This window comes from candidate division WOR-3 bacterium, from assembly GCA_016934535.1.
Taxonomy (GTDB): domain Bacteria; phylum SDB-A; class SDB-A; order SDB-A; family SDB-A; genus JAFGIG01.
Genome location: JAFGSQ010000056.1, coordinates 1 through 57,671, shown reverse-complemented (window position 1 = coordinate 57,671; position 57,671 = coordinate 1). Strand labels below are relative to the sequence as shown.

The 57,671-nt window shown below is 44.3% G+C and carries 51 protein-coding genes and 1 rRNA gene (1 of these 52 running past the window's edge); 17 read left to right on the top strand and 35 right to left on the bottom strand.

Going from position 1 to position 57,671, the window contains the following annotated elements; genetic code table 11:
- Both JXL83_08380 and hutH read left to right on the top strand, forming a co-directional pair.
- Window positions 1-195, top strand: the 3' portion of a protein-coding gene (locus JXL83_08380) for a hypothetical protein (protein ID MBN2364133.1). The gene continues 144 nt to the left of window position 1, outside the view; 195 of the gene's 339 nt are visible here — the last part of the coding sequence; its start codon lies beyond the left edge, outside the window; it ends in the stop codon at window positions 193-195.
- 297 nt (window positions 196-492) lie between these two features.
- Window positions 493-2,001 (top strand): histidine ammonia-lyase, encoded by a 1,509-nt coding sequence (gene hutH / locus JXL83_08375; GenBank protein MBN2364132.1) that lies wholly within the window; start codon window positions 493-495, stop codon window positions 1,999-2,001.
- Window positions 2,002-2,010: 9 nt separating this feature from the next.
- Here the strand turns inward: hutH and JXL83_08370 are convergent, their stop codons facing one another.
- A complete protein-coding gene (locus JXL83_08370) occupies window positions 2,011-2,274 on the bottom strand; it encodes a glutathione S-transferase N-terminal domain-containing protein (GenBank protein ID MBN2364131.1) in 264 nt (87 codons plus the stop codon).
- Window positions 2,275-2,321: 47 nt separating this feature from the next.
- Between JXL83_08370 and JXL83_08365 the strand changes: the two genes are divergently transcribed.
- The 3 genes from JXL83_08365 to JXL83_08355 all read left to right on the top strand — a co-directional run bounded on the left by JXL83_08365 (window position 2,322) and on the right by JXL83_08355 (window position 5,841).
- Complete coding sequence (locus JXL83_08365) at window positions 2,322-3,686, top strand: hypothetical protein (GenBank protein ID MBN2364130.1); 1,365 nt, start codon at window positions 2,322-2,324, stop codon at window positions 3,684-3,686.
- A gap of 18 nt (window positions 3,687-3,704) precedes the next feature.
- Entirely contained in the window at window positions 3,705-4,829 is a 1,125-nt protein-coding gene (locus JXL83_08360; protein ID MBN2364129.1) for a ribose-phosphate pyrophosphokinase, read from the top strand.
- Between the two features lie 82 nt (window positions 4,830-4,911).
- Entirely contained in the window at window positions 4,912-5,841 is a 930-nt protein-coding gene (locus JXL83_08355) for a hypothetical protein (protein MBN2364128.1), read from the top strand.
- A gap of 6 nt (window positions 5,842-5,847) precedes the next feature.
- Here the strand turns inward: JXL83_08355 and JXL83_08350 are convergent, their stop codons facing one another.
- Genes JXL83_08350 through JXL83_08335 form a run of 4 tightly spaced genes read right to left on the bottom strand, consistent with a single transcriptional unit; the run spans window position 5,848 to window position 11,617 of the window.
- Entirely contained in the window at window positions 5,848-7,146 is a 1,299-nt protein-coding gene (locus tag JXL83_08350) for an adenylosuccinate synthase (protein MBN2364127.1), read from the bottom strand.
- Window positions 7,147-7,195: 49 nt separating this feature from the next.
- On the bottom strand, window positions 7,196-8,152 hold the full coding sequence (locus tag JXL83_08345; GenBank protein MBN2364126.1) for a hypothetical protein: 957 nt from the start codon (window positions 8,150-8,152) through the stop codon (window positions 7,196-7,198).
- Window positions 8,127-10,097, bottom strand: a complete 1,971-nt coding sequence (locus JXL83_08340) for a UvrD-helicase domain-containing protein (GenBank protein MBN2364125.1) — start codon at window positions 10,095-10,097, stop codon at window positions 8,127-8,129. The genes JXL83_08345 and JXL83_08340 overlap by 26 nt, the downstream gene beginning before the upstream one ends.
- Complete coding sequence (locus JXL83_08335; GenBank protein ID MBN2364124.1) at window positions 10,094-11,617, bottom strand: sodium/solute symporter; 1,524 nt, start codon at window positions 11,615-11,617, stop codon at window positions 10,094-10,096. Before JXL83_08335 ends, JXL83_08340 begins: the two co-directional genes overlap by 4 nt.
- Window positions 11,618-11,765: 148 nt before the next feature.
- Here JXL83_08335 and JXL83_08330 point away from each other — a divergent pair, with 148 nt between their 5' ends.
- Complete coding sequence (locus JXL83_08330) at window positions 11,766-13,805, top strand: immune inhibitor A (protein MBN2364123.1); 2,040 nt, start codon at window positions 11,766-11,768, stop codon at window positions 13,803-13,805.
- 111 nt (window positions 13,806-13,916) lie between these two features.
- Here JXL83_08330 and JXL83_08325 read toward each other — a convergent pair whose 3' ends face one another.
- The 20 genes from JXL83_08325 to JXL83_08230 form a co-directional block, all read right to left on the bottom strand.
- Window positions 13,917-15,647, bottom strand: coding sequence for a VWA domain-containing protein (locus JXL83_08325; GenBank protein ID MBN2364122.1), 1,731 nt, complete (start codon window positions 15,645-15,647; stop codon window positions 13,917-13,919).
- A gap of 90 nt (window positions 15,648-15,737) precedes the next feature.
- Window positions 15,738-16,511, bottom strand: a complete 774-nt coding sequence (locus JXL83_08320) for a class II aldolase/adducin family protein (GenBank protein ID MBN2364121.1) — start codon at window positions 16,509-16,511, stop codon at window positions 15,738-15,740.
- Entirely contained in the window at window positions 16,492-17,475 is a 984-nt protein-coding gene (rfaD, locus tag JXL83_08315; GenBank protein ID MBN2364120.1) for an ADP-glyceromanno-heptose 6-epimerase, read from the bottom strand. The genes JXL83_08320 and rfaD overlap by 20 nt, the downstream gene beginning before the upstream one ends.
- A complete protein-coding gene (locus JXL83_08310) occupies window positions 17,472-18,545 on the bottom strand; it encodes a D-alanine--D-alanine ligase (protein MBN2364119.1) in 1,074 nt (357 codons plus the stop codon). Before JXL83_08310 ends, rfaD begins: the two co-directional genes overlap by 4 nt.
- Entirely contained in the window at window positions 18,538-19,797 is a 1,260-nt protein-coding gene (locus JXL83_08305) for a CinA family nicotinamide mononucleotide deamidase-related protein (protein MBN2364118.1), read from the bottom strand. Before JXL83_08305 ends, JXL83_08310 begins: the two co-directional genes overlap by 8 nt.
- A complete protein-coding gene (gene rseP / locus JXL83_08300; protein ID MBN2364117.1) occupies window positions 19,794-21,197 on the bottom strand; it encodes an RIP metalloprotease RseP in 1,404 nt (467 codons plus the stop codon). The genes JXL83_08305 and rseP overlap by 4 nt, the downstream gene beginning before the upstream one ends.
- Window positions 21,194-22,333 (bottom strand): 1-deoxy-D-xylulose-5-phosphate reductoisomerase, encoded by a 1,140-nt coding sequence (locus tag JXL83_08295; GenBank protein MBN2364116.1) that lies wholly within the window; start codon window positions 22,331-22,333, stop codon window positions 21,194-21,196. The genes rseP and JXL83_08295 overlap by 4 nt, the downstream gene beginning before the upstream one ends.
- A 4-nt stretch (window positions 22,334-22,337) precedes the next feature.
- Window positions 22,338-23,213, bottom strand: a complete 876-nt coding sequence (locus JXL83_08290; GenBank protein ID MBN2364115.1) for a CDP-archaeol synthase — start codon at window positions 23,211-23,213, stop codon at window positions 22,338-22,340.
- Window positions 23,210-23,929: an isoprenyl transferase gene (locus JXL83_08285; GenBank protein MBN2364114.1), complete on the bottom strand. Its 720-nt coding sequence runs from the start codon at window positions 23,927-23,929 to the stop codon at window positions 23,210-23,212. Before JXL83_08285 ends, JXL83_08290 begins: the two co-directional genes overlap by 4 nt.
- Before the next feature lie 2 nt (window positions 23,930-23,931).
- Window positions 23,932-24,495 (bottom strand): ribosome recycling factor, encoded by a 564-nt coding sequence (gene frr, locus JXL83_08280; GenBank protein ID MBN2364113.1) that lies wholly within the window; start codon window positions 24,493-24,495, stop codon window positions 23,932-23,934.
- A gap of 9 nt (window positions 24,496-24,504) precedes the next feature.
- The gene (locus tag JXL83_08275) at window positions 24,505-25,215 is read right to left on the bottom strand and encodes a UMP kinase (GenBank protein MBN2364112.1); all 711 of its coding nucleotides are present in this window, start codon (window positions 25,213-25,215) and stop codon (window positions 24,505-24,507) included.
- Entirely contained in the window at window positions 25,212-25,793 is a 582-nt protein-coding gene (locus JXL83_08270) for an elongation factor Ts (protein MBN2364111.1), read from the bottom strand. The genes JXL83_08275 and JXL83_08270 overlap by 4 nt, the downstream gene beginning before the upstream one ends.
- Before the next feature lie 56 nt (window positions 25,794-25,849).
- Window positions 25,850-26,620 carry a 30S ribosomal protein S2 gene (gene rpsB / locus JXL83_08265; GenBank protein MBN2364110.1) on the bottom strand — a complete coding sequence of 257 codons (771 nt, stop codon included), beginning with the start codon at window positions 26,618-26,620 and terminating at the stop codon, window positions 25,850-25,852.
- A 98-nt stretch (window positions 26,621-26,718) separates the two neighbouring features.
- Entirely contained in the window at window positions 26,719-27,123 is a 405-nt protein-coding gene (gene rpsI, locus JXL83_08260) for a 30S ribosomal protein S9 (GenBank protein ID MBN2364109.1), read from the bottom strand.
- 10 nt (window positions 27,124-27,133) lie between these two features.
- A complete protein-coding gene (rplM, locus tag JXL83_08255) occupies window positions 27,134-27,562 on the bottom strand; it encodes a 50S ribosomal protein L13 (GenBank protein MBN2364108.1) in 429 nt (142 codons plus the stop codon).
- A gap of 186 nt (window positions 27,563-27,748) precedes the next feature.
- Complete coding sequence (gene mnmG, locus JXL83_08250; GenBank protein ID MBN2364107.1) at window positions 27,749-29,590, bottom strand: tRNA uridine-5-carboxymethylaminomethyl(34) synthesis enzyme MnmG; 1,842 nt, start codon at window positions 29,588-29,590, stop codon at window positions 27,749-27,751.
- Between the two features lie 51 nt (window positions 29,591-29,641).
- Entirely contained in the window at window positions 29,642-30,877 is a 1,236-nt protein-coding gene (locus JXL83_08245; protein ID MBN2364106.1) for a histidine--tRNA ligase, read from the bottom strand.
- A 25-nt stretch (window positions 30,878-30,902) separates the two neighbouring features.
- A complete protein-coding gene (locus JXL83_08240; protein ID MBN2364105.1) occupies window positions 30,903-31,415 on the bottom strand; it encodes a hypothetical protein in 513 nt (170 codons plus the stop codon).
- Window positions 31,416-31,442: 27 nt separating this feature from the next.
- Window positions 31,443-31,877: a hypothetical protein gene (locus JXL83_08235; GenBank protein ID MBN2364104.1), complete on the bottom strand. Its 435-nt coding sequence runs from the start codon at window positions 31,875-31,877 to the stop codon at window positions 31,443-31,445.
- 178 nt (window positions 31,878-32,055) lie between these two features.
- Complete coding sequence (locus JXL83_08230) at window positions 32,056-32,463, bottom strand: hypothetical protein (protein ID MBN2364103.1); 408 nt, start codon at window positions 32,461-32,463, stop codon at window positions 32,056-32,058.
- A gap of 109 nt (window positions 32,464-32,572) precedes the next feature.
- Between JXL83_08230 and JXL83_08225 the strand changes: the two genes are divergently transcribed.
- The 5 genes from JXL83_08225 to JXL83_08205 are packed head-to-tail and all read left to right on the top strand — an operon-like array spanning window position 32,573 to window position 36,044.
- The gene (locus JXL83_08225; GenBank protein MBN2364102.1) at window positions 32,573-32,971 is read left to right on the top strand and encodes a hypothetical protein; all 399 of its coding nucleotides are present in this window, start codon (window positions 32,573-32,575) and stop codon (window positions 32,969-32,971) included.
- A complete protein-coding gene (locus JXL83_08220) occupies window positions 32,971-33,948 on the top strand; it encodes a glycosyltransferase family 9 protein (protein MBN2364101.1) in 978 nt (325 codons plus the stop codon). The genes JXL83_08225 and JXL83_08220 overlap by 1 nt, the downstream gene beginning before the upstream one ends.
- Window positions 33,923-34,894 carry a glycosyltransferase family 9 protein gene (locus JXL83_08215; GenBank protein ID MBN2364100.1) on the top strand — a complete coding sequence of 324 codons (972 nt, stop codon included), beginning with the start codon at window positions 33,923-33,925 and terminating at the stop codon, window positions 34,892-34,894. The genes JXL83_08220 and JXL83_08215 overlap by 26 nt, the downstream gene beginning before the upstream one ends.
- Window positions 34,895-34,918: 24 nt before the next feature.
- Window positions 34,919-35,467: an HAD-IIIA family hydrolase gene (locus JXL83_08210; GenBank protein ID MBN2364099.1), complete on the top strand. Its 549-nt coding sequence runs from the start codon at window positions 34,919-34,921 to the stop codon at window positions 35,465-35,467.
- Window positions 35,460-36,044, top strand: coding sequence for a hypothetical protein (locus JXL83_08205; GenBank protein ID MBN2364098.1), 585 nt, complete (start codon window positions 35,460-35,462; stop codon window positions 36,042-36,044). The genes JXL83_08210 and JXL83_08205 overlap by 8 nt, the downstream gene beginning before the upstream one ends.
- Here JXL83_08205 and JXL83_08200 read toward each other — a convergent pair.
- The 5 genes from JXL83_08200 to secD form a co-directional block, all read right to left on the bottom strand.
- A complete protein-coding gene (locus JXL83_08200; protein MBN2364097.1) occupies window positions 36,039-37,232 on the bottom strand; it encodes an acetate kinase in 1,194 nt (397 codons plus the stop codon). The genes JXL83_08205 and JXL83_08200 overlap by 6 nt on opposite strands.
- Window positions 37,233-37,323: 91 nt before the next feature.
- Complete coding sequence (locus JXL83_08195; GenBank protein MBN2364096.1) at window positions 37,324-38,598, bottom strand: class I SAM-dependent RNA methyltransferase; 1,275 nt, start codon at window positions 38,596-38,598, stop codon at window positions 37,324-37,326.
- The gene (gene tgt / locus JXL83_08190; GenBank protein ID MBN2364095.1) at window positions 38,595-39,740 is read right to left on the bottom strand and encodes a tRNA guanosine(34) transglycosylase Tgt; all 1,146 of its coding nucleotides are present in this window, start codon (window positions 39,738-39,740) and stop codon (window positions 38,595-38,597) included. Before tgt ends, JXL83_08195 begins: the two co-directional genes overlap by 4 nt.
- Window positions 39,741-39,746: 6 nt before the next feature.
- Window positions 39,747-41,120, bottom strand: coding sequence for a protein translocase subunit SecF (gene secF / locus JXL83_08185; GenBank protein MBN2364094.1), 1,374 nt, complete (start codon window positions 41,118-41,120; stop codon window positions 39,747-39,749).
- A 13-nt stretch (window positions 41,121-41,133) separates the two neighbouring features.
- Entirely contained in the window at window positions 41,134-42,654 is a 1,521-nt protein-coding gene (secD, locus tag JXL83_08180; protein ID MBN2364093.1) for a protein translocase subunit SecD, read from the bottom strand.
- Between the two features lie 229 nt (window positions 42,655-42,883).
- Here secD and JXL83_08175 point away from each other — a divergent pair, with 229 nt between their 5' ends.
- The 6 genes from JXL83_08175 to JXL83_08150 are packed head-to-tail and all read left to right on the top strand — an operon-like array spanning window position 42,884 to window position 53,865.
- The gene (locus JXL83_08175) at window positions 42,884-43,066 is read left to right on the top strand and encodes a hypothetical protein (protein ID MBN2364092.1); all 183 of its coding nucleotides are present in this window, start codon (window positions 42,884-42,886) and stop codon (window positions 43,064-43,066) included.
- A gap of 54 nt (window positions 43,067-43,120) precedes the next feature.
- On the top strand, window positions 43,121-43,420 hold the full coding sequence (locus JXL83_08170) for a hypothetical protein (GenBank protein MBN2364091.1): 300 nt from the start codon (window positions 43,121-43,123) through the stop codon (window positions 43,418-43,420).
- Window positions 43,402-44,310: a 4Fe-4S binding protein gene (locus JXL83_08165; GenBank protein MBN2364090.1), complete on the top strand. Its 909-nt coding sequence runs from the start codon at window positions 43,402-43,404 to the stop codon at window positions 44,308-44,310. Before JXL83_08170 ends, JXL83_08165 begins: the two co-directional genes overlap by 19 nt.
- Entirely contained in the window at window positions 44,303-49,891 is a 5,589-nt protein-coding gene (gene sprA, locus JXL83_08160) for a cell surface protein SprA (protein ID MBN2364089.1), read from the top strand. The genes JXL83_08165 and sprA overlap by 8 nt, the downstream gene beginning before the upstream one ends.
- A gap of 8 nt (window positions 49,892-49,899) precedes the next feature.
- Window positions 49,900-53,124, top strand: coding sequence for a tetratricopeptide repeat protein (locus tag JXL83_08155; protein MBN2364088.1), 3,225 nt, complete (start codon window positions 49,900-49,902; stop codon window positions 53,122-53,124).
- A gap of 54 nt (window positions 53,125-53,178) precedes the next feature.
- The gene (locus JXL83_08150) at window positions 53,179-53,865 is read left to right on the top strand and encodes an MgtC/SapB family protein (GenBank protein MBN2364087.1); all 687 of its coding nucleotides are present in this window, start codon (window positions 53,179-53,181) and stop codon (window positions 53,863-53,865) included.
- Here JXL83_08150 and JXL83_08145 read toward each other — a convergent pair.
- The 5 genes from JXL83_08145 to rrf form a co-directional block, all read right to left on the bottom strand.
- Complete coding sequence (locus JXL83_08145; GenBank protein MBN2364086.1) at window positions 53,843-55,510, bottom strand: NAD+ synthase; 1,668 nt, start codon at window positions 55,508-55,510, stop codon at window positions 53,843-53,845. The genes JXL83_08150 and JXL83_08145 overlap by 23 nt on opposite strands.
- A 5-nt stretch (window positions 55,511-55,515) precedes the next feature.
- Window positions 55,516-56,169, bottom strand: coding sequence for a hypothetical protein (locus JXL83_08140; GenBank protein ID MBN2364085.1), 654 nt, complete (start codon window positions 56,167-56,169; stop codon window positions 55,516-55,518).
- Window positions 56,166-56,780, bottom strand: coding sequence for an N-glycosylase/DNA lyase (locus JXL83_08135; GenBank protein MBN2364084.1), 615 nt, complete (start codon window positions 56,778-56,780; stop codon window positions 56,166-56,168). Before JXL83_08135 ends, JXL83_08140 begins: the two co-directional genes overlap by 4 nt.
- 74 nt (window positions 56,781-56,854) lie before the next feature.
- Window positions 56,855-57,466, bottom strand: coding sequence for a PorT family protein (locus JXL83_08130; GenBank protein MBN2364083.1), 612 nt, complete (start codon window positions 57,464-57,466; stop codon window positions 56,855-56,857).
- Window positions 57,467-57,581: 115 nt separating this feature from the next.
- Window positions 57,582-57,671, bottom strand: a 5S ribosomal RNA gene (gene rrf / locus JXL83_08125); the annotation flags it as partial.

The following is a 57,671-nucleotide window of genomic DNA, read 5'->3' as shown; positions in this document are numbered from 1 at the left end:
GTGGATTTTAAACCGGAATGTCTGGTCGTTGGCACCGGATGTTTCGGCATGATGAAAGTTGACAAAAATCTCGCAGAATTCTTCAACGCCACGGGCTGTATGCTTCACGTGCTGGACTCAAAGTCAGCCGTCGCAAAATTCAACGAAACAAGCGTGCTATATAAAACCGCCGCGGCTATACATCTGACCTGCTGAAGAAAAAATCAAATAAAAAAGAAAATTTCTACCACGAAGTTATAAAATTTGAGATACAAATTTTAAAAGAAAAATATTATTTCTCTTATTCTTCACCTTCGCGCAGGGCAAATCGACATGATTTGACTCTTCGTGATATCGAGATTTATTTCGATCTTCGTGCGCATTTTATTCTGTTTCTTCTTTCAGTGTTCATTAATTGTTTTATAAAAACATAATAAGATAATTCCATTAGCTCAATAATTTGCTAAAATAAATTTCTCATATACTTGTCACTACATCCGAATGGAGGAAATTGTGAAAAAAGTTATGTTATCCGAAAAAGACATATCAATAGAAGACGTAATCTCAGTCGCCGTCGAAAAAGCAGAGGTTTCGGTAACCGAAAGCGCTATGGAAAAAGTTAAAAAAGCGAGAGCCGCAGTTGAAAAAGCAGCTTCCGGGAATACTTCCGTCTACGGAGTCAACACGGGATTCGGATCGCTGGCCGAAAAAAAGATACCTCCCGATCTCATAGACAGGCTTCAGCTGAATCTGGTCCTCTCTCACAGTTGCGGAACTGGACCTGTTTTACCGGAAGAAGCCGTCCGCGCAATGATGTTCCTCAGGGCCTGCGTCCTTGCCAAAGGGCATTCCGGAGTCAGACCAGAAATATTAATACTTATAAAAGATTTTTTGAACACGGGTGCATACCCTGAAGTCCCGTCCCTCGGTTCAGTCGGCGCATCCGGTGATCTCGCCCCTCTTGCGCATCTTACACTCGGACTAATAGGAAGGGGTTTTGTCTACTTCAAGGGAGAAAGAATGGAGGCGCAGTCCTTCTTCGAAAAAAGCGGTCTGAAACCTCTCGTCCTCAAGGCAAAGGAAGGTCTCGCGCTCTTGAACGGGACCCAGTTCATGACTGCGGTCGGAATCCTCGCGTACGAAAAAGCTAAAAATATTTCAATTTCCGGAGACATGGCGGGAGCGCTGACTCTCGAAGCTTTCGACGGAAGACCGGAAGCGTTCGACGCAAAAATCCACGAACTCAGACCCTACGAGGGACAGATAAAAACGGCGGAAAACATCAGACATCTATGCGCTGGGAGCAAAAACATCCATTCCTCTTCACACCCGCGGGTTCAGGACCCCTATTCCCTCAGATGTATACCGCAAGTCCACGGCGTCCTCAAAGACTCACTTGCTCAGGTTAAAAAGACGCTCGAAATTGAAATAAACTCCGTAACAGACAACCCGCTCGTATTTCCCGACCAAAATGAAATCCTTTCAGGCGGCAATTTCCACGGCCAGCCCATAGCTTTTGCCATGGACTCGCTCGCAATAGCTCTTTCCAACATCGCAGGCATTTCAGAGAGAAGGACCGACCTCCTGCTCGACGACAAGAGAAGCGGTCTGCCTCCTTTTTTGGCGTCAAAACCGGGAGTCGAGTCCGGATATATGATCGCACACCTCACTGCAGCTTCACTTCTCAACCTCGTAAAAAACAGGGCAAATCCGTGCTCTTCGGATTCACTGCCGACTTCGGCGGGAAGAGAGGATCACGTCAGTTTCGGATCGAACTCAGCTCTCAAGTGTCTGGAATCAGAAGGTTTTGTCTCAAGCATCATAGCCATAGAACTGCTGACGGCTGCAAGGGCTGTCGACCTTGAGAACAAGAGGGAAAAACTCGGGAAGGGAACCACACAAATCTTCGATTTCGTCAGGGCAAAATTCCCTCACGTCGAAGAAGACCACGAAGTGTCCAAGGGCATAAAAGCCGTAGAAAAAAGTCCTTCAGATGGGTCTATGAACTGTATACTGAAATAATGGACAGTGTTATGTTAAATTCAGAGCTTTGTCCAGAGCAGGCTTGTTGAATCCAACTATGATTTTACCATTGGCTTCTATGACCGGCACTCCCTGCTGATTGCTCTTTCTTACCATTTCATCTGCCGCCGCCTGATTTTTTGAGACGTCTACTTCACTGAAAGATATTCCTTTCTGCCTGAGATATGTCTTGACCGAATTGCAGTAGGAACATGAAGGGGTAGTATAAATTTTCACTGACAATTTTTTCTCCTTTTTGTCTAAATATAACATGAAAAATAGATTTGACAACGTTCGACCCAGCCATTTTAATCTTTATCATGTCAAAAGACTCCGTAAGCAACGGCATTACTACAAAAGAAATTATCGTTTTCTGGATCCCTCTTTCTTTCACCTGGCTGATGATGGCGGCTGAAGCACCTTTCATAACCGCCATAATAGGAAGAATTCATGACGCAAAATTCAACCTGGCCGCTTACGGAGTGGCTTTCGCAATAGCCATGCTCGTCGAAGCTCCTGTAGTTATGATTCTTTCGGCTTCTGTTGCTCTTGTCAGCGACAGAAATAAATATTTAAAACTGAGAAATTTTATTGTTACTCTGATAATATCCGTGACATTGCTTCATGTCATTTTAAATCTGCCTCCGGTTTTTAGTTTTATCTCCCGGAAAGTCCTCAACCTCAACGACGAAATAGCTTCCCTGGCTCACGCTTCTTCAATAATCATGATCCCTTGGGCGGGTGCGATAGGATACAGAAGGTTTTATCAGGGTATTCTGATTCGATCAGGCCAGACTAAAAAAGTTGCGGCGGGAACTTTTGTAAGGCTTTCAACTATGTCTATTACCGGATTTCTTTTGTTTCTTTTTTCCGAAATTCCGGGCGCGTGCGTCGGCGCGGCTTCTCTTTCAGCCGGAGTGATTCTGGAATCTATTGCCACCCGCATAATGAGCATAAAAGCAGTCAAGAGCGTGACATCTATCGAATCGGACGGAAAATATCTTTCTTTTAGAGAGATATTATCATTTTACTATCCTCTCGCACTGACTTCCTATCTCATCCTCGGCATTAATCCTCTTCTCACTTTTTTCATGGCCAAATCGAGAATGACCATCGAATCTCTCGCCGTTTTACCTGTCATAAACGGATTTATTTTTATTTTCAGAAGTTTCGGACTCTCTTTTCAGGAAGCTGGTCTCGCTCTTTTAGGTAAAAAATACGAAAACTTCATACCTCTGAGAAATTTTGCTTTCAAACTCGGTCTGATTACAAGTGTAATCCCCGCTATCATATCTGTAACTCCTCTCGTAATTCTATGGTTTAAACATGTGTCCTTTCTCACAGACGAACTTCTTCTAATCACCATAGTCCCGTTTTCAATTCTATCTTTTATGCCGGCTCTGACGACTCTCCTGGCGTGGCAAAGATCAGTTCTCGTCAATTCCAGGCTTACATACCCGATCACTGTCGCAACTGTTCTGGAGGTCATTTTTATAGGGCTTATTATGACTTTGTCGCAAAAACTTTTCAATCCAATAGGTATTTACTCGGCGGCGGCGGCGGTAGTTTTGGGAAGAGCTCTGGCAAACGCATATTTGTTCATTCCTTACAGGAAAATTGTTTCTTCTCACGGCTACAAGCTCGATTTTTACAGATCATACACGAAGTTAGCTGGGAACGGTTAATAATTCGGAGGTAAAATCATGATAAACATGGACAAGTTCAGCCAAAATTTCATTGCCCCTGAAAGATTCGAAAAGACAAAAAGCCGCCTTCTTCTCGGCCCTAACGGATGGCTTCTTTTCGTCGCATGCAATTCGGGAATTTCTCTGGCGGCCGATGTCAAAAAGCAATACGAAGAAATGCTCAGAATAAACGGCAGTGACCTGAAAGACATTCCCTTGATAGGAACGCAGGAAGCGCCACTTACAATGATATTTCAGGACATGGAAACATGTCCGCGCTTGACAAGACACGTCGCAGGATCAAACGCTTTCGTATTTCAATGCATCCACGAAAACACCTCGGGTAACACAGTCAACGAAAACCTTCAACAGCTTCTTCAGGCCGTAAGGACGCTGAAAGCCCACAGAGCCCAGAACATAACTGTTGTCACGCCTTATTCACCTTATTCAAGACAGGACAAACCGACTTTCATGCAGAGAGAAGCGACTCTCGCGAAGCTTTTCGCTGACCAGCTGAAAGTGGCGGGAGCAAACATCCATCTGACGTATCATCTTCATGCTCTCTCTATTTTCGGGCTCTACGAGCCTGACATGACACTGGTCGCACTCAGCGGACTTGATCTTTTTCTCGAGATTTTCAGCAAGTTCAGAAAATTGAAAGAAGCAGTGGCAGTCTCGACTGATTCGGGAGGAGCCAAGTTCACCATTCATTTTGCCGACGCCATGGGAATCTCTCACGCGATAGTGAATAAATTCAGACACGCCAAGGACAAATCCGACATGCTCGGAGTAATAGGCGATCTCGAGGGGAAAAAGACCGCACTGATCATTGATGACGAAACGGTCACCGGAAGTTCATTTTTGAACGTTGTAAAAAATCTTAAAACAAACCACGGAATAGAAGATATATATGTCGCTATTTCCCATCTCAAGATTAAAAAGAATCACATTCCCGGCCTTATTGAGGCTCACGAAAAATTCGGGCTGACCGAAATGCACGTCACTGACACGATTCCCCAGATTCCGGAAATACTCGAACTTGATTTCGTCAAAGTACACAATCTTTCAAAGAGGTTCGCTTCGACAATAAACAGACTGCACTACAATATTTCTGTCAGCGATCTTTTCACTGCCGTAAAATGAAACCCGTTGCTCAGTGTTCTGCCGAAACCTCTTTCGTGATATAATGCTTTACAATAACCTTATTTAAAAAAAAGGAGGCTTCGTGAGAAATATTTTAACTCTCTTGCTGGCGGCAACGGCTCTTATAGCTTTTTCTTCCTGTACGAAGAGCTCTTCTCCCACGCAACCAGCCAACGCCGGTTGCGTTGACGGATATTTCAGACTGCCTTCGGGAGGTTTTGCAGTTCCCGGAGCGACCGTGTCCATCGGCAGTATAAGCACCACGACAGCAGCGGATGGTTATTTCTTCCTTCAAAATGTCCCGGAGGGCGATCAAGTCCTCACCGCTACAATGGGAGTCTTCACGGCATCGGTTACGGTGACGGTAGTCAAAAACGATACTTCGTCGAGAACTCTATATTCTTCAGTTCCCGCAAGAAGCTATTTTCTGGTTGTATACGGCGGCGATTTCTGGGATGAACTGACGTCCGTCTTAAACAGCGCCGGAATAGTTTACGATTCTGTCAGACTTCACAACCTGAGCGCTTCAGACATAAACGGAAGGAAATACATATTCCTGGTCTCTGACAGCGGTTACACCCCCCCCTCACAGCCCACAGAACTTAAAAACTGGGCGGAACAGCAGGGAAACCACCTCTACGCTTCGAGCAGCGCATACACATGGCTTTTGGCCATGTTCCCTCAACAGTTTGAAAGACATTCGACGGACGGCGTTGCAGGAACGGCGACTAACATCGAACTAGAATCCTCGCTGTCATCCTATGTCGGAGGAACCCTGTCTGTGGTATTTACAATGCCCTATGTTCCGATAAGCATGGTTCAGACCGGTATAACAGTCCTCATAAGGGCTACGGTTCCGGTTGAAGGCGGACAATGGCTTTCAGATTCGCCCGTCGCCTTCAGATGGAACGAAGGAGGGACAAACGGCGGAACAATAACATTCACGAATTTTTACACTGGAATGAAAGGTCCGGCTGAAGAAAGAGCCAAAATTTATCTCTCCCTTTTCTGAAGTTGATCAGCTGAAAATACGCGCGCCGTCTCTCTCTATGAGTTCGGCGCGCCTTGGTCCCACCGAAACCCATGATACTCTGACGCCGATTTCTTTTTCTATTCTTTCCACGTAATTTTTTGCATTCTCAGGCAGGTCGCGGAATTTTCCGACTTTTGATATATCGCTTTTCCATCCGGGCATTTTCTCGAAAACGGGAACCGCTTTCTCGAGAATGGAAGTCGTCGGGAAATTTTTCATCAATCCTCTTGTCGTTTCATAGGCAGTGCAGACAGGTATTTCGTCTAAATATCCGAGAACGTCGAGATTAGTCAGGACGGCCTGAGTCGCCCCCTGGACTTTGCATCCGTATCTAGTTGCGACGCAGTCGAACCAGCCCATCCTGCGGGGTCTTCCAGTAGTGGCTCCGTATTCCCCTGCGTCTCCTCCGCGCTTTCTCAGCTCTTCGGCTTCTTCTTCGAATATCTCGGTCGTAAACGGTCCGTTTCCTACACAGGATGAGTAAGCTTTTACGACCGCTATTATCTCGGTTATTTCGTAAGGCGGGATTCCGGCTCCGACCGAAGCAAAACCTGCGAGAGGCGATGAAGACGTCGAATACGGGTATATGCCGTGGTCGGGATCTCTCAGAGTGCCGAGCTGGCCTTCGAGCAGAATTTTTTTCTTTTTCTTAAGCGCTTCGTTAAAATATTCGGTCGTGTCCCTGAGATAGGGTTCAATCATTTTTCCCTGTATCAGCATTTCATCCAGTATCGGGTCTGCGTTCAAAAGATCTTTGCCGTACAAATTTTTCAGGAAAACATTCTTTATCTCCACCGCTTTTTTTACGGCCGTCGCCAATCCTTCTTCGTCGAAAAGCAGTGAGGCTTCAACTCCTGTTTTTAAATATTTATCGGAATAAAATGGAGCTATACCCGATTTCGTCGAACCGAATTTCCTGTCTTTGAGCCGTTCTTCCTCGCACTCGTCGAAAAGAACATGATACGGCATAACTATCTGCGCTCTGTCTGAGACAATTACGTCCGGTTCAGGCACTCCATTTTTCCGAAGTGTTTCGAGTTCATTTATGAAACTGCGGACGTTTAAGGCCACTCCGGGTCCGAGAACATTGGTGACGTGTTTGTAAAACACACCCGAAGGAAGAAGATGAAGGGCAAACTTGCCGTAATCGTTTATGATAGTGTGTCCCGCGTTGTTTCCGCCCTGATATCTGACGACGACGTCCGAATTCTTGGCAAAATAATCAGTCATTTTGCCTTTTCCCTCGTCTCCCCAATTGGCTCCGACGACAGCGGTGGCAGGCATCAAAACTCCTTTTTAAAAGCTGTAATGACCAAGGTTTGAAAAACCAATTTTACTCTGAAAACAGTTTGTTTGTCGAGGCGGCCGATTCGAGTGCCCTTTGAGCCGTTCTGAAATTCATTTTTACCGTCTTTTGCATTTCCATAACGCCGTATTTTTTTGCAATTTTTACGGCTGTTTCAAACGCGGCGTCCGACGATCCGAGAGGAATTTTCACGCCGTATTTACGGGACATTTTTTCTATCTCCCCGAGAAATGCCGCTCTTGCCAGGATCGATGCCGCCGCGACGGCCGGTATATTTTCGGCCCGAAAAAAAAACCTGGTTTTTCCGGCAAAGCTTTTATCAAAAGAACAGCCCGAAGAAAATTTATCGACGATTATTGTTTTCGGGACATGTCTTTTAACGAGATGTCCTGTGGTTTTTTCGTGACAAAAACACAAAACGTCGTTGAGGGTCTTTGACTTTCGCGAGTATTCGGCGTAAATCTCGTTGTACTTGCCCGGAACGAGAATTAATGTTTCGCATTTGGAGCCGAGGAAAGAATTCAATTCTTCGGCCAGACAAATGTTTTTTTTATCTGTGTTCAATTTTGAATCTCTCACTCCCATCATCGCAAGCTTTTTCGAAGTCTCTTCGCTGGCGAAAACCGCCGCGCATACGAGAGGTCCGAACAAATCTCCTTTTCCGGACTCGTCACATCCCACGAGCGGATATTCAATTACCGGAGTCTTCTGATTGGTTTCGGGATCAACTCCATTTCCTATGTCTTTGACAGCTTGAGCAAGTTCTTCGCTGTCGAGCTGGGAGCAGTCAATTTGTACGCCTTTTTTTCTGTTGCTGTATACCCTTACGTAACCCGAACCGCATGAACTTTTTACGAAAAACTGCACTCCGTTGGCAATTTGCTTTTCCCCTGAAATTTCCGCGCCGAACTTTTTCAGACCTTTTTTCGTTTTGAAGACCAGTTCCGCAACGCCGTTTTTAAACATCGGCCGATTTCCTTTCAACAAAATCCTCCAGTATTCTGCCTTCGGCCAGAAACCTTGAAACCTGAGAAGTGCTGAAATAACTGAAACCATAATAATTCCTCGCCGGATTGAGATAACCGGGTTTGACCAGAAAAAGATTCCTCTTGGCTCTCGTCGCGGCGACGTAAAGAAGCCGTCTTTCCTCTTCCAATTCGTCGGGTTCCTCAAAACAATAAGAAGAAGGAAAATATCCGTCTGCGAGGTGTAGAATGAAAACTGAATGCCACTCAAGACCCTTGGCTGAATGTATAGTTGAAAGCGTCAGTATCTCGTCGTCGCTGTTTTCTCTCATGGCGCCTATCTGACTTCTTTCGATGGGTTCGAGAGTCAGATCGGTAAGAAATTCTTCGAGACCCGAATATCTTTCCGCCACGAGAGCGAGGGAATCGAGGTCGTTGGCTCTTTTTGAATAGTCCTCGCTGTATATTTTCGTAAATGCGTTCCTGTAAAAATCGAGAACTTCCCTCACGCATTCCGAAGCCGAAACGGCTCCGTCGTTGACTAAAGAAGACAGTTTTTTGAGCCCCAAAATATCCTCTTTGTAAGTTTTGGAAGCGTAAAGAGACTCGTCAATTTTTTCTATGCTTCCTTTTTCGGCAATTTTTTCCCATATCATTTTTGAAGTTTTGTCGCCCACTCCTTCGATGAGTTTCAAACATCTGAACCAGCTGACAGAATCTCTCGGATTGCTGAGAGCTTTGAGAAAAGCGAGGACATCTTTTACGTGCGAAGCCTCCGTGAATTTTATGCCTCCATACTTCCTGAAAGGCAGTCCGAATTTTCTCAATTCGAGTTCCAGGTCGTTAGAATGCCACCCGGCTCTGAACAGGACCGCGATGTCGTTCAGGCGGACGCCTTCTTCGCGCAGGTCGAGTATTCTGCCGCAGATGTATCGGGACTGATCGTTTTCGTCTTTGGCTTCTATAAAAAGAGGCTTTCTCCCTCCCTTGATTTCGGTCCTAAGCTTTTTCGAATATTTTTCGGCGGCGAAACGGATTATTTCGTTAGTCAGATTCAAAATCGGCTGAGTGCTCCTGTAATTTTCCTCAATAGTCACAATTTTTGTCCCCGGAAAAATATTGGGAAAATCCATTATATTTTTGAAATTCGCCCCTCTGAAAGAGTATATGCTCTGGGAATCGTCTCCAACTGCCATTACATTCTGATGTTCTGAAGCGAGAAGAGCCGTGATAGAGGATTGAATTTTGTTAGTGTCCTGATATTCGTCCACCATTATGTACCTGAAAAAAGAACTGAGTTTTTTTCTCGTCTCCTCTTTTTGTTCCAGCAGTTTTTTAAGATTGACGAGAAGGTCGTCGTAATCCATGAGAAGGCTGTTCTTCTTGTTGTCTTCGTATTTGAATCTCAGAGATTCGATATCTTCGGCCAAATGGGAAAACTGCGGATAATGCCTCTCTACAATCGTTGTCGCGTCGGTCAGGCAGTTCGCCGCCTTGCTGAAGATGTCGCCCAGAGTGTTTTTTCTCGGAAATCTGGTTTCTTTTGACGAAAATTTCATTTCCGATCTCAGAAGGTTGATCAGGTCTTCTGAATCGGATCTGTCAAGAATTGAAAAACCTGAGCCGTAACCTATTTTTTCCGCGTTCTTTCTTAGAATCAGACATGCGAAGGAATGGTATGTACCTCCGGCAACCCGGGAGCATCTTTCGTCGAGAAGTGAAGATGCTCTCCTCAGCATTTCCTGCGCGGCTTTCCTCGTGAAAGTAAGCAGGAGGACGTTTCTGGCGTCAATTCTGTTTTCTACAAGAAAGGCGACCCTATAAACGAGAGTTCGCGTCTTTCCGCTGCCGGCTCCAGCTATGACGAGAAGAGGTCCTTCGAGATGCGTGACCGCTTTCATCTGCTCTGCGTTCAACTGTTTTTCGTAATCAATGCTGTAGATTTTTTCCGTAACAGTGTTCATTTACTTTTCACCCTGCTTCGAAAGGCTATCGTCATAAGGAAAGTCCAGGCCGTACCGATGATTATTGACCATGTCCAGGCGACGCATTTAACGCCTAACGGCTTTAAAACAAAAGATCTGAACGGCTCCAGAATTCCGACGCCGTCACTTGTAAGAAACGTGACAACCAAAATGCTTGAAAGCATTGCGATTGTGCTCGCTATATCTATCCCCCTTTTTTTCGTCGCAATGCCTGCGAGAGTGACTCCAAGCAGAGCTCCGTAGGAATAACCGAAAACCTTGAATCCCAGCCAAAGAACGGACTGTGTTTTTCCGAAAAATACGGCCACAACACCGAGTACCAGCACGAATACCAGGACCAGGAATCTTGAAAGAAATACGGACCTCTTTTCCGGAATTGTAAACAAATTTTTCAAAAAGTCCCTGTAAAAAGAAGAAGCGAGAGAATTGGCCGAAGAATCTATCGAAGACATCGCCGCGGCTAAAAGCCCGGCTATAAGAAGTCCACGGGCTCCGGGAGGCAAGACTGTTTTAATAAAATACGGAAAAACGTAATCAGGATTATCAACCAGATATCCGGTGACTGTAGCGTCGTGAGGAAAGACTCTGTAATACGCAAAAAGTGCCGCACCGACTGTTAAAAACAAAAGTGTCACGGGAAAATTCAGTACGGCGGAATATATGAGCGCTTTTCTTCCTTCGTTAAGATTTTTGCACGTCAGAGTTCTCTGCACAAAGTCATGGTCTGTGCCCATTACGGCCAAAGTAGTGAAAAAACCGAAAAGAGAACCCGCCAGAAAGGACTTGGAATTTGCAAAATTCAGAACAAAATCCGGTGAAGAGGAGTCGAATGAAATGTGGAAAACGGTGAATTTTCCCGCTTCAAAACCGACGGAAAGAAACTCGCCGAAACCTCCCGGCATTGATCTGAATATGAACACAGCGGCAAAAACAGCCGAGGCGATAAACAGAACGAACTGAAAAATGTCGGTCCATATAACCGCTTTTATTCCGCCAAAAGCCGTGTACAAAAGAGCGACTGAACAAACGTAAAAAACAGAAGAACCGAAAGAGATCCCGAAAATCACGGAAAGGCCGACAGCACAAGCGGCTAATCTGACGGAGCTTGCAAGCACTCTGCTGACGATGTATATGGCGGATGAGGAAAACCACGTCATCCTGCCGAATCTTTGTCCCAAAAACTCATACGGCGTCATGACTTTCCTGCCGTAAAACGCTTTCAGGAAGACGAATGAAACCAAAAATCTCGCGAAAAGGTCTCCGAAAGCGAGTTGTAAATAGTTAAAATCGCCTCCAGCGGCGACTACGGCGCCAGGAACTCCAATAAAAGTCATGGCCGACAGAGCTGTGGCATATACTGATATAGTCACGGCCCACCACTTCATGGCTCTTCCCGCTAAAAAGAAATCTTCGGCGGAAGATTCTTTTTTTCCGGCAAAATAACCGACGGCAATTACAGCTGCCGAGTAAACAATTATCACGGCAATGTCTAAAATCATGATTCCAGAGTATAACAGTAATAAAAACTTTTTGACAATCCCGCAAAAAATAAATTTGCTCTTGACAGATGTTCTTTACCTGACTGACAATTTGTCATAAGTGAAATGTGCTATGGCACGATTGAACAATTTTAAACAAGGAGGAACTATGAGGTCGCTCATGTTCTTTGCGGTGATGGTTTTCGCCGCATCCGGAATGTTCGCAGCAGGCGGGAACACAGACGCCGCTCCCTACATTCCCTCAATGCCGGCAACAGACGGAATTGAAATGCCGCTTGTCTGGTCTCTCGTAATCGAGGGTCTCGGCGGTGTCGCGAGCAACAGACTCCTCGGTGTAGAGGTCATAGACGACTCTCTGATGATAATCACCGACGCGAACACAGCACAGCCTGTTTTTCTTTTGATTAATTACGTATCTGGAACTTACATCGGCTCCGTCGCCCAAACCGGCCAGGCCGCCGGAACGTGGGGACACAGAGACATGGACAGGGACGCCGGTGATACCATTTACGCCGGAGACCAGTCAGGAACAGGCGTCAGAGGCTACGTCCTGGGTCTGTCGCCTTTTTCGATGACTCAGGTCAACACTTACACCGGACAGTCCAACCCCAACAGGGGAATAGCCTGGGTTCCCGGCGACACTTTCTGGACAGGCAACTTCAGCACATCGATGGGCAGATTCCAGAAGACGGGCTCGCCATGGAGCGGAACAGGTGATTACTCCGTTTACGGATCAGCATTTGTTCCCGGTTCTGTACCCAACGGAGACAAAGTTTGGTACCACGGCCAGGTGACAAACCCTCTCGGCTGGGAATGCACGTGGTTCGGACTCAATTATCACACGGGAACATGGACGAGGGAAACCCTGTACTGCGCGATTCCTGCTTTCGCAGCTGGATTTACAGATCATATGGCAGGCGGCGGCGATTTTTATCCGGATTTCCTCGGTTTCGGTCCGTGTCTCATCGGATTCTGCCAGGGTGACCAGGATTTCGTCTACGCCCTCGGCCTCGCTCCTTCAATAAACGATGTCGGGATTCAGAGAGTTGTAGTCCCCGTCGAGGGTCAATATCCTCCGGCGACTGCTATCACACCCGAATGCTGGGTCTTCGCGGGTGCTTACTGCTCCGGACCTCAGACATTTGACGTCGACCTGACTATTGAAGAATCCGTTTCTGGAGTGATTTACGATCAGACCGTTCAGGTCACGAACCTCGCCCCGGGAGACTCACAGCAGGTCACTTTCCCGAGCTGGACGACCTGGTGGTACAGGCACAACTTCACGGCGACATTCGTCACCGATCCGGGCGGATCTGTCACGACAAACGACACGGTCGTCGTAGATTTTCACACCTGGTTGTTCCAGGACCTCTACGTCGAGGACTTTGAAGCCGACAGCGGAAACATGACGGTCACGGGAACGGCGAGTGTATGGCAGTGGGGCGCTCCGACTTCAGGCCCCGGAGCGGCATATAGCGGATCCAACGTATGGGCGACCGTCCTGGCAGGCAACTATCCCAACTCTGCAAACGCTCAGCTGACTACACCCGGGATAACTCTTCCGGCTGACATGTCAGCATCTGAGTGTTATTTCTGGATGTGGTGGGACTCAGAAGCCAGCTACGACGGCGCTAACATGAAGATCTCGACAGACGGCACGACCTTCAATATTTTCACCGGAGTCGCGCCCGCCTATACGGGAACGGGGAATTCCTCGAATCCTCTCAACGGTCAGGCTATATGGACGGGTCACGTAGCGGGAATGAACGCATGGAACCAGTACACGATGGATCTTTCTACTTACGGCGGCCAGACAATATGGTTGCAGTGGGATTTCGGATCTGACGGCTCAGTGGCTTACCCCGGATTCTACATCGACGACGTCACTATAAGGATACCCAACGCAGTCGAAGAAAATCCGATTGCCAATCCCGAGACTTTCTCGGTAAGATCGATCGCCCAGGTAGGCAATGTATTAAGGCTCGCAGTGACGGTTCCTTCTTCGTCACAGGTCGAGTTCGAGATATTTGACGCGACGGGAAGACTCGTGGCGACTCCTTTCTCCGGAACAGTCAACCAGTCTTCGGTCCTCTCGTGGAATTCTGAAAATGTATCCAGCGGCGTTTACTTCTACAAAGTAACTTCCAACGGCAACGTTTTCACGGGTAAATTCACAAGAGTATACTGATACAAAACAGTTAGGGCTAAACCAAGAGAGGGCGGGTTCATCCCCGCCCTCTTTCATTTTCAATTAATCGAGGGAATCCTTCTTTAGAATCCCCGCTTTCTTGATGTCTTTCTACATTTCCGACAGTTTCTTGAGGACATCGAGTTCTCTTGACAACGCCGTGTCGCCTATGGCTTCAGCTTCTTTCATGAAGTAATCGTGAAAATCCTCAAATAGTTCAGTGTAATGCGACGAGACCTCAAGTCCCATGGATTGCCTTTCCCATCTTCCGAGTTCCAGTATTTTTTCGTCGTATACAATTATGCCGGTGTTTCTGGACACCATGGGGTGTCCTGCAAGATATTCTCCCTCAGCCCTTTGATCGGTTAGCCAGCTTTTCACGAGTTCTACAAAACGCGCCAAAAGTATTCCCTTTCTTATTCCGCTGTTGTCGTAATATTCCGTCTCCGATCCGCCGAACTCAATCGTCTGTGAATTCTCATCTTTGACGCCGTTTCTGTCCTCGTAAGAGACACCGAGTGAAATTCTCGCGTCACCTGACGTTTTTTTAAGCCTCAGCAAAACGAGACCGCCTCTCGTTTCTCCTTCAACTCTTTTCGAGGGGAAAAGCGTGTTGACTTTCATTATCTCGCCCGTCGAAAGGTTTGCTTCGGGAGAGCCGTAAACTTTTTCAATTTCGTAACCATCCGATTCGAGGACGAGTTCGAGGTCGAAAACGAGCGGAGTCACCATGTAATCGAAATTGTCGTCCATCTGTTCTTTGAAAGCCGTCGGCGAATGAACGCTGAAGTAATTCGCTCCCTTGATCTTGGTCAGTATTTCGACGAGTTCTGTGTTGAGATCTACCCCTACTCCTATAAAGGTTGTAAAGACGCCTCTTTCTGAGTTTTTTTCAAACATTCCGAAAAGACTGTTCTCGTCCGTAGAACCCGTGTTCGGCATGGCGTCCGTCAAAAATATCACCCTGTTCTCGTATTCGTCTCTGTCCAGGCTTTCGAGACTGTCGTAAAGTGTTGACGCAATAAACATTCCTGCTTCCATGTTCGTTCCGCCCATGGGCTCTATTTCGAGAACGTGGCCCTTAATGCTCTCCATGTCAGTCTCGTCGACTCTTCTCAGAGGTTTTGCGAGATACCCTCTGTCGTCGAAGAGGACTATTCCCAGTCTGTCATCAGGTCCAAGATGATCCAGCAGTTCGACGACAGCTCTGTTGGCTATTTCCATTTTGGATTTGTCAAAGTCGGCCGTGTCCTGCGACTCCTGCTGACTGCCGAATCTGTCGTAATAATATCTGTCGAACGGAGAGCTCATGGATCCCGATATATCTATGACGACGACGAGATTGAGTTTTTTCCGTGAAAAATCACTCTCTTTCATTCCCGAATTGAGTCCGACAGAAAGATAGTACACCGGTTCGCCCGTGAAAGGATCCATGGAAACGGCTTTGCTGTATGACGGGCAGAAAAGCTCTTCGCACGGTTCTGTCTGTCCCGTCTCGAAGAAATAATCATAATATATGCCCTCGACGGTTATGTCGGTCGGAAGCGGAAGGTATCCATTCTCTATGTTTTCCCTGAAATTGTTTATGTCCTTCGCGCCGCCGACGGAAAAACCGATCCCGTCATCCGCACTCTCTAATACCATCGGAGCCGATGAGTAAGTCACGGTCGGTGACATCTGCGCTCCTCCGAAAGACCTTTTAAGGTATTCTTCGTCTTCATCATAAGATTCTACGGAATACTGCCAGTCGTCTACTTTTTCCTTGATTATTTCTTTAGGCGTGCAGAAAAAAGACGCCAAAACGACCGGAACCAGAACTGCCGTCAAAAATTTGCCTTTCATTTTTCCTCCTTTTTCAGGTAATACCCCTCAAAAATAGAAAATATTCCATTTTACTGTTTTTTATCCGTTTCTCGAAGTCCCTTAAAAATTTTATACGGATTTAAGGATATCTTCAGAAATACGGTTCAAAACCTCTATCCTTTTAAACGCCTCATAGAGGTCTTTGCCGGAACATATTACGCCGTGGCCGGCCCAGGCGGCAAAATTAAATCCACTGAAAACTATTGCCGTCTCTTCGGCCAGTCTTTTTGAACCTGCGGGAAAAAAATCGACAAACGGCGACGCAGTTTCTTTTTTTTCTTCAGCCGGATGAACAGCGAGAAAATTTTTCAAGGCTTTTTCGATCGCGTTCTTTGACGAGGGTTCGAGAAAATATTTGCCCGAAAGAGCCGCGATTTCAGGGGGGTGCAAATGCAGAACGGCTTTGTGCTCTGAATTTACATTTCTCAAAACCGAGTGAACCAGTAAATGACTCTCAATCTCGGAAGTTGGAAAAACAGTTAGGGAGTCAGAAAAACTTCCAAAACTCACTTCTCCGTTTTTGCCCGTCAGGACGAGCATAAACTCGTCTGCGGGCTCAAAAACTTCTTTTCCGAAATCCGCTCCAGCGGCGCTGACCAGAAACGCTGAATCGCTTAGTTCAGGAAAAAACCCGACCCTGCCGTTTATTTTTTTGACGTCCCTGAATAGATCCGTTTTGGCCTGTACATCAGAGATTTCAAAAGAATAATTTCCTGCTTTTGAATCGGCCCAGCCCCTTTTGTGGGCTCCGCGGGTAACACTTTCGATCTCTTCCATTTTTTCTGAAAGCCACGACATGTCTTTCCCGTCGTGCGTATTTTTTTCAGATGACTGAAAAATCATTTTCGAGATAATTTTTTACGTAATCCTTCACGCTGTCTTCGAGCTCTGGAAATTTTTCAGTGTAACCGGCCCTTTTCAGTTTAATATTTTCTGCGCAAGTAAAATTCTGGTACTTGCCCTTCAATTGCTCCGGCATTTTCTTGTATCTTATGTCTTCTTTTTTTCCTGTCGCCGCGAAAACCGACTTCGCCAGGTCGTTCCAGGTCCTCGGTTTTCCTGTTCCGACATTGTATATACCGCAGACATTTTCGTTTTCTATGAGCCACCATATAATCTTCTGACAACTCTTTACGTAGACGAAATCCCTCATCTGCATGCCGTTTTCGTATTTTCGGCTGTCGGATTCAAAAAGCTCGATGAAGCCTTTTTCTTTTACGCTCAGGTATGACTTATACACAACACTCGACATGTCGCCTTTGTGATATTCGTTAGGTCCGAAAACGTTGAAAAATTTAAGCCCGGCGATTTTTGAGACCAAACCGGATTTAATAGCCCAATTGTCGAAGGCGGCCTTTGAAAAACCGTAGACGTTGCGGGGTTTCAATTTTAATGTGTTTTCGTCGTCATCGCTGAAACCCAGATATCCGTCTCCGTAAGTGGCTCCGCTGCTGGCGTATATGAATCGGATCCCTTTTTTCGCACTCCACTGCGCCAGTTTTTTTGTATAGGCATAGTTGTTGTTCATCATGTATTCTGCGTCAGTCTCTGTCGTCGAGGAGCAGGCTCCCATGTGTACTACGCAACAGACATCACGGTCAAAAACTCCTTTTTCGATTTTCGCGGCGAATTCTTCCTTGTTTATGTAGTCTTCAAAGCGTTTACCCGACAAATTTCTCCACTTTTCGCCTCTTCCCATATCGTCGACGACTATGACGTCATCTTTTCCCATCCCGTTCAAATACGAGAGCACACAGCTTCCTATAAATCCCGCTCCTCCCGTCAAAACAAAGTATTTAGCGTTCATTTTGCGGCTTTGAATTCGGTCAAAACCGAATTTTCCTTTTTGTGTCTTTGACACGCGAGTTCGATCAGCCTCGTTATGAGTTCCGTCGGTTTTATTCCGCTCGCTTCCCACAGTTTAGGATACATGCTTATCGACGTGAAACCGGGTATCGTGTTTACCTCGTTGATATAAATCTTTTCTTCTTTCAGAAAAAAATCAACTCTCGCCATTCCTTCGCAGTAAAGCGCCTCAAATGCTTTTACGGCTAAAACGCGGATTTTCTTCGAAATTGCCGGGGAAATATCCGCCGGGTATATGATCTTGGCGGCGTTTTTTAATATATATTTTGCTTCGTACGAATAAAACTCGGTTCTGACTATTATCTCTCCCGGAACTGACGCGACGGCATTTTCGTTTCCGAGAACCGCACATTCTATTTCTCTTCCTCTGACATATTCCTCGTAAATCGCTTTTTCTCCGTACTTGAAAACCTCCCTCGTTTTGACAATAAAATCTTTCCTGTTTTTTATCTTACCCACACCTACTGAAGACCCCGCATTGGACGGTTTTACGAACATGGGTAACCCAAGTTCCTTTTTGGCTTGTTCGAAAGACAATTTGTTTTTAGCTATTTTGTTCGAGGATAAATATTTGCAGACCGGCAACCGGCTTTGCTCGAGAAGTTTTTTTGACGCCTCTTTGTCCATTGATATTGACGAACCGAGAACGCCTGAACCGACATAGGGCACGTTCAAAATTCTGAACAGCCCCTGAACCGTTCCGTCTTCGCCGAGGGGACCGTGAAGAACCGGAAACACGGCGTCGATTTTTAAAGGTTTCCTGGTCCCGTCAAAAAAATACAAGGCGGCGCCCTTTTTATGCGGAACCGGAAAAACCTCGACGGTTTTTTTTGATCCGGAAAACGGATTTTTCAGGGTCAATTTCCACCTTCCGTCTTTTTCGATTTTAACGGGAAGCGGGTTGAAAAGAGTTTTGTCTGCCTCTCTGAGAACGAATTCGGCTGAGACTATGGACACTTCGTGCTCGGTAGATCTCCCTCCGTACAATACCACCAAATTCATTTTACGCATCAAAATACCGGCCCCTGTCAAAAGGGAAATTATCGAGCAAATACCGCCTCAAAAAATCAAAGACAAAAAACGAGAACCATTTTTTATTTTTCAGCCTGTCGTCAAAACCTGAAAATTTCCCTGTTTTTGTATTTTTTGCCGAGCTGACAGCAGTGTAAAGAAGGCCAACAGGTTTTTCGGCGGATCCTCCGCCCGGGCCGGCGATTCCCGTCGAAGAAAGCCCAATATCTGTTTCGGCGAGAAGTCTGATTTTTTCCGCCATACCGGCGGCTGTCTCCGGGCTGACACTTCCATTTTTCTCAAGTGTTTCCTTTTCGACTCCCAAAATCAATTTTTTGACATCATTTCCGTAAGCGACTATTGACATTTTGAAATAATCCGAAGAACCCGGCACATCAGTCAGCATATTGGAAATATAGCCTCCCGTACAGCTTTCCGCCACAGAAATTGTCAGGGACAGGTCTTTAAGCATCGACGATACTACCTGCTGAATGCTGTTCTCACCAATGTTCCATATCCATTTTCCCGCGCATTTGACTATTTCATCCCGGACGTCGTTGAGAGAATCTGTGCCGCATTTTTCTTCTATTCTCACATCAACTCCCGGGATCTGCGGCAAAAACGCGACTTTGCTCAATTCGAAGATCTTTCTTTTTTCAGACATCAATGCGTACAGAGAAGATTCCGATATTCCGAACGTCCTAATTAGAAAACTCTGTTTCTCGCTTTCCCCCGATATTTTTCTCAAATAATCCCTGAGAAAAGAAGAAAATATTGCTTCAATTTCAGACGGGACTCCCGGTAAAAATATTGCCGGCAAATCATTTTTTTTCATAACAAACGGGCAAGCGGTTCCCGCCGGATTAAGCCACAATTCAGCGCCCCGGGGTATTTTTGCCTGAATTTCATTTTCGGGGGGCATCTTTAATTTACGCTTTTCAAAAAACCCCAATATGTGATTCAAAGCATTTTCATCCGTCACGAGATCAGCCTCAAAATATTCCGAAGCCGCGAAACGCGTCAGGTCGTCGCTTGTCGGTCCAAGTCCTCCCGCTACTAAAACCATGTCCGACTTGTCGAAAGCGAATCCGAGTGAAGATTCGATTTTATTTTTGTCGTCAGGACACACAGTCAGCGACACAACCTGAAAGCCTGCTCTTGTCAGCTCAGATGCTATAAAGGGGCCGTTTCTATCAGGTTTTTTACCGTCGAGCAGTTCATCTCCGACGAGGATTATTCCCGCATTCTTCATGAGAATAAATTGACAAGATCGTTAGCGGTCACCAGCATAGCGAAAAACAAAAGAAGCGCAAAACCGGCCGCCTGCAAACCTCTTAAGACTTTAGCCGGAACTCGCTTTCTCGTGACTGTTTCTATAAGGAAAATCAAAACGTGCCCTCCGTCCAGCGGGAGAACAGGCAAAAGGTTGAAAATCGCCAGGTTGAGAGATATGAAGCCGGCTAAAAAAAGAAAAGTGTCGAATCCGAGTTTTGCCGCTTTTGAAGTTTCGTGAAAAACCCTGACGGGACCTCCGAAAGTCTCCCTCAAAGTAATCTTCTTTTCAGCGATCATTCCTGGAATTTTTGTGAGTACGATTAATGTCATTTTCATCTGATCAAAGGACATTGAAAGAGCCTGTAACACGCTCGCTCTTTTGGAAGGCAGGTCTATACTTACCCCGATTATTCTTCTGTCCTCGATTTCTGCCGGTTTCAGTCTGATCAAAAACGGTTCTCCCTTTCTTATCACGGCGATAAAAAATTCGGAGTTTTCCATTGCGTTGACAAGAGTAGATACATCTTGCCAATACAGGACTTTGTAACCGAAAATTCTGTTCTTTTCCGCCTTTTCATAAATTCTGAAAGAAGAGTTGTCCGCATAACCAGGCCTGTGTCCCAGTGCATCAAGACCAGCCGAGTCTTCATCGCGAACAGGACCGACCGGCGCTATAAAAACAATTGAATCACCGTCTTTTAGCCCGGCTTCTTCAGCCGGTCCTCCGGAAACTCCTCCTATTACAGCCGGAAGAAAAGGACTGATGCCTCTCAGCAGAGGGTCCGCTGAATCAGTCTCAATTATAAAAGAGACTGTGTCGTGCTTACCGGATACATACCTTGAAACGAGCATTTTGATTTTTTCGTTTTTCGCCATCTCCATGGAAATTTCGACGTCTCTCCATTCGGACACTCTTTCCTCTCCGATAAGAATGATGGAATCGCCTGATCTCAATCCGGCTCTCCAGGAAGCGGAATTCTCATTTATTCTGCCGGCAACAGTCATGGGGATATAAAAACCGCTCATCATAAGATTAGCCCCGAACATGAACAGCCACGCGAGAAAAACGTTGAACAAAGGACCGGCAGTTACTATGAGTGTTTTTTGGATGAAATTCTTCGCTCGGAAATCGTCTTTATCATATGAAATTGTTTCTTTTTCCGCTTCGGATTCGCCTTTCATTTTTACGAAGCCTCCGAGTGGAACTGCGGACAGCTGAAAATAAGTGCCTTTGAAATTGAATCCGAACAGTTTTGGCCCGAAACCCAAAGAAAATTTCGGAACGGTGACACCGAAAAGCCCGGCAAAGATAAAATGCCCGAATTCGTGAAATGAAATCAAAACACCGAGAAGAACGACCGTCGAAACGAAATTCATATACTCTCCACGGAATTTAACACATACCGTCTGGCCCACTCGTCGGCTTTGAAAACCGCATCTTCGGTGGCTGGTCCTGTTATATGGTTATCCATGACCTCCCGGATCAACTTGCTTATTCTTCCGAATTTTATCTTCTTTTTGAGAAACAAGCCTACAGCTTCTTCGTTACCGGCATTGAAGACAGCCGGCATCGTCCCTCCTGCTTCGAGAGCTTCGTATGCGTGTGACAGGCAGGGGAATTTTTCTTTTTCCGGTTCAAAAAACTCAAGAGGCGACACTTTGTGAAGAGGCAGACTTTTTATAAATCTATCCTGCCTATCCGGGTAATTCAGCGCGTATTGTATAGGAAGTTTCATGTCAGGAACAGCAAGCTGTGCCAGAATTGATCCGTCCGTGAGTTCTACAAGAGAATGGACAATCGAAGTAGGGTGAACAATTACTTTGATTCTTTCAGGCTTCATTCCGAAAAGCCTTGCCGCTTCAATGACCTCGAGACCCTTGTTGGCAAGCGTCGCTGAGTCTACAGTTATTTTTGCCCCCATATTCCAGGTGGGATGCTTCAGGACATCTTCAACCGAAGCATTTTCAGGATCGGGATGATTTCTCAGAGATCCTCCTGAGGCAGTCAGGATTACACTGGCTATTTCGTCTTTTTTCCTTCCTTCGATGAGTTGGAATACGGCGCTGTGTTCGCTGTCAACAGGTATTATTCTTCCTGTCCCGCGTTCGAGTATTTTGTTTATTACATCCCCGAAAGCTACAAGAGTTTCTTTGTTTGCCAAGGCTACGGTTTTTCCTGAAACAAGTGCTTTTTTTGTCGGAAGATAACCGGCGCTTCCGACAACGGCGTTCAATACGATTCCGGCACTGTCTGTGGCGCAAATTTCTGCAGCGGCTTCGATTCCCGTAAGGATTTCAACGCCGCTGAGTTCTTTCAGTTTTTCAATACCGGGTGCGTTCTCGTCAGTCACTATGACTTTGGGCACCCTGAATTCCGTAGCAATTTTAATAAGCGAATCTATGTTTCTGTTCGCCGAGATTGCAGTTATTCTGAACTTGCCAGTCTGCTTTTTTACAACTTCGAGAGCGGACTTCCCTATGGAACCTGTCGCACCGAGAAGGATTACCTCCATGCCGTCAGCTCATCAGAAAACTGTGCAGAAAATATATAACGAATGCGGCAAAAAATACGCTGTCGAACTTGTCAAGTATCCCGCCGTGTCCGGGGAGAATGAAAGATGACTGATCAATTTTTGCATCTCTCTTCATCATTGACTCAACCAGGTCGCCCAATTGAGAAGCCACCCCTCCCAAGACCGCGCAAATAAAGACAAAAAGCCAGGGAAAATGCAAAGAAGGGCATAGTCGCATCTGAACCAATTTGATAACAGCCGCTCCGATTACAGCTCCCACAATTCCGCCAATGCTTCCTTCGACTGTTTTATTGGGGCTGATGGAAGGAATGAGAGGTTTTTTTCCGAGCAGATATCCGAACGCGAATCCGAAAGCATCGGACGACCAGGCGATCGTGAAAGCCAAAAACAGGAGATAAACTCCTGTCTTGTCACCCAAAGGACTTTCAGATCCGGCGGCTCTCAGAAGAGAAAGGCTGCAAAATCCCCACGAAACATAAACTACTGCGTATATAACGGATGAAATTCTCTTCGCGAAATTTTCCGGCTTTTCCGTGACCACTTCGACGAAAAAAAGAAAAAAGATAAAAGCCAAAACGAGAAGAGGATGCATTCCGGTGAAATAAGTATTCACAAGAAGGATGCATATCCCTGATATGACAAAAACATATCTCATTTTGCTGTCTGTTCCTTTTTCTAATCCCAGCGCTTTTTGAGCGATGTTATAGGCCTCGGCTGAAGAAATCAGCGCCGTCAACAAAATCGGGATGAAAAAAAACAATCCGCCTTTTACTATAAAAAAAATGATCAGGGGGATGAAAATAAGCGAAACCGCGATTCTCGCGATTAAATTCTTTTTATCTGTGAAGCTTTTTTTCAAATTTTTCCATACCTTCTCAGTCTTCCCGAATAGTCTTTCACAGCCTCGTCAAAATCTACTTCGCTGAATTCCGGCCAGTATTTCGGGGAAAAAAACAGTTCGGAATAAGCGGATTGAAAAATAAGAAAGTTGGACAGCCGTTTTTCGCCGCTCGTTCTGATAATAAGGTCGGGATCGGGAATGTCTTTTGTGAAAAGGTAATCCCTGAAAATTTTTTCGTCGATTTCGCCGATTTTTCCGTCTGCCAGATCACGCGCGGCAGAGTTTACGGCATAAATTATCTCGTCTCTTCCGCCGTAAGAGATGGCAATTACAAGATTGAGACCTTTATTTTTTTGAGTCCTCTCGGCAGACCTCTCCATTTCATTCACTATGCTTTTATTGAGAGAGTCTTTTCTTCCTATGAATGAAAGCTTGACGTCGTTTTTCATCAATTCGTCAATTTCAGATTTAATAAGTTTTCCGAACATCTTCATCAGAAAACCTACTTCTTCAGCCGGTCTTTTCCAATTTTCTGTTGAAAAAGCGTAAAGAGTGAGGTTTTTCAGCCCTGTTTTGCCTGCATGTCTGACTATTCTCCGGACCGTATTGACTCCTTCGACGTGGCCGGAAACCCTCGGCAATTTTCTTTCTTTTGCCCATCTCCCGTTTCCGTCCATAATAATGCCAATGTGAGAAGGCATTAAAAAATCAGTTTTAGTCCGGTTGCGGGTCATTGTCAGATCGTTTTTATTTCTTTTTCCTTGTTCATTATCAGTTTGTCGATTTCGCTTATGAATTCGTTGGTCAAACTCTGGATCTCCTCGTTGTAGGTTTCGTGTTCGTCGTCCGAGATTTCATTGTCTTTGAGCATTTTTTTAGCCTGATTGATAAACTGGTGCCTTATGTTTCGCACGGCTGTTTTAGTGTCCTCTCCCATTTTTTTGACAAGTTTAACTGATTCCTCTCTTCTCTCTTCAGAAAGCATCGGGAAAACAAGCCTGATTACTTTACCGTCACTTTGGGGATTGACTCCAATGTTGGAAGCGGATATTGCTTTTTCTATGTCGTTAATTGTCGTCTTGTCGTAGGGCTGTAATACTATCATCCTCGGTTCCGGGACCGTCACGTTGCAAACCTGCTTTACCGGGCTTTCAGTTCCGTAATAGTTAACTGTTATGCCTTCAAGCAACGCGGGGACTGCTCTGCCTGTCTGAATCTTAGACAGCATGCTCTTGAAGTGATCCACGCTTTTATCCATTTTGTCTCTCTCAAGACCGATCAGCTTTTTGAGATCAGGCATATACCCTCCTCACTGAATAATTGTGCCGACATTTTTATTGAACACTGCGGCAGCCAAATTACCTTTTTCATACATGTTGTAGACCAATATGGGAATTTTATTCTCTCTGCAGAGCGAAATGGCTGTAGCATCCATAACTTTCAGCCCCTTGTTTATGACGTCGAGGTAAGTCAATTTTTCGAATTTTTTTGCCGAAGGATTGCAATTCGGATCTTCGTCGTAAACTCCGTCAACTTTCGTAGCCTTTATTAGAACTTCAGCTTTTACTTCCGCCGCTCTTAGTGCCGCGGCCGTGTCGGTAGTGAAAAAAGGATTGCCGGTTCCGCCGGCAAAAATAACACAGGTTCCGTCTACCATATATTCCCATGCTTTCTGAGGTGTATATACTTCGGCCAGTTGCGGTACATCAAGCGCTGATAATATCGAAGTTTTTATTCCTTTTAAGGACAGAACTTCCTTGAAAAGAAGCGCGTTTATCATGGTCGCCAGCATGCCTACCTGATCAGCGACCACTCTTTCTATTCCGAGGCTTTCTATAATTTCCTGACCCCTGAAAATGTTCCCGGCTCCGATTACCAGTCCTATTGAAACGCCCCTTTTCGAAACTTGAGCTATTTCGCTGGAAATATGCTGAAGAAGTTCGGGAGAAACCACTTTACCCTGCTCTCCGATGGCTTCACCGCTCAGTTTTATCATCACTCTGCCGTAACCGGATTTCATTCTTCTCCCAGCTGCATCCTGAAAAATCTTTTTATCTGAATGTTTTCCCCTGTTTTCGCTATGGCTTCTTTTACGACCTCATCCACAGTTTTTGATTCGTCCTTGTAAAAAGGCTGATCGTAAAAACAGGACTCCTTGAAAAACTTTTCAATTTTACCTTCAACTATTTTCCCGATAATTTTCTCAGGTTTACCGGCTTTTTTCTCCTGATTGTAGTATATCTCCTTCTCCGCCTCTATTAATTCAGGCGAAAGATCTTCTTTTTTAAGTGATTTCGGAGAGGATGTGACCACCTGCACCGCGAGATCTTTCGCTAAATTCTGAAAAACTTCCGTTCTGGCGACAAAATCGGTTTCGCAGGCCAGTTCTACCAGCCCCGCGATCTTGTTCTGGTGAAGATAGCAGGAAATCATTCCTTCTTTTGTCGCTCTTCCGCTTTTAGTGTCTGCTTTAGCTATGCCCTTTTCTCTGAGGGCTTTTACGGCTTTATCGAGGTCCCATCCCGTTTCCTCAAGAGTCGCCTTGCACTCTTTTATTCCCGCGTCAGTGATCCTTCTCAAGTCCTTCACTTTTTCCATGTTGACGTCTTTATCCGGCACTTTTCCTCCAGTGTTTTCTATTGAGTAGATTTATATCAGGATTCTTTTAGTTCAATCTTTTCCAGTATTTCGTCCTCGATTTCAGTTTCGTCGTCTTTGTTCGGAACAGGTTCTTCTTCCTTGTGCTGGATTTTTCCGAGCAGTATTGCATCAGCAAGATACTGAGTAATCAGAGCCACGGATCTCATTGCATCGTCATTGGCTGGTATTACATAATCTATCTGGTCAGGATCCGAATTCGTGTCTACAATTCCTACAACAGGTATTCCGAGTATCTTCGCTTCGTGAACGGCAATATTTTCGTGTTTTACGTCAACCACAAACAGCGCAGACGGAAGCATATCCATTTCTTTTATGCCGCTCAGGTATCTTTCCAATTTTTCTTTCTTTTTCTGAAGCATGAGAATTTCTTTTTTAGTCAGCCTTTCGGACCCTTTTTCGTGAAGCTGTTTTTCAAGTTCTTTCAGTTTCGAAATGCTGTTTCTTATGGTCTTGAAATTGGTCAGAGTCCCGCCGAGCCATCTTTCAGTTACACTGAAAACGCCCGCTCTGTCGGCTTCTGCTGATATGATAGGTCTCGCCTGTCTCTTTGTGCCGACAAAAAGGATGGGTTTGTTTTGCGACGAGATTTTTGCCAGGACATTTGAAGCTTTTTCGAGACCCGTAACTGTTTTCCTTATGTTTATTATATGCGTGCCCTGCCTTACGTCGAAAATGTAAGGTTTCATCTTTGGATTCCATCTGTCAGTCTTGTGACCGAAATGGGCACCGGCTTTGAGAAGCTCGGTGATTTCGATATTGAGCATTTTTCCTCCTTTTGGGTTTCGCGACCATGATCGTCAGCGTCCGCCAACCTGAATTAATCAGGACCCAAACGGACTCGGACCATGTGATTGTAAAAATATTAACGCTTAGAAAACTGAAATCTTTTTCTGGCTTTCGGTCTGCCGTATTTCTTTCTTTCGACTATTTTCGCGTTTCTCGTCAAGAAACCCTGCTTTCTCAGTTCCACTTTTTTCTCGGGAAAAAGCTTTACTATCGAACGGGATATGCCGAGTTGAAGGGCGCCCGCTTGTCCAGTCACTCCGCCTCCGTGAACTTTTGCGAGTACGTCGAATTTTTCGCTGAGATTGAGTAATTTCAAAGGGGACTCTATGAGGGTTAATACGCTTCCTCTTTTGAAATAATCTCCAAACCTTCTTCCGTTTATCATTCTTTTTCCTGAACCCGGAACAAGTCTGACTCTGGCTACCGCAGTTTTCCTTCTCCCGGTTTTTATGTCATCGGTTTTGTTTAATTCTTCGGGCACTTTTTTCCTCCTAAATGCTTATCTGTTCAGGTTTCTGAGCCGCGTGTCCATGTTCGCTCCCTTTGCAAACCTTGAGGTTCCTCAACATTTTTCTTCCGAGAGGACCCTTTGGAAGCATGCCTTTGACAGCCTTTTCGATAAGTCTTTCGGGATTTTTCTGAAGGACCTGTCTTGCCGTTCTTAGAGTTATGCCGCTCATGTATCCGGAATGTCTCCAATATATTTTCTGATCGAGTTTTTTGCCTGTCAGCATGACCTTTTCCGCATTGACGCAAATGACGTTGTCTCCGCAGTCAAGGAAAGGAGTGAAATTCGGCTTGTTCTTGCCCCTGAGGATTTTTGCAATTCCGGAAGCAAGTCTTCCGAGAGATTTGTCTTTGGCGTCGACGACCACCCATTTTTTATTTATTTCGCCAAGTTTCGGCACGTAAGTTTTCACTCTATCGCTCCTTTTATATTAAATAACACGATAATTAACAGCGCTTACTCGCCTGCCGGTATAAACAGGAAAGCTTTTGCGCATATAAATTCAAAGACGTGTATTTTATCGGTATAAAATCCCTTTGTCAATATTTTTATACACAGTTTCCAATCAATAAAGTTTCAGATTTCCAGACTGTCTTTTTCAATGCAAGCTGCCGTTTTGAGCCTTTTCAAAATCAGTCAAACCGCCTTTTGATAAGGATATACCTATCATCAGTGAAAAAATGTCCGAAGGAGAGACATCCGGCAGTCTTGAAGCTTGCCCCAGATTGACAGGTTTAACCTTCGAAAACATTTCTTTTGCCGAATTGGAGACATTTTTAACGCTCCAGAAATCTATGCCCAGGGGTATCTCAATTTGCTCGTATTGTTTCATTTTCAAAGCCTCTTCTTCCTGGCGCTGAAGGTATCCGTCGTAAGTTATTTCAGACTCGATTCTTTCCAGGACGTATTCGATGTCTGAATCACCGAGTTCTGAAAAGAAGTCCCTGACAAAGGCTATTTCTTCGACTTTTTCTTTGCCCGATTTTATCCGGACCATAAATCTTTCTTTTCTGAGTCGCGACATTATCTCATCGGTTATCGTTTTCAGTTTTTTAACTTTTTCGATTTTATTTGTTTCTATCAGTCCGTATTTTTCGGCTATTCCGACCAGTCTTTCCCTGGCGTTGTCTTTTCTTAGTAAAAGCCTGTATTCAGACCGCGAAGTGAAAAGCCTGTAGGGTTCGTTGACGCCTCTGTTGACCAGGTCGTCTATCATAACTCCAATGTAAGCCACATCCCTGGCCACCGTAACTTTTTCAAGACCTGCGGCGTGACACGCGGCGTTTATACCCGCTATAACACCTTGTCCCGCCGCTTCTTCATAACCGGAGGTTCCGTTAAGTTGTCCTGCCGTAAAAAGACCTGAGACAAGTTTTGTTTCGAGCGTAGGATAAAGATTGGTAGGCTGAAGATAATCGTATTCGACAGCGTAACCTGGAATGACAATAACTGCGTCCTTCAATCCGGGAATGCTCCCAAGAATCTCCTGCTGAACGTCCGGCGGCAGCGAAGTGGAAAGCCCGGCCAGATATTTCAGGTCTTCGTCCAGTCCTTCGGGTTCGACATATACCGGATGCCCTGCCCTGTCACCGAATCTCATTACTTTATCTTCAATTGAAGGGCAGAATGGCGGTCCTTTACCTGTGATCATCCCGGTAAAAAGCGGGCTTCTGCTTATGTTTTGCCTTATTACTTCGTGAGTCTTCAATTCGGTTTTTGTTATATAACATGAAGCTGAATTTCTTATTGATCTCCTGTCAGTCCCTGCAGAAAATGGATACGGTTCTTCGTCACCTTTTTGCTCGATCATCTCTGAAAAATTTACCGTCTTTCCGTCTATCCTCGGACAAGTTCCGGTTTTTAGCCTTTCGAGCAAAAAACCGATTCTCGCCATGTCCCGGCTCAGAAGTTCCGACGTGTGATCTCCTCTTCTTCCGCCCCGAATCTTCTCAAAACCCGTGTACATTACTCCGTTAAGAAAAGTTCCGGGAGCCAACACTGCAGATTCGCATTTTATCATGCCTTCTGTGGTTTCTATCGCAGTGAGTCTGCCTCCGTCAGTTACCAAACCGATTGCTTCGGCCTCTAGGATTTTCAGATTTTTTAAGGAAAAAAGTTCTCTGTTCATATTTTTTATAAACAAGTTTCTGTCAACCTGAACCCTCAGCGCTTTCAGCGCGGGTCCTCTCCCCGCCCTCAATGTCCTGAACTGGATGCCGGCCTTGTCGGCCACAAGTCCAATGACTCCGCCCAGAGCGTCTATTTCGTGTACGAGATGGCTTTTCGCCTGCCCGCCTACTGCCGGATTACAGGAGAGATGTCCGATTTTATCTGCCCGGGCGGTGACGAGAACGACATCTGAAACAATTTTAGCCGCCGCTACAGCTGCTTCACAACCTGCGTGACCGCCTCCAATTATTACCACTTGAGTTTGTTTCATCTTAAAAAAATTCTGTCGGTCCCTGGAAACAGTCGGTTTTGATGAGCCCTCTCACATAACCGGAAATTCGCTCAAAAGAACCGTCTTTTCCTCCTGTGTTTTCATGTTCTTGATTTTAATTTTACCGTCTTTCAATTCGTCAGGAAATATAAGGACGCTGAACCTTGCATTTTTTCGAACCGCTTCCGAGAGAGCGGCGCCGACTTTTCTGCATTTGAAATCAATGTCCGCTGACAGTTTTTTTTCTCTCGCGGCTCCGGCAATCTCAAATGCCTTTGAAAAGTGTGTTTTATCGTAAGGTATTATGTAATAATCGAGAAGGTATCCGCTCTGTTGTATTTTTCCGGCTTCTTCGAGAACGTCCATAACCACAACGTCGCCGAAACCGAATCCTACTCCGGAAAGCGGTTTTCCCCCGATTTTTTCAAGCAGACCGGCGTATCTTCCTCCTCCGGCTATGGCTCTTGAACTTCCTTTTTTTGAATAAACCTCAAAAACCGTTCCTGTGTAATATGAAAGGCCTCTTACAACCGAGGTGTCAAAGCTTATGTAGTCCATAAATCCTCCCAAGTTCTCCAGGAGAGATTCAATTTCCCTGACATTTTCGTTTTCTCCGAGAACAGATCTCACTCCTTCGGTTTGGCACTTTTCAAAAGTTCCGGTTATTCTTTCAGCCGATCGCTTGTCCAGGGGAATTGCCTCAAGCATTTCAACCAAATCATCGGGAGAAACCTTGTCTTTCTTGTCAATTACTATCATCACCTTCGGAAAAAGGTCTTCGGATATTTCTGCGCTTCTAAGAATGTCTTCTACTATTTTTCTGCTGTTGATTTTCACAAGGGCATCGTCCTTGCCTAATCCCAGTTTTTTGAGAGCGCATACAAGCATGGAAATTATCTCAGTCTCGGCTGAAATATCGTCCACTCCGAGGATGTCCGCGTTCCACTGATAATGCTCTCTTTTCCTGCCTTTCGTCATTCTTTCGTAACGGAAACACTGGGCGATGGTAAACCACTTCACGGGCATAGACAGAGAATTCTGCCTGGATACAATCATGCGGGCCAAAGAAGGCGTCATTTCCGCCCTGAGAGCTATTTCTCTGCCTGATTTATCGAGAAATGAATAGAGTTGCTGAGAGATTTCCTCTCCAGCTTTTCTTTTGAGCAGGTCCAGGCTTTCGACTATCGGAGCGTCGTATGGTTCGAAGCCGTAAAGATAAGACACTTCTTTCCAAACCGAAAAAAGCCACTCCCTCTTTCTCATTTCCTCGGGATAGAAATCCCTCATTCCTCTTACAGGTTGAAGAGTCAGGTTAAAATCCTATCTGCATTTCTCCGGTTATTCCACCGCCGAACTGCCATGATATCTCAGATGATTCGTTGAGATCGGGAATTACCGCTCTGGCTGTGAAATTCACACCGACGTTCTGGGCAATCGCGTAATTCAGGTCGCCTATCGCCTGAATACCTAATGTTCCATTGTCGTCGTCTCCGGTCAAAGACGTTTGTGTCTCGTAATACCCGAGACCTCCGCCTATCCCTATCTGAAATCCCGTGCCTATGTCGGGATGAAAAATTCCGTCCAGAGTTCCTCTCCTGTGAGTGTAATCAACCGTGTCCTGAGACCAAGTGGAATAGGCCCCCGTACCTCTGAGTGAAAAAACCGAAGAAATGTAATACTCCGCCCATGTTTCAACCAGCGGGGCGTAATTTGCGTCTCCCGGAGGATCCCAGAGAGAAACAGTCGCGCCGAACTTCAACAGAGGAGAAGTCTGCAGGCCGGATGAAATTGCTATAAAGGCAATTATTAAAAACGTTCTTTTCATTTTTTCTCCTTTTTTTTCTAAAAAATTCTACTGAACTGTCGGAGGCGGAGGCGGGGGCGGAGGTGTCTGCTGTTGAGGAGTCTGCTGCTGGAGGTATATGTTTGTTCCCTGAGATCCTTGTGCGTTGTAAGGTTTCCCGTAAAGTCTCATCTTATAATCTTCGAGCTCCTTTTCTATCGGCCATTTTGAAAAGGCAAGAACCAGCGAGAATATGAGCAGTACGATATGCCCTATTCCGGGCAACAGAATGAAAAGGCTTAAAGCTCCTGAATAACCTGTTTTAGAGAAAATTCTCCACAAAACAATTATCTGGAAGACGAAAACAGCTACATAAACAAGAGCAATTACCAATATCCATATAATACCCAGCGCCATGAAAGTCCCGGCCAAACCTTCCGTTTCGTAATCATAATTACCCGTTGACGAGTACTGAGACAAAAGAGACATTAAAAAAGGGTACACTATTACCTCCTTTGCGGCGTCAATTTATACCATCCGACATCGCGGTTATTATCATCCATTGAAGGCGCCAAAGCAATACCCAAAAGGCGCATTCAGGTGTTTCAATTTCATGCTGTTTGGAATTGTTAATAAAAACCGGATTCGCGATGTTGACGCAAAAATTACATGAGATAAAAAATCAGTTTTGATCCAGATTCTTTTTTCTTAGATCCCTCTGTTTTCTTCCTATGACAGCGATGTGAAAGATTACGCACTCGAAAAAATCCGAAATGTTCTCGTCAAAATAATCCTCTGTTCCCATCACTCTCGACAGGATACCGCAGAAGACGATTTTTGTGACCAGGTCGACGCCTTTTTTGAAAAGATTTTCAGGCATCTGGCATATTATTTCGGCAAGAGAGGAAGATTGAGCATGGAAATCATCGTATATCCTGATTTTCGTTTCAGTCAGGAGTTCCAGGTTTTTTAAGTTGGTTTCGCATAATTCGTGAAGTTTTTTTCCGATAGAGCTTCTTGCTTTTACGAAACCGTCAGAATCGAGGTAATCCCCGAATTCCTCGTTGAAAAAATCAGAATAATCTCTCATGCGGTTAATTTTAACAGATATCCGTTAAAAAACAACAAAAAAAACTTTACGCGGGACATTCTCTTAAGTATAATTCAACTCGAAACTTCTGTTAAATCAAGGAGCTTTTTTGGAAGAAAATTCTGAAGTCAAAGCTGATGTAAAAAAGACCAATTATTTTTGGTTTAAAACTGCGGCTGTTTTAGAAATAATTTTAGGCGCGTTAATGTGTTTTTTTCCGCTTTCGGTTATACTCGGCGCCATGTTGATTGTGTCAGGTTCTCATCTTTTTTCAATCTCAGGCAACTCAAAACAAAAAATTAATGTTTCAGACACCAAAGATGTTGCTTTCAACATGTCGGGTCTGGAGAAATATTTTAAATATAAGACAATTGTTTATTCAATCCTTATGTTTTCTTTTGCCGGAACAGCCATTTTGACAATCCTGATTTTCAGCGCTTTAGCCGGCGCATTTTCCGGCGCTTCTTACGAATTTACTTCAGGTTTGCACAATTTCTGGCAATTCTGATGAAATTTGTCGTACTCAGGTATGGACAGCTCGGCGACGTTGTTCTCCTGGCTTCTCTTTTTGAATCTATTAAAAATCTGGGTTTTTCGTGCTTTTTTGCGACGAGAAAAAAATACGCAGAACTTTTTGAAGAAGATCCGAGGATAGACGGTATGTTTTTTTTAAAAGACGACAGACCGTCGTCGTTGTATAAGCACGCCCGCGAAATAAAGAAAATATCGCCGGACTTTATCATTGACGCCCATTTGAAGCTTCGAACATTCGCTGTCTCTTTATTGACCGGCACAAAAACCGCCAGATATGATTCCAGGAAAAAACAAAGAAGAAACTTCGTCAAAAACAAATCAAAAACTTTTACTCCTTTTTTCACTTACGAAGCTTACGCCGATACTATTAAAAAATTAGGTTTCGATGAAAAACCGGCGCCAAAACCCAGATTGCACGTGACAAATAAATCCATTGAAAAAGCAATTACAATTGCGGGCATAGGCAAAATTGCAGCGATCCATGCTCATTCCTCCCAAAAATCAAAACACCTCGACCCAAATATCATATCCGAGGCTTCAAAAAAATTGTCCGCCTGCGGATACAAAACTGTTTTACTAGGACCCAGGGATTCATTTCCTGTCTTTGCAGACAAGGACATGAGAGGCATGACGGACGATTTGTCAGACCTCAAAGCGATTCTCAGCATTTCTTCCGTTTTGATAACCAGCGATTCCGGCCCTCTGCACGTTTCCGAAGCCGTCGGCACTCCCGTATTGGCAGTCTTTTGCTCGACGTCTCCTGTTTTCGGATTCAGACCCTGGATGCCAGAATCCGATTTCCTGACATCCGGTTTAAAATGCTGTCCCTGTTCACTGCATGGGAGAAATTCCTGCCCGAGAAGAGATTTTGCCTGCACAAAATTTTACGACTCCGAAACGATTTTCAACAAAGCGAGACAAATAATTGAAAACGGCAATTTATCTCCCTAACCACCTCGGAGACGCAGTAGTCGCGTCTTCGATTGTAGGATGGATAAAAAAGGAGAGGGAATCGGACCAGTTGATACTCATCGGCAGAAAATCACTCGAAGGCATTTTTGGAAATTTCCCCGGTTCAGACTTGTTCGTGCCTGTCGAAAAAAGTAAAAAAGGGTTTTTGGAAACCGTGTCGGCTTTGAAAAGAGAACGTCCGGATGCATGTTTTGTTCTTCCAAAATCGTTTTCTTCGGCTTTAATCGCGAGACTTTCAGGCATAAAAACAAGAATAGGTTATTCTACAGACAACAGGGGTTTTCTTCTGACCGAAAAACTCGACCCTAAAAACCGTAAATCAAAACCTATGAGACATTATTATTTCCGGCTTTTCAAAAACCACTTGAAATCACCTCCCCCAACTGAAATCAGTTTCTTCGTTCCGGAACCGGACTCACGAATAGCGAAAATTCTTGAAAATGAAACCGGTTACGTTGCGGTAGATCCCGGTGCCGCCTACGGAGAGGCAAAAATGTGGGAAGACGATAAATGGATAGAGCTGATACAAAAAACGGAAAAACTGACGAAAACCGTATTAGTCGGAGTCAGAGACCTCTCGGGTTGGGAAAGAAATTTTTCCGGAACTATTAACCTTTCATCGAAAACAAAAATCGGTGATATTCCTTTTGTTCTCTCAAAATCTTCGGTACTTGTTTCTTGCGACACCGGAAGCATGCACCTGGCTGCTGCTCTCGGAGTCAGCACGGTTTCGCTTTTCGGGTCGAGCTCGCCTGTTTGGACTGCTCCATGGGGCAAAGGAAAAAGCACAGTAATTTATAAAAATCTATCCTGCAGTCCCTGCTTTAAAAAGACATGTCCCAATGGAGAAGCCCTCTGCATGAAAAGCATTTCTGTCGAAGAAGTCTATCAAGCGGTCTCGGATACACTAAAAGTTGAAGTATAGCTTCAAACAGTTTAAAATCCCGCTATGGAAAAGAAAGTCAAAAGACCCGCGGTTTTTCTCGATAGAGACGGCACAATTCTAAAACCGGTGCCGTATCTGAGGGATCCCGCTCAAACCGAACTCATAGACGGAGCACGTGATTCAATCCTTAAATTGAACGAGGCATCAGTTCTGGCTGTCGTTGTCAGCAATCAGTCCGGCATCGGCAGAGGTTTTTTTTCTTTCAAAGAGCTTTTCCAGGTCTCTGAAAAGATGGAAAAACTTCTGTTGCCCGCAAAACTCGACGGGATTTATTACGACCCGTCGTCTCCCGATCATGGATCCGGTTTCAGAAAACCTGAAAGAGGAATGATAGACTCCGCGTGTTCACTGTTCGGCATAGACACTTCCCTTTCCTGGATTGTCGGTGACGACTACTCGGACTTGATGCTTTCTCTCAAAACCGGAATCAAATTCATTCTCGTGCTGACCGGATACGGTAAAAACGTTTTGTCCCAGTCCCATGATTCAAGAAAACATTTCACAATCGCCAACGACATAGGCGAAGCGGTTCAAATCGTCCTAAATGCTTGATTTCCTCAACAAACTTCTGACCTCACATTCGCTCCACATCGGTCTTTTTTTCATAGTATCCGGTGCCGCGGCATCTTTTTTCGGTAATGCTGTATTCAAGTATTTTCTGTTTCTTGCAGGGGCCGCCTCCGGCTTGGTTTTAGGCGCTCTGGCGGGTATAAACTACTCATACAACTATACAGTAATTATTCTTCTTGGAATTTTCGGAGCGGCTGTGTTTTCGCTGACTTTTTTTCTTTACAGGACAATTGCGATTTTTTTTATAGGCTTCGCTCTGCCTCTCTTTTTGCTTGTTTCCATTTTCAGATTAAACATTGTTTTAACCGCTTCTATTTCTCTGATATCGGGTGTTCTGACGGTTCTTATGAGAAGATTCATGCTTTCCGGGTGGCTTTCTATTTCGGGGGCTCTTATGCTTTTTCTAGGCTTTTCATTTTTGCTGAAAGAACAGGCAAGCTTAACGGTCTACGGGACAGCAGCCCTGCTGATTGCAGTAATCGGTTTTTTTGTACAGATCAAAAGAAGAAAAAAGTCGAAAAAAAACAGAACTGATCCCGCTGACCAGCCGAACTCATAAAACTATTTTTACAGTTTCTTTGGCTATCATAAGCTCTTCGTTGGTCGGTACAGAAATGATTTTTACCGGACTGTCTTCTTTCGAGATTATGGCCAGTTTACCACGAACTTTGTTTTTTTCTGTGTCGAGAAAAGCGCCTATCCCTTCAAGTCCCGCGCATATCCTTTCTCTTATTTCCCATCCGTTTTCGCCTATTCCGGCAGTAAAAACGATTGCGTCAACTTTGCCAAGCGTTACAGCGTAGGCGCCTATGTATTTCCTCACCCTGTCGGCAAAAACATCAAGAGCGAGTTTCGCCCTTTCATTTCCATTTTCCTCCTCTTTTTCAATGTCTCTCATGTCGCTTGACACTCCGGAAAGACCCAGCAGGCCGCTTTTCTTATACAAAACGTTTTTAATATCCGCCGGAGTCATGTTAAGTTCTTCGACCATAGAGACTATTATGGCGGGATCGATGTCTCCTGCTCTCGTACCCATGACGACTCCGCACATCGTTCCGTAACCAAGGCTCGTGTCAATGCTTTTTCCGTTTTTCACAGCAGCTAAACTGCAGCCGTTCCCGAGATGACATGTTATTACGTTTGTCTGGTCGTATGCTTTACCGAGTGTTTCCGCCGCTTTCTGAGCGACGTATTGATGGCTTGTCCCGTGAAAACCGTACTTTCTGATTCCTCTTTTTTCGTAAAACTCGTAAGGCAAAGAATAGATGTATGCAACTTTAGGCATCGTCTGATGGAAAGCCGTGTCAAATACCGCCACATTAGGAATCTTTGGCAAAAGCTTTCTCGCGGCTTTTATTCCCAGTATATTCGCCGGATTGTGCAGTGGAGCCAAGTAAGTTGAGTTTTCAAGAGCCTCCATGACCGAGTCGTCAATCATAACTGAATGTGTAAATTTCTCGCCTCCGTGAACCACTCTGTGGCCTATTGCGTTAATCTCAGTGTAATTTTTTATGACACCATGTTTTTCATGCATGAGAAGCTTTAACATCATATCCAGGCCTGCCTGATGATCCTTGACGGGGATTTCATCTTTGTGAGAAAGTACGCCATGCTTCTTGTGAGTTATTATTCCCATCGGCAAGGAAACTCTCTCTATCAGACCCGACGCGAGGCAGTTTTCGTCGTTCGTTTCAATGAGTTGATATTTGATAGAAGAACTGCCGCTGTTTATGACAAGGACCTTCATCTTTCCTCCCGATTTATGATGTATCGAATAATTGGCAAAATTTAACCGATTTTATATTTTATCGGAATATTTTTTCAAATCAAATGATATTTTACTCTGTTTTGATGACCGCGAGCGCTTCGAGGTGAGGCGTCAAAGGAAACATGTCGAACAAAACTATTTTTTCAATTTTATAACCTGAGGAAGAAAAAACTCTCAGGTCCCTCAGAAGGGTAGGTAAACTGCAGCTCAGGTAGAATATATCTCTGCATTTTTTTTCAGTCACTTTTTTAAGTAGATTCGCATTCATTCCCGCCCTCGGGGGATCGATAATAACTGTAGAGTTTTTTCTCAGTAATTCTGAACCGATTTCTCTGTCTTCAATGTTGTAATACTTCGCTTTACCGACGCCCTTTTCATGAGCGTTGTAAACCGCGTCCATCACGGAAACAGGATTGGAATCCACTCCAATGATTTTTTTCGCAAATTTTTCCAGCTGAAGCGAAAAAAATCCGGCCCCGCAGTAAAGATCTATAAGCCAGTCGTTCTCTCTCAGATTTTCTGACAGAAATTCCAGGATTTTCATCGTAGTTTCCCTGTTTACCTGTGTGAAACTTCCGCAGGAAACTGATATGTCTTTCAAATACGAAATTGTCATTCTTTTTTTTCCACAAACCAGAAAGCAATCATTTCCGTTTTGAAAATTGTCCGAGCGTGAACAGACGGAAACTGAAGCAAATTTAATGTCGGAATGTAATTCGGGAACGAGCGTATTTTTTGGCGGTCTATGGTAAAAAACGGCTCCGTCTCCGTCTTCGTAACGGCTTATTGAAAATGCATCGATTTCAAGGCCGACTTCAGAAATATTTTTTGCAACTGTCAAAGCGTCTGTTATTTTGGAGTTGATGCAATCTTCGGCGAGACAACAGGCATCGACTGTGAAAAAATCGTCCGATTTTTTTCTGAAATATCCGGCTCCCGTCTTTTCTCCTCTTGTTCGGACAGCGAGCGTCAGCTTCGTCCTGTAATTGTATCTGATTTCAGTATCCGTTATCCTGCTCTCAATAACAGACGAAAAACCCGCCCTTTTTATTGTTTCAAAAGCGAATTCCTCTTTTATGGACTGTTCATGGCTCCTTTGAACATGCTGGTAAGAACAGCCTCCGCAGGAAAAAAAATACGGACACTTCGCTAGATCAGGATCTGAAATCCTTTTCCTGTACGAAACAATCTCGCCTCTGTCGAAATCTCTCGTTTTTTCAACTGTTCGCACGTCTACAACTTCACCCGCGACGGCGAATGGAACAAAAATCACTTTTCCTTCCATTTTTCCCAATCCCTCGCCGGAACTGACGTTTTTTACTATTTCCACTGTTTTTAGGTTCATCTCCTGAAAAGTTCCACCTTTTTTTCCGACCAGACCGTAAAATTCCCGTTTGTAATTCTCTCTCTCACTTCATTCATGAAGCGGATGTAAAACCTTATATTGTGTATTGTTCCCAACTGCCCGGCGAGTGAATCTCCCGTTTTGAAAAGATGTCTCAGGTAAGCCCTCGAGTGATTCCGGCACGTGAAACAGTCGCAATTATTTTCTATGGGTTCGAAATCGTCTTTAAACTTCGCGTTTCTTATGTTTATCTTTCCTTCGTCCATGTGGTAAAAAGTCCCGGTTCTCGCGTGTCTGGTCGGAGCGACGCAGTCGAAAATGTCTACTCCACACGAAACCGAAAACAATATGTCTTCGGGAAAACCAACTCCCATGAGATAGCGCATTTTTTCTCTCGGCAGTTTTTTAGCCGTAAAATCGACAACTTTCATTACCTCTTCCTTCGGTTCACCCACCGCGACTCCACCGACGGCATATCCGTCAAAATCGAGCTTAATTAATTTATCCAGTGATTCAAGCCTGAGATCAAGGTAGGCTCCTCCCTGGACTATCCCGAAGACCTGCTGATCCCGACAAGGGTTTTCGCGGATGAATTTTTTAGCCTCTTCTGCCCACCTGCCGGACCTTGCCGTCTGTTCTTTCAATTTACTGTAATCGGAAGGATATTCAGGACAAATATCGAGCATCATGGCGACGTCGGAGCCTATTGTTCTCTGAGAATCAATCGCGGTTTTAGGTGTGAGAAACAGAGAAGACCCGTCGATGTGGCTTTTGAACGCCACTCCCTCTTCAGTCACTTTTCTCAGTGAAGCGAGACTCATCACCTGAAATCCGCCAGAATCCGTGAAAACAGTTCCGCAGAAATTCATGAACTTGTGGATTTTCCCCGCTTTTTTGAGAACTTCAATTCCGGGTCTCAGCATTAGGTGATAGGCATTGGAAATAACGGCTTGAGCGCCCGATTCTTTCAGTTGTAAAGAATTCAAAGCCCGCACGTTGGCGTATGTCGCAACGGGCATGAAATTCGGTGTGTCCACTACGCCGTTCGGGGTTCTGAAAACACCTCTTCTGGCAAAAGAGCCGGCGTCTTCAGCCGTTACTGTAAAATCAAAAGACGCCCGGGCTCTTTCAGTTTTGTCCATTAACCGTCAGGCTCTTGATTTTCCTAACGGAGTGGGAAATCTTTTTTCCCAGTCATAAACGACTGTCGCGACTATGAAAATGGATGAATAAGTTCCGACTATTACACCCATCATGAGGACGAAAGCGAAATCCTTAATCGTAGTGGATCCGACTATAAATAGCACGAGAAGTACTACGAAAGTCGTAAAGGCGGTTATTATGGTCCTGCTCAGAGTTGCGTTTATGCTCTGATTTACAATTTCGCCGAATTCCTTGCCCTTGTTCATCTTGTTTGTTTCTCTTATTCTGTCGGAGACTATGATCGAGTCGTTTATTGAGTAGCCTATGAGAGTCAAAAGAGCGGCTATTGTAGACATGTTGAATTCAAATCCCGTGAGGGCGTATATTCCTGCGGTTACTATGACGTCGTGGATCAAAGCTATGACGGATGCAACGCCGAAACGGTATGTGAATCTTATGCTGACGTATCCGAGTATAACCGCTATCCCGAGAAGCACGACCCAAAGAGTCCTCATTTTGAGGTTGTGGCTCATTCTCGCGCCGACGTGCTCGGTTCCTGCAACGGTCACTGTGACGTCTTCGTGTCTGCTTTCTATGGCCTCTTTCAATCTCACGTCTATCGAAGTTGAAATCTCCTGCTCTCGGACTTCAGGATACGCAGCCTTTTCAAGCGAATCCCACTTGGCAGAATCGGCGAAAACCCTCAACGACAGAGCCGGATTTTCAATGTCCGAAAAAACAACAACGCTGTCGAAACCTCTGCCTGTCATTTTGTCGCTCGTTTTTACAGTTGGTTCAAGCGGCGTGGTCAGCTGGATCATATTTCCCAATCCCTCCGCCACCCGAATTCCGGTGAGGTTTCCGGAGAATTCACCTTCCATCAGATAGAGAGTTTCTCCTTCGAGAACTGCGAATCCCTTTAATTTGAAAAGGTTTGTGTCGGCCAACGCTCTAATGTCCTGAGCCAAATCCTCCTTAACAAATATGCCGAGCTTTACTTCAGATCTTCCGTATTCATCCACGAATTTTATGAGAGCGCTGTCGGCTGTTTGGATTGAGGAAGCTGTGTGGGCTGTATCTTCCGCTATGATAGGTATTCTTATTATGTATCCAGTTGAATTCTCATTCTTTGTCTCCTGAATTATACTCCTGCCTATTCCCATGCCGGACAGTATGCCCCTGATATTCGCTGTGCTGAGTTTTCCCTCGTCGACGGTCAACCTAATAATTGTTCCGCCTGTGAAATCGATTCCCTGCCTCGAATTCCAAAGAAAAACAAGAGATACAGCAGAAAGAATAAAGAGTACAACCGATATCGAATATGCGATTTTTCTTGCTTTTATGAAATTTACGTTGGGGTTTTTAAATATCTTTGTCATCTCCGGGATCCTCCTATATGCTCAGCTTCTGTGTTTTATCTTTAGTCAATAAAGTGTCGAAAATGAAGCGGCTGATAAAAACAGCCGTGAAGACGTTCGCTATGAGCCCCACGCTGAGAGTAACGGCGAATCCTCTTATCGGACCCTTCCCAAACCACCAGAGTATGAGAGCCGATAATAGAGTGGTGACATTGGCGTCGAGAATCGTAATGAAGGCTTTTGAAAACCCGGTTTCAACAGCCTTTTTTACGGACTTGTTCTGTTCAAGTTCTTCTCTGATTCTCTCGAAAATGAGTACGTTGGCGTCAACCGCCGTTCCAATAACAAGGACCAGACCTGCAATTCCGGGAAGAGTTAGCGTGAGATTGAACGCAGACAGTATGGCCAGAAGGAAAAGCATGTTGAGCACCAGGGTAAAATCCGCCACAAGGCCGCTCAACCTGTAATATACCAGCATAATTAGCATTATGAGAGCGGCGGCAATCAGCAGGCTCTTGATTCCTGTCCTTATCGAATCGGCGCCGAGGCTGGGTCCTATGACAAAACTTTCCTCGATGTCCGCTCTCGCGGGCATTCTTCCGGCCTGAAGGACTGAAGCGAGCGCTTTTGCGTCGTCGAGAGTCCCACGTCCGAGGGTAATGGTCGATTTTCCTGTCGTCGAAGCGCTGTTTACTACCGGGGCTGAAAAAACCTCGTTGTCGAGAACTATGGCTATTCTGTTCCCTATATTTTCCGAGGTGACTCTCGCCCAATCCGCTCTCGCCATGCCTCCTATTTCGAGGTCTACCCTCGGCTCTGTCTGGCTGTTGCTCGTTCCCAGCGCAGCCCTTGCCGAAACTATAGAGGCTCCGAGTATTTCAGGGACTGAACTGACCAGAAGAAGTTCTCTGTAATCTGGTATTCCGAAATCTTCGCCTTCTTCGACTACGCTCCAGAGAAGGACTTTCCCGGACGCTGAATCCGCTATGCCTTTGGATCTGGCATCTACAATCATGGAATCAAGAACTTTCCAGTCGCTTGCGCTGCATATTATACTTTGACCTCCGGGAAATGTTTTAAGAAGAGCTGAAAATCTGCCTTCGTTTTCCCTGTCGATTCTGTCTATTATGTTTCTCAGTTCCTCGGCTCTTCTCGCGACTCTGAAATCGAGAGTGGCGGTTGTACCGATCAGCTTTTTGGCGATCATTGGATCCATTTCGCCCGGCAATTCTATCACTATGTTGTTTTTTCCCTGAACTTCAATAACGGGTTCGCTTACGCCGTATTTGTCAACGCGGCTCATAAGTATCTCGACGACCTGATTGACCATGTCAGTTCCGCCTGTTCCCGAAGTGTCGACCGCGAGCAGAAAATGAGAACCTCCTTCGAGGTCCAATCCCAGCTTAATCGACCTCATTCTCAGAGGTGCATTTTCAGGCAAATATCTTTCTTCTCTGGGCAGGCTGTAATACCTGTAAGAAAATGACAACTGAAAAAGAGATATTCCGATGGCCGCTACGATTACTATTAACTTCCATAACTGACTTTTCTTCATAATAAGGGGTCCTCCCTCCTTAGAGATTTATTTGGATTAAAAATTCAATAATAAAGTCAAACATTTTACCACACGTCCTTAAACTGTCAAGGATAAACCTTACACCTAATAAAGACTCATTGGAAACTCCAGAGTTGATTTTGTGTTGACTTGATGCTTTTCAAAGTGTATATGTTACATAATTCTTGCGAAAATTCAGTTAATAATTTTTTTGAGAATTCGCGAAATTATGAAAAAAGGCGATTTAATAACAGGCGTTGTAATTTTTACCGCCGGCGTAGCGCTCAAGGCGGTCAGTTTTTTTACAAAATCCAAGTTTGTCGTCAGAGGAACAAATTTCGAAGCATTCTGGGTTTTAATCGCAATAGGAATTATAATTTTAGCGGTGTATCCGTTTCTCAGAAAAAAATAAGCAGAATAAAAAGTCCTGCTTGCAGGTTAAAAAAGGTGAGATTTAATGTTTGTGATGAATTATTTTGTAATGACTTTTAAATATTTCACAAAAATCCTGGTTCCTTTTCCTGCAAATCCCATCGCGGTCAATATATTTTTTGTATTTTTTGCCGCACTGTTGTTCATAGGATTTATGCGTTCGAAAAAATTATTATGGCTCAAGCTTTTTTTGTTCGCTTACCTTTTACTGGTTTCGGCTAAACTGATCGTCTCGGGGCTGAAAGATAATCAAAACTCCGTCATCGTTTCCGAGCTGTCTGAATACAGATCTTACGCTTCGAGGATATGCCTTTCATGCATAGGAATAGAATAACAGAAGTTTTTTTAAAATTCCGGACTCTCATTGGAGTGATTTCTTTCGCCGCCTTTAACAGCTATTTCAAAGGCTTCAGCCAGGGGATATACACGGGACCGGCAAAACGCTACTGTACACCTTTTATTAACTGCCACAGCTGCCCTTCAGCCACTTTCGCCTGTCCGGTCGGCGTCACTCAGCATGTATTTACGTATAAACATTTGACCGGAGAGATGATAATTCCTCAATTCGTCCTCGGATTTATGCTTTCTATTTCACTGATTTTCGGCAAGCTTTTCTGCGGATGGCTATGCCCTTTCGGATTGATACAAACTCTTCTGAACAGAATAAAAACAACAAAGATCAAAATACCCCATTTTGCAACTCATCTCAAATATCTGATATTCGTCGTCGCCATTGTTTTTCTTCCAGCAGTTACGGGCGAACCCTGGTTCTGCAAACTCTGCCCGGTCGGTTCTCTCGAAGCGGGAATACCTCTGATTTCATTCGGAGCCGCAAGTTCAGCATTAAGAGATCTCGCCCAATCGATGTTTTCTCTCAAGCTTTCCATACTGTTGTTAACCCTCGTTTTTTCCATTTACGCCAAAAGACCTTTCTGCAGACTGGCGTGTCCGGTGGGAGCAGTTTTTTCATTTTTCGGGCGTTTCAGTCTTGTCAGGGTCAGGCTGAGCAAAGACGCCTGCACTTCCTGCGGACTGTGCGAAAAAGTATGCCACATCGAATTGCCCATTGAAAAAGCCGTCGTGTCTGGCAATTGTTTTCTGTGCGGAGAATGCGTGAAGGTGTGCAAAAAAAACGCTCTCAATTTCGGCTTGAACGAGAACTTCGAATTTTTGTTTAAAAAGATATTTCAGGCTGTCGGCGGCAAGAAAAGAAATATTGAATAAAATAAGAAAACCTTTATTTTTTCTGGTGCTTCAGACCGCGGCTTTTTTGTTACAGCCGTCGTTTCCTATAAACTCACAGACAACTGATTTTAATTCCCGCATTGGCGGCATGATGAGAGATTACGTTTACAGAAACATGACGAAACTCCGATTCAGGCAGACTATACTGCCGGACAGGGGAATGCTGATCGAAGAGGCTTATTACGATTCCCTATCCCTGTGGACGGAAAATATTATCTCAGTAAAAGATTACAAAGCTTATGCCTATTCTTCGACACTGAAAAACAAACTGGCAGATTACACAATGAGCTTTCTCCAGCAGCAGCAGACCCTCTCCAATCAAGGTCTGATACCTGACATCGATCTTCCCATAAGAATACCTCGCGCGATTGCCGGTTTCATCGGCCAGGGAGGCAATCTGAAAATCAGCGGGTCCCAGCGAATCCAGTTCGGAGGAAGCCAGTCCACCGATCTCAACGCCATACAGACCGAATACACACAGAACGATTTCCTTCCGGAACTTGAGATGAAACAACAACTGAACGTCAACCTCCAGGGCACGATCGGAGAAAAGATTAACGTTTTTGTCGATCACAACAGTGAAGCTCAGGCGGATCTGAAAAACAAAATAAGACTGCAATACAGGGGTGAGCAGGACGAAATAATTCACCTGATAGAAATGGGGCACACTCAGCTATCGCTTCCCGGCACTGAACTGATTGGAATGCCGCCGATCCAGATGGGTCTTTTCGGAATAAAATCAGAAATGCAGGTAGCCGGAATAAATATCACTGCAATAGCAACAAAGGAAGAGGGAAAAGCTGAACGTCGTACTTTCGTGGGCAGAGCTTCCGTCGACACCCTAGTACTCTGGGACACTGATTACATCAGAAGGCAATACTTCTGGTTAGGCCGGCCGGGTGATTCTTTGGGCGACATAAATCCATACGACTCAATAACAAAGCTTATTGTTTGGGTTGACGACAACAACGGAACAAACAACGCCTTGACCGGCGCCATAAAAGGCAGACTTCGCTTTTACACGGCTTCTCCTTATCCTGACACTGTCATGTCACTCGGATATTTCGATCCTCAGGAAGCGGGCTCAGACAATTTTTATATTTTCAATTATCAAAGCAAAACTCTGGAACTCAGGATTCCTTTGGATCAGAATTACGCTCTCGGAGTGTGTTATGTCATTAACAGAAGAAATGTTCCCGGCGGTCAGGTTTACAGAGTAGACACCGTAGGTACGGTTCAGGACCAATACGACACATCTCAGACCATCGACATAAAAGTATTAAAACCGATAGTCGAAAGGACATATTATCCAACCTGGGATTTGCAGATAAGAAACAGATATTCACTCAGGTCCACGGCGATTGTCCCAGGCAGTTTCGAGCTGAAAATTTTCAAACATAATACTGGTTCAGGTATTGACGAAGAAACACAGGGCGCCACTACTTATTTGAGACTGCTCGGTCTGGACGACGATGACAACGGATACATTGACGACGGATACATAGATTACGACAGGGGATTTATCGCTTTTCCCGACTCTCTTCAAAAGCCCTTCGCGAGCGCGGCACTACTTGACCCGGATTCGATAATTTACGACACGACCTCTACAAACGTCGGAAGAAAATACAAACTGGTCTTGTCTTACAAGGGAATAAGATCTGTGTTTTCCCTGGGAGCGATGAACATACTCGAAGGTTCCGAAGTCGTAACCATCAACGGAGAAAGACTTGTGAGGAACGTCGATTACACAATAGATTACGACATCGGGATAATCACGTTCATAACCGACAAGGTCAACGACGTAAACGCTGTGGTAAATATAGATTTTCAATACGCCCCTTTCATAAGCCTCGCAGACAAATCTCTACTCGGTGTCAGGTTCAATTACAGCATATCCCCGGCCATAAACATTGGCGCGACAACTATGTACCGCAGTATAAGCACAAAAGAAGAACACCCTCAACTCGGAAACGAACCGAGAAACATCACAATGGCTACTATGGACGCCAATCTGACGTTCAGCCCTTCTTTTATGACCAAAGCCGTCGATATTTTGCCGTTTATCACTTCTACCGTTCCGTCCAATCTTTCCATAAGAGGCGCCGTCGCGTTTTCCATGCCTAATCCCAACACTAAGGGATTTGTCTATCTCGACGATATGGATGGAAACAAAATGTCGCTGAATCTCGGTGTCAGCAGAGCAAACTGGCATTTTGGAAGCATACCCGACGAAATAATAAACAACTCGCCTGTTTACCTTGACACGGCGGATCTTGGACATATTTACTGGTACAGCCCTAACGACTGGTTCACAAAAGGCCATTTATATCCCAATCTTCCCGAACAGGAGAGAAACGACAACATTCAGGTTCTCAGTCTCGTAATCGAACCGAGGAATCAGTCCCCGGCCTCGTTCGTATCCATTCAGCAGTGTATATCAAAGACGGGAGCCGACTTGTCTCAGTTCAGATATCTCGAAGTGTGGGTATACGGAGACGGGGGCAGAGTTAACATCGACCTCGGTTACAGTATAACGGAGGACGTCGCTAGAAGAACCGGAGTTTCGGATTCGATTGCCGGCTGGAACGGGATTCTCAACACCGAAGATAAAAACAGAAACGGCGTTCTCGACATAGGCGAAGATTTCGGTCTGGACGGCATCGAAGGCGTAGACGCCAATCATGTTCCCGGCGACGAATGGAACGACGATTACCCTGACGACGTAAACTCTTCCACTTACAGACAGCTCAAGGGAACAGAGGGCAATAAAATACTTGACACCGAAGATCTGAACGGCGACGGAATACTAAATCTCTCGCGCGACTACGTCGAATATTCGTTTTCTCCCGGCGACACTTCTTTTCTTGACATAGACAGAGGAAACGGCTGGAGACTATACAAAATCCCTCTTCACGACAGCGGTATAGGAACTGTCGTCGGTTATCCGGACTGGGAAAGAGTGCGATACGCCAGAATCTGGATCGACAGCTTTACTACAAACACAGACTCGCTGGTTTTCGGCGGGATTTCAGTGTCCGGCAACAGATGGAAAAGAAACGACGTTTTTTCTGTGGATTCCGCCGCGGTAATTCTTCCTGAAGAGTTCTTCGAAGTCACCACGAGAAACAATTACGACGACCCGAATTACACGCCTCCGTTCGACCCGGGCAGAGACAATTACGGAAACACAAAAAAAGAACAATCCCTCGCTTTTGTCATTAGGAATCTCGGTTACAACAGATCAGCCAGTTGCTATTATTCAACCGTACTCGAAGATAATTACAACAACTACAGAAAAATGCTCGTTTACGTTCACGGAGAAGGACAGAACGGGTATTTTTCAATTAAATTCGGCGGGGACACGCTTTCCTACTACGAATACCGCACGCCTGTTCCGAATGGGTGGCAGGAGCTTTCGATTGAGTTCGATGAATTCATAGAATTGAAAAAAACCATCGAAGGAGACACCTCCGGGACTTGGAATTCCGGAAATTATTTCGTCACGACATACGGAGCTAACAAACCTTCCCTTACAAAAATAAACAGGACATCCATTAGCATTGTCAGCCAGAATCAAACGGCCGGCCTTGGCGGTGAGATATGGATAGATGACCTTCGGCTGATCTCTCCTTACCGTGAGAGAGGCATGGCCGCGAACGTCAACGTCGGGATGTCTTTCGGAGATGTCTTGACTGTAAACCTTGCCGGTTACCAGTATGGCGCCGACTATCAGAGAATTACAGAGGAAAGAGGCAGCGGCTCGACCTCGACGAATTATTCCGGAATAGCTATTTTTCAGGGCGGAAAATTTTTACCTTCAAGATGGATGTTGTCGCTTCCCTTCACCGCCTCTTACTCGAAAACCAACAGTCTCCCCAAATTCTATCCCGGATCGGACATAAGACTCAATCCGGATGAATCAAACGACAAATCTTCATCGTCGGAAACGCGTCACTACTCTTTTGCTTTTTCAAAATCCGGCAGAACGCTAAATCTTCTTGCCTCTCTGGTAATTGATCATTCAAGGTTTAATTACTCATGGACAAATGTGAACAATCTGAGTTACAACAGAGCGGATTCGTCCTGGGTAAAAACGGCTACTTACTCCTGGTCGCACAACCCTTCAATTAAAACAATAAAATTCGCCGGACAGGAAATCGGAACGTTCTTCAACAACATAAGTTTTACCTCCACATATTCCTACACAAAAGTCGCGTCTCATCTGATTCCGGATACGTCGGGACAGCTTCTGCAAAATCTTCTTCAGAGAAATCTGAATTCCACTATGACCCTCGGATACAATCTTTTAAAACCGCTTAATCTGACTTATTCAATCTCCCAGAACAGAGACATTGAAATATCGGAATATTTTCTCGGGAGACAGATATTGAAAACTCAGAGAGTTTCAGCCAGATACACACCTCTTCCTCTTCCTTTTATAAGACCTACAGTATCCTTTGAAACAAATTATTCGGAAGATTCCCGCCCCGAATTGATTATGACATACGATACTACCGACATTTTCAACGTTTCAAACACCAACACTCTTTCTTTCAACACTTCTATAAGTTTTGTACAACCCCTGGAATTCGTAGGAAAAATAAGGGACGAAAATCGCGATTCATCTGCAACAGTCGGATCTCCGCACTGGTTGTTGATGAACATCGGGCGGTTGGGCCGCAACATAAATCCTTTAAGTTTAACTGTTTCACGAACGAGGACGACCCGTCTTTACAGACTTACCGGCATCCCTGACTGGCAGTACCAACTTGGACTCGTCGAAAACATCGACTCCGAAAAAACGGGTAAATATATATCTCCCAACGATTATTTCGGCTGGACCTATGGTTTTACAGGCAATTCCGGCCTCAGTTTTCCCAATCTGACAACGGGTGTTCATTTTGCCTGGTCAAGAAATTTCGGCGGCAATATAGGAAACATGACTTACACTGAATCGACCACATGGCCGCGTTTAACAGTCAGTCTTTTAAATTTGCAAAAACTGCTCAAACTGAAAGCCATAGAAAGTTCAACCGTTTCAACCGGCTTTTCGACCACGAAGACAAAATCGGGGCCAGAAGATCAGGAACCTACGAGAACAACTTTGGGGATAGATCTGTCGCCTTTGTTGTCTTTGCAAGTAAGATGGAAAAACGGATTTCTTACTAATTTCTCGACGACAAAAACACAGACCGACATAGACAACATAGGCGTCATTAAAACCTACCTCAGACAGGAAAACAATTCGTATTCAGCGACGGTTGGTTACAGTTTCTCAGCCCCGGGAGGTCTGCCGTTTTTCGGCAGGACGCTCAAGTTCAACAGCCTGATGACCTTTTCACTCGCTTATAATTACAATACGGCAAAAGAACTTTACAGGACCTCCGGAGAGATAATTTCATTCAGATCCAATTACACGATCTCTCCCATGGCTTCTTATAATTTTTCTCAGAACGTCACGGGAGGAATGAACGGCACTTACTCCATCAACGAAGACAGGCAAACGGGAAGAAAAATCAGGAACGTCGGAGTTAATCTTTGGGCTGAATTCAGATTCTGACAAATCAAATGAAAACTTCCCGAAGATTCTGCACTCTTCTTTTTGTTGATATCGTCGGATTTTCATCAATTGCCGAGAAAAACGATCCCGAAAAAGTAAAAAAAATTCTTGAGTCAGTTTTCTGTAAAACAGACTCCATAGCCAAAAACTTCGGAGGAAATCTTTATCAGGTTGTCGGCGATCAGATAGTTTTTTCGTTTGGAGTTCCTTCGTCTCTTGAAAACCAGGACGAAAGAGCCGTTTTTACAGCTTTTTCTATTTTTAAATCCTCTGGCACTCTTACCTCTGAATCGGGTATTCCGATCTCTTTTCACATAGGCATACACTCCGGTAATGTTCTGTGCGGTCACATTGAAGTAAACGGAGTTTCATCGTTTTCTATCGTAGGCGACGCCATTAACGTTGCCAGCAGATTACAGCAAATATGTCCTAAAAATAACATATACGTCAGCGAAAGAGTCGTTGAAGCGACTTCTCACCAGTTCAATTATCGTTTAATCGGTGACATTAAATTCAAAGGGAAAAAAAGAGGTGTATGCGTGTATAAATTTCTTTCGGTGAAAACTGAAAGGAAAAGCAGAAGGGGTGTCAAATGGACTCAAGTGCCTTTTGTCGGCAGGGAAACGGAAACTCTTTCGGTTTGCAATTACTTCAAAAAGAAAAACGATAAACACCGATTATTACTCGTCACGGGCGAGCCGGGAGTCGGAAAAACCAGATTCGTCGAAGAATTCATTTACAACCATATAAAAGAATCTGAAAGCATTAAAACAAGAACTCTTCCGTACGGTGCGGACAGTTTCTACAGCGTAAAATCCTTCGTTGAAAATATGCTTCCGGGAATACCTTTCGGTTCAACGAATATAAAAGACAATGAAAAGACAGAGGCATTTTTAAAAAGTGAAGGCATTTTTTACTACAAGCTTGCCGCCGAAACGTTCAAGGATTTTTTTTCTGGAATACAAAAAATCAACACCGAAAGACCCAAAATCAGGTTCCTGCTGAAAACACTCGCAGAATTGACCAACAACAGATTAAACAAATCTCCGGGAATAAAATTTGTTTTGGTTTTTGAAGACCTTCATTGGGCGAGAAAACCACTGCTCGACATGATTGACACTTTCATAAGGGAACTTCCGCCGAACAGAGTCATTTTCATACTGGTCGCTCGCTCGATACAAGACGTTGAAATACTCAGAGAATACAGGGATAAATTTGAAAGAATTTCAAATTTGCATGAAATGAACCTGAAACCTCTGAAAAAAGAGCAATCCGATTCATTGATTTCTTTTATTCTCAACATAGAAAACATACCTCCTGTTTTGAAAGATAAAATCATCAAATACAGTCAGGGAAACCCTCTGTTTTTGGAAGAAATAACGAAAATGCTCGTCGAAAAAGGTATTGTGTGGAAGGAAAATAACACATGGAAAGGCAGACCTTCCGCCGATTTTGAAGTACCGCAATCCGTTGGTGAGATCATTTTGAGTCGTTTTGACATGTTGGACGAGAAATCAAAAATATTTCTCGAAACCGCATCAGCAGTCGGTTATGCGTTCGATCAAAACCTGGCCTCTTTCATTTCGGGAATTTCTGACAAGGAGACAATTTTTAAAACGGTAGGTAGGAATTTTATATCAAAAAACGACGAAGGCGCATTCATTTTCAATCATATACTCATAAGAGATTCAATATACGCCAGTCTTACAAACGAAGAAAAAACGAATTTACACGGAAGGATTTTCAGTTTTCTTGAAAAATCACTTTCAAATGAAATTTCCAACGCTCATATGCTGGCTCACCACGCTGAAGCATCAGGGAACTTGAAGGATGCATTCCGTTATTATCTTTTTTCGGCGCATTACGACGAAAAACGCTATTCCTTTCATCACTCAATAGAGTATCTCGATAAATGTTCAGACATAACTGAAAACAGACATTTCGCTCCTCAGAAAACTATTTACTTCGATTTTCTCATGACATCGGGAAGACTTCTCGGTTTCAGCGGAAACCATCAAAGATCCCTTCGATTTTTTGAAAAAGCCAGGTCTCTTCCTCTTAATCATTCCGAGAAAATAACATATTTTTTGGAGTTATCCAGTCAGCTTGTGAGGATGAGCCGATTTACTGAAGCACGGAATTGCCTGAAAAAAGCGCTTATCCTTGCGAAAAAATTAAAACGCAGTAAACTGCAGAATACATTCTTTTTCAGGATTTTCATGAACAAAGCGGATGTGCTTTATTTTTTTGGAGACATAAACGGCTCTCACGAGTATCTTTTAAAAGCGGAAAAATTTATTTCCCGAAAGGACGATTCAGATACTATTTCATTAAGAGGTAAACTGGCCGATATTCTCAATGAAAAAGACGAGCCTTTGAAAGCTTTGAAAATTCGTCTTGAAATCGAAAAAAAAGCCTCGAAAAAGAGACTGCTCTCCATCCTATCGACTAACTACAACAACCTCGGAGTAATTTACGACAGCCTAGGGAAACCTCAAAAAGCCCTTTTGGCGTATGAAAAATCGAACGACATAGATCGTAAAACAGGCTACGCGCTCGGCGAAGCAATCTCGTCCTACAACATCTCAACTTATTACACTGAATTCGGAAAAAACAGTGAAGCCATAAAATGGCTGGAAACATATCACAAAATTAACCTGAAGATCGAAAACAAAATAGGAGAAGGATACTACAACCTCGGTTTGGCGGAAGTAAAATACAACAAAAACGAGATAACGGCTTCAATAAACCACCTGATTGAGTCAATGAAGATTTTCAGCGAAATTAAAAGCTTAAATATGCATTTTTATATTCTTCAGATACTTTTACTAAGATCTGCTGAAATCGAAAACTCCAAATTAGCCGAGGATTACAAATGCGATTTCGAACGACTGTTCAGTAAATTAAAAAATGAAGGTCTTCCCGGAATCATTTTAAATCACTGCATAGTCTCTACTTTTTTAGCTCAGAAGTTCGGAAACGGCAGAATATTTTCATCCTCCCTAAAAAGGCTTGAAAAACAACTCGATTCGGACGATAAATGGCCTGAAGACTTAGCAAGTCTTGCATTTTTACTCGCAATTTTTCCAAAACACGGCAAACATTACGAAAGAACTGCTGAAGAATGCAAAAAGATTATAAACAGGTACGATAAAGTTTTCAGAACCGAAGATGCCAAAAATGCCTTCAGAAAAAGAAGAACCGTTAGTCAGATCATCTCATGTCTGAAATAGATCCGGTATCTTTATCTTTCAAATTTTCCGTTTTGACAATATAATTGAATTATCATGGATCCGCAGTATTATTCTTATATTCTAAAACTGACTGTCGCCTCCTTGCTAGGAGCTCTCATAGGCATTGAAAGAGACGTCCACGGCAGAGCGGCTGGACTCAGAACCCATATTCTCGTCTGCCTGGGTTCGGCGCTTTTCATGATAATATCTATTGAAACGGCTTTAAATCCGGTTTTTAAAGGGACAGCAGATCCAGGAAGGATCGCCGCTCAGATACTCACCGGAATAGGTTTTATCGGTGCCGGAACGATACTCAAAGAGGGTTTCAACGTCAGAGGGCTTACGACAGCCGCGTCTTTGTGGGTAACTGCAGGCATAGGAATGGCCGTCGCTTCGGGTTATTTTTTTATCGCTCTTTATTCAACCGCTTTGGCGGTTATAACTCTTATGTTTATTCACCTGTTGGAAAAAAACTTTACCAAGGACACTTACAGATTTTTGATTGTCGAAGCAGATGATTCTTTTGATCCTACGGTCCTTATAGATCTTCTAAAAAAACATAAGATTAAAATCATAACTTTCAGCATGAAAAAAGATTATGTCGAAAAAACAGTGCGCTTGAAAATATACGCGAAACTTTTTCAAAGCGGACCGGCAGACAAACTTTCTCACGAAATACTGAAAGAGCTTGAAACACCCGAAAACACCATCAGATCCGTTAGATGGGATCATCAGATATAAAATCCGCTTTTGCGGCAACAGGCATTCTGCGTCCTGATCCGAAGGCTTTTTCCGTAATTTTTAGTCCGAGAGCCGCTTGCTGTCTTTTATACTCATTCTGAAAAACTTTTTTTATGACCCACTCGACGGTTTCTTTTTTAAAACCGCTTTTAACTATTTGTCCGGCGGTAAAATTTTCTTCTATGAACAATTCTAAAATTCTGTCCAGAATATCATATGGCGGCAGGGTGTCCTGATCTTTCTGATTATATCTCAGTTCCGCAGAAGGGGCTTTTTTAATTGTGTTCATCGGTATTTTTTCACTGTTTTTGTTTATGTAATCTGCGAGTTTGTAGACCGTCGTTTTCGGTACATCAGATAATACAGCAAGCCCGCCGCTCATGTCTCCGTATAGCGTGCAGTAGCCCACTGCCATTTCGCTTTTGTTTCCGGTCGAAAGGACAATTGATCCGAACTTATTTGACAACGCCATGAGTATGTTGCCTCTTATCCTCGCCTGAATATTTTCTTCAGAAGAGTCAAAAGGCCTGTTCTCAAAATGCTTTTTCAAACACGCTACATACGACTCATATATTCCATCAATATCTATGTTTAAAAGCTTTATGCCGAGATTTGAGGCAAGTTTTACCGAGTCTCCCACGCTTCCATCAGAAGAAAATCTCGACGGCATTGTTATACCCGTAACATTTTCCTTTCCGAGAGCATCGACGGCTACACAGGCGGTGACTGCCGAATCTATGCCTCCTGAAAGACCGACCAGCGCTTTTTTAAAACCGCATTTAATAAAATAGTCTTTAACGCCGAGAGAGAGTGCTTTGAATATGCTCACCGTTTCATCCGGACTGTCCCAAACAGAATTAAATCCGGTTTCTCCGGTATCAATTACAGCTATCTCTTCTCTGAAAGACTGCAATGAAACCACTGTTTTGGCTTTTTCTGAAAGAGCAAAGCTGTCTCCGTCGAATATCAATTCGTCATTCGCTCCAACCTGATTCAGATAGACAAGAAACACTCCGTATTTTTCGGCAATGTTACCGAACAAACTCTTTCTTTTTTTTTGTTTGCCCACCGAAAAAGGCGACGCGGAAATGTTTATGATGATCTTCGCGCTCTTTTTACACAGTTCGTCCACAGGATTTCTTTCGTAAGGTGTATTTCCTCCCCAGAAATCCGGATCCGACCAAGCGTCTTCGCAAATGGTCAATCCTATTTTTGTTTTTTTGAAAACAAATGTTTCCGACGCGCCGGATGAATCAAAATATCTGCCTTCGTCGAAAATGTCATAATAAGGCAGGAGTGTTTTGGGCTGACTGAAAATAATTTCCCCGTTTAAAAGCACAAGAGCCGAATTATAAAGACCTTTTCCAGTCCTTTTAGGGTTTCTCTGAACCGAACCGACGACAATCGCAGTTGAAGGGGCACATCTGGACAAATTGTGATATTTTTCGTTATATCTTTCAGCTCTGTCAATAAACCATTTTTGCTCCAAAAGATCTTTTGGAGGGTATCCCGTAACAAACAGTTCGGAAAACACAACAATGTCGGCTTTTTTTTCGACAGCGGTCTCGATAGTCTTCCTGGCCTTTTCGAAATTACCGGAAAAATCCCCCACCGTGGTGTTAAGTTGAGCCATGCAGATTTTCATAGATTTTATATATCAACTCTCTTCCAGTTTGACAACATTCCAACTGATATTCCGGCATAAACGGCGAAGTCTTTTTCGTCCGTAACAGGACACAGAAATCCGTAAAAACCGGCCTCACAGGCTGCAAAACTCTGATACCAGAGCGATTTTTCAAAACCGACGGACAAACCGAAAGTGACCGCGTATTCTTTTTTACCGTCGAAACTCGCCATTGAAAAAATACTTGTCCGCGAGTTAACATATAAACAAGCCGGGTACTGAAAAAATCCCTGTTTCGGTACGACTATTATTCTTCCTTCACCTGATTCATTTTGATCGGACCTGGGAACTTTTCCGAGGGGGAATGCCATGTATATGGAAAAAGGTAAAACTGAAACGGTAAAAGCCTCTTTTATTTCTCCTCCGCCGTTGTCAATTCTGTTCAAATCGACGAATCCCAATCCTTTTCCGAATTTATATTTCAGACTTCCCGTCGATATTTCGAAGAAAGAAAGTCTCGAATAATTTTTACAAAGAGCGAATTCGGCGACTTTGAAGCGTCTCCAGCTGTCGTAACTTTCGTATGGATCATCAGCGCTCAATGCAGGGACGCAGTCGCTCAAAATGAACGTCTTGATTGTAAAAGCTGTCAATGCAAAAACAAAGTGTTTCCCAATCATTTGAAAAGCTCACCCGTGGAATAATACCAAACTACCATGTCGAGGTGCGCTGGAGGTACAGATATTTTTTTTGAATATTTTATGTATAGTTTTTCTATTTCGCAATACTTTTTCAAAGTCAGATTTTTTGGGATTTCATTTATTACTTTCAATTGCTCAAGAAATCTCAGAACGTGTCTGTCAAGAATGGCAAAGTTTTCCCCTCTTCCCGTGTTCCTCATGAAATGGCTAGCTTCTTTCAACCCCATGCCTTTGACTCGTTTTACGATCTCGATTCTCATCTCAAAGTCGTCATCGATTTCCAAAATGCCGCTCAATCGGGATTCTTTCAGGAGTTGTCTCGCCAGCACAATATTTTCCGCCTTGCAGTTGTGAAAACGCGTCTTCAGTTTCAGCACTTCCGATATTTCCTTTGAATTTCCTTTCAGGATCAGGTCTCTTTTTTCGAGTTCAAGAACAGCTCTCCAGCAGTTTTTGGCGTTTGACTGAGGCGTCAGAATACAGAAGCACAATTCCCTGAAAACATCCTCTTCGGTGCCGGCGCCTATTTTTCTGAAATCTTCGAACCGTTTTTCTATTTCAGATTTAATTTCACAGTAAATTTTTTTCAAACAATCTTCCGATATCATCTTCCTCATAAAAAAAAAGCCGCTTCGAAAAGCGGCTTTTTTAAAAAAGTCTTCAATTACATTATCTGATAGCCGACACCGGCACAGATGACCTGATTTTTCGCTTCCCATTGTACGCTGTTGATTTCTTTTTGAATATTAGTCAAGCCGTGAACATACCTGACTTCAAAAAGGAACTGCTGATATGAAGCCTCGGCTCCTAAAGCCGCTCCGAGATCTAACGTGTTTATGTCATCGTAATCTCCGTCTGTACTGACTCCATTGGCTTCATACTCCCATGTGGCTCCGACGTTAATTCCCATGTCGACTCCGCCTAAAAATGAAAGTCCAAATGTGAGATTCGGGACGTTTAACCTGAGAAGAATAGGGATGTTGATGTAATTCAAAGTAGAAGATCCGGAGACGTTGTTCTCGTCGTACTTGGTGCCTTTCTGTGTGAAGAGAAGTTCGCCCTGAACGGCCATCATGGGACTGAAACTGTAGTTGGCGTAAGCTCCGCCGTAAAATCCGGGCTTCCAACCGCTAGTGCTGTCTCCTACGTCTTCACCGTAAACATTAGCGAGAGCGAGACCTGCTTTTACGCCGAAGTGAATAGGAAGAGCCAACTGCGAAAATGCCGCCGCCGAAAACGCGGTCAGAACGATAGCCATTAGCATCAATTTTTTCATTTTGCCTCCTGTTTTTCACTAAGTTAAATGAAATCTATAACACAAATTGTTGAAGTGTCAAGCAGATTTTATACGCTACAGGATGTATTTTGGAAATAAAGATATAAATAAAAAACCTCGGCGGCGTCCTACTCTCCCACAGCGTTGCCACTGAAGTACCATCAGCGCTGGAAGGCTTAACTACCGTGTTCGGAATGGGAACGGG

What these genes read in the sequence shown, in the direction of transcription:
- JXL83_08170 (MBN2364091.1), top strand. Translation starts at nt 43,121, where the DNA reads ATGAATTATTTTGTAATGACTTTTAAATATTTCACAAAAATCCTGGTT.
- JXL83_08330 (MBN2364123.1), top strand. Translation starts at nt 11,766, where the DNA reads ATGAGGTCGCTCATGTTCTTTGCGGTGATGGTTTTCGCCGCATCCGGA.
- JXL83_08325 (MBN2364122.1), bottom strand. Translation starts at nt 15,647, where the DNA reads ATGAAAGGCAAATTTTTGACGGCAGTTCTGGTTCCGGTCGTTTTGGCG.
- JXL83_08340 (MBN2364125.1), bottom strand. Translation starts at nt 10,097, where the DNA reads ATGAACACTGTTACGGAAAAAATCTACAGCATTGATTACGAAAAACAG.
- mnmG (MBN2364107.1), bottom strand. Translation starts at nt 29,590, where the DNA reads ATGAAACAAACTCAAGTGGTAATAATTGGAGGCGGTCACGCAGGTTGT.
- JXL83_08230 (MBN2364103.1), bottom strand. Translation starts at nt 32,463, where the DNA reads ATGAGAGATTATTCTGATTTTTTCAACGAGGAATTCGGGGATTACCTC.
- JXL83_08270 (MBN2364111.1), bottom strand. Translation starts at nt 25,793, where the DNA reads ATGGAAAAAGTGAAGGACTTGAGAAGGATCACTGACGCGGGAATAAAA.
- JXL83_08350 (MBN2364127.1), bottom strand. Translation starts at nt 7,146, where the DNA reads ATGCCTGCCACCGCTGTCGTCGGAGCCAATTGGGGAGACGAGGGAAAA.
- JXL83_08140 (MBN2364085.1), bottom strand. Translation starts at nt 56,169, where the DNA reads ATGATTGGGAAACACTTTGTTTTTGCATTGACAGCTTTTACAATCAAG.
- JXL83_08195 (MBN2364096.1), bottom strand. Translation starts at nt 38,598, where the DNA reads ATGAACCTAAAAACAGTGGAAATAGTAAAAAACGTCAGTTCCGGCGAG.
- JXL83_08335 (MBN2364124.1), bottom strand. Translation starts at nt 11,617, where the DNA reads ATGATTTTAGACATTGCCGTGATAATTGTTTACTCGGCAGCTGTAATT.
- JXL83_08150 (MBN2364087.1), top strand. Translation starts at nt 53,179, where the DNA reads ATGGATCCGCAGTATTATTCTTATATTCTAAAACTGACTGTCGCCTCC.
- JXL83_08240 (MBN2364105.1), bottom strand. Translation starts at nt 31,415, where the DNA reads ATGAAAAGAACGTTTTTAATAATTGCCTTTATAGCAATTTCATCCGGC.
- JXL83_08155 (MBN2364088.1), top strand. Translation starts at nt 49,900, where the DNA reads ATGAAAACTTCCCGAAGATTCTGCACTCTTCTTTTTGTTGATATCGTC.
- JXL83_08175 (MBN2364092.1), top strand. Translation starts at nt 42,884, where the DNA reads ATGAAAAAAGGCGATTTAATAACAGGCGTTGTAATTTTTACCGCCGGC.
- JXL83_08210 (MBN2364099.1), top strand. Translation starts at nt 34,919, where the DNA reads ATGGAAAAGAAAGTCAAAAGACCCGCGGTTTTTCTCGATAGAGACGGC.
- JXL83_08310 (MBN2364119.1), bottom strand. Translation starts at nt 18,545, where the DNA reads ATGCGTAAAATGAATTTGGTGGTATTGTACGGAGGGAGATCTACCGAG.
- JXL83_08130 (MBN2364083.1), bottom strand. Translation starts at nt 57,466, where the DNA reads ATGAAAAAATTGATGCTAATGGCTATCGTTCTGACCGCGTTTTCGGCG.
- JXL83_08365 (MBN2364130.1), top strand. Translation starts at nt 2,322, where the DNA reads ATGTCAAAAGACTCCGTAAGCAACGGCATTACTACAAAAGAAATTATC.
- JXL83_08165 (MBN2364090.1), top strand. Translation starts at nt 43,402, where the DNA reads ATGCATAGGAATAGAATAACAGAAGTTTTTTTAAAATTCCGGACTCTC.
- JXL83_08275 (MBN2364112.1), bottom strand. Translation starts at nt 25,215, where the DNA reads ATGAAATCCGGTTACGGCAGAGTGATGATAAAACTGAGCGGTGAAGCC.
- frr (MBN2364113.1), bottom strand. Translation starts at nt 24,495, where the DNA reads ATGCCTGATCTCAAAAAGCTGATCGGTCTTGAGAGAGACAAAATGGAT.
- JXL83_08320 (MBN2364121.1), bottom strand. Translation starts at nt 16,511, where the DNA reads ATGATTTTTCAGTCATCTGAAAAAAATACGCACGACGGGAAAGACATG.
- rpsB (MBN2364110.1), bottom strand. Translation starts at nt 26,620, where the DNA reads ATGCTCAATATCGAAATCACCGAGCTTCTCAAAGCCGGTGCCCATTTC.
- JXL83_08200 (MBN2364097.1), bottom strand. Translation starts at nt 37,232, where the DNA reads ATGAAGGTCCTTGTCATAAACAGCGGCAGTTCTTCTATCAAATATCAA.
- JXL83_08220 (MBN2364101.1), top strand. Translation starts at nt 32,971, where the DNA reads ATGAAATTTGTCGTACTCAGGTATGGACAGCTCGGCGACGTTGTTCTC.
- JXL83_08285 (MBN2364114.1), bottom strand. Translation starts at nt 23,929, where the DNA reads ATGACCCGCAACCGGACTAAAACTGATTTTTTAATGCCTTCTCACATT.
- secF (MBN2364094.1), bottom strand. Translation starts at nt 41,120, where the DNA reads ATGACAAAGATATTTAAAAACCCCAACGTAAATTTCATAAAAGCAAGA.
- JXL83_08305 (MBN2364118.1), bottom strand. Translation starts at nt 19,797, where the DNA reads ATGAAGAATGCGGGAATAATCCTCGTCGGAGATGAACTGCTCGACGGT.
- rseP (MBN2364117.1), bottom strand. Translation starts at nt 21,197, where the DNA reads ATGAATTTCGTTTCGACGGTCGTTCTTCTCGGTGTTTTGATTTCATTT.
- JXL83_08145 (MBN2364086.1), bottom strand. Translation starts at nt 55,510, where the DNA reads ATGAAAATCTGCATGGCTCAACTTAACACCACGGTGGGGGATTTTTCC.
- JXL83_08360 (MBN2364129.1), top strand. Translation starts at nt 3,705, where the DNA reads ATGATAAACATGGACAAGTTCAGCCAAAATTTCATTGCCCCTGAAAGA.
- tgt (MBN2364095.1), bottom strand. Translation starts at nt 39,740, where the DNA reads ATGGACAAAACTGAAAGAGCCCGGGCGTCTTTTGATTTTACAGTAACG.
- secD (MBN2364093.1), bottom strand. Translation starts at nt 42,654, where the DNA reads ATGAAGAAAAGTCAGTTATGGAAGTTAATAGTAATCGTAGCGGCCATC.
- rfaD (MBN2364120.1), bottom strand. Translation starts at nt 17,475, where the DNA reads ATGAACGCTAAATACTTTGTTTTGACGGGAGGAGCGGGATTTATAGGA.
- JXL83_08205 (MBN2364098.1), top strand. Translation starts at nt 35,460, where the DNA reads ATGCTTGATTTCCTCAACAAACTTCTGACCTCACATTCGCTCCACATC.
- JXL83_08370 (MBN2364131.1), bottom strand. Translation starts at nt 2,274, where the DNA reads ATGTTATATTTAGACAAAAAGGAGAAAAAATTGTCAGTGAAAATTTAT.
- JXL83_08295 (MBN2364116.1), bottom strand. Translation starts at nt 22,333, where the DNA reads ATGGAGGTAATCCTTCTCGGTGCGACAGGTTCCATAGGGAAGTCCGCT.
- JXL83_08245 (MBN2364106.1), bottom strand. Translation starts at nt 30,877, where the DNA reads ATGAGGGATTTCTATCCCGAGGAAATGAGAAAGAGGGAGTGGCTTTTT.